Origin of the sequence: Actinacidiphila glaucinigra, from assembly GCF_900188405.1 — a bacterium.
Taxonomy (GTDB): domain Bacteria; phylum Actinomycetota; class Actinomycetes; order Streptomycetales; family Streptomycetaceae; genus Actinacidiphila; species Actinacidiphila glaucinigra.
Genome location: NZ_FZOF01000011.1, coordinates 1 through 57,671 on the forward strand (window position 1 = coordinate 1; position 57,671 = coordinate 57,671).

Here is a 57,671-nt window from a genome sequence, read left to right on the forward strand (position 1 = left end):
GGTGAAGGCAACCTCGGCAGCCCGGTCAGCGCCGGCGTTGCATGCGTGCAGCGTCGACCGCAACGCGACCGCCTGATCGGCGGTCGGCAGCAGCTTGGCTTGCACGACAATCTTCACGCCCACGACCAGTACCGTATTCGGCCGGACTGACAATCACCGCCGATGACGGCCGACTTGAGGCGCAGCGAGGTCTGGACATTTCACGCCCACGCGTTCAGGACCCGATTCCTCCCGGGGCTGAAACCCCAAGCTTCCTCGGCAGAACACGGTGAAGTTCATTGAGGCTCGGTTGGATGAGGAGGCCGAGTTGGCGCGGCGGTGCGGCGGTGACGGCTGTGGGGTGTGGTCTGCTCAGGGGCACACGGTCGACTTCTGTCAGGTTGACATCTCCGGGTTCCACCCCGCGATTGCTCTGCATGTGGCTCTGCACGACCCGGCCCGCGTCCTGCGCGAAGTCAAGGCCAAGCGGCGCATCCTGGCCCGTCATGCCCGCGACCCCTGGCCGTGCCACGACCTGCGCGACCTTGCTTCGCCCTACACCGACCATCCCGACTTCCCCGCCCGGACCTGACGCAGCGCAGAAGCACGTCCGAGCGCCCGACGATGCTGGGAGCCCTATTCGGGCCTCCCCCAGATCATTTACGGGCTCCGAGGCCGCATACGCGGTCTGACAGTCAAAAAGAGTCGGCCGAGGTTCCCCGACGGGGAGACCCCGTTGCAGGTGAAAGGCCGCTCTCTCCGCCGCGCGTTTGCGACCGCACCCCGCGGGGGCTCACACCGTACGCCGCCTTGAACACCCGGCTGAAGTGGGGTGCGCTGGCGAACCCCCACCGGTGGGCAATCGCCTCGATCGTCATCAACTGATACGCCGACGACGCCAGTTCCCTCTTGCACTCCTCGAGGCGCTGCGTCCTGATCCAGTCGCCGAGGGTGATGCCCGCTCGGGAAAGGGTCAGGTAGAGCTGGCGTACGGAGATCTGATGCTCGGCGGCGATACGTGCCGCGGTCAGGTCGGGTTCTGCCAAGTGGAGGCGCACGTATTCCTGAACACGTTGCAGAAGTGTGTTGTTCAGAGGTGCTCTGGCCAGGTCGTCACGGCCCAGGGTCATGCTGACCACTGCCCTGATCAGGTCGACACAGGGCTGCGCGAACAAGGCGGTCTCAGCCTCGTCGAAAGCGGCCTGGTCACGGGCCAGCCGGGCGAAAAGCGCTGCTGCGGCACCCACGACCGGGCGTTCCGAACCGATGCGTACAGCTGTGACCTGGTCGAGCAGCGACGGCCGCAGCCCCAGGACGCGCGTGGGAACGCGCACGAGGACCGAATGCATCGTGCCGTGAAAAGCGGCCTCATAGGGCTTCGCGTTCTCGATTACCGCGAGATCTCCCGCCCGTGTGACACTCTGCCTACCCCCCTGCTGGAACCGGGAGACGCCCGCTTCCTGGAGATGGACGAGAACCTGCGGCGTCATGTCCTCGTCCACCGGGGCGGCAGCCGCACGGCGGAGGCGGGCCACGTTCCAGCCTATTTCCGAGACTTTCACCGACCCCACCGCGCGGGTGGTCGCATGAGCCTTCAGGCGATTCGGGTCCGGGGGAAGGTCCACTTCTATGCGGCCGTTGATGGACCACGAGAATGCACGGATCGCGTCCGCACGATCGCCGGGAGCCAGCGACGCCACGTCGAGTCGATCTGTCATGCGGGCTCCCTCCAGAACTGCTTGCGGGGCTGCACGCCGGGACAGATCTCCACGGTACTGCGGCCGGCGGGTCGCTTTGCCGCTTTTACTGTATCTTGCACCTTTATTTTTCACGTAACCCCTCGGTAGGTCGACGGACCGTAGGTCCTGTCTCGTGCGGCGCTGCCGCGCCCATTCCGTGGAAGTCGGACCGCCGGTGGCGATGCCGCGCGCCGACGTGCTTCCTCGTCCGCGCGCGCCCGCGGACCCCCGTCGTCGGCCACCCGGGAGGGCGTGCCACAGCATGGCCGGCCCCCGGCGGTCAGGGTCGCGGAAAACTCCTTGCTCCCCGATCGGCCCGCTTGGTGGGATGCAGGGGCTTCGACGACGGGAGGGGACAGCTTGGCGGTGTTCGGCTGTGCGGGCTGCGGGGCGGTCCTGACTGCGGCGGTGTCGGAGGTGGCGTTGCCGATCCACCTCGCCGGCACCCACTGGGAGACGCTGCACCCGCCGCTGCTGGAGGCCGGAACCTACACCGTCGACCCTGAGCCGTACGGGCCGCCGTGGCGGGACGAGGTCGGCACACGCGAGGCGGCGGAGCGGGGGCTCTTCGCACCGTCCGGCGCGCTGTCCGACGGGTCGCCGGACACCGTCCTCCTCGCGCCCGGTGACATACGCGGCACCAGGCTGATCCTTGAGCGGGCCGGGGGGTACTGCATGGGGATCGACGGGAGCGACGGGCCGAACCTTGCCTGCCTGGGGTGCGATCTGCCGGTCGGAACGCGGATGGACGACTGCGGGTGCTGGCAGGTCGTCCGGCTCGTCCCGCAGGCAGTGGTGCGGCTGCCCAGCCCACCGGAGCGGCCGGTCATGGACTGGGCGGAGCTGCTGGCCACCGGCGCACTGTGGCACCGGCTGCGGGCGTACTGGGACATCCCGGCGGGCGTGGCTCTCGCCCAGGTGGTGGTGGCCGCCGGGGGCGCGCCGGTCGAGGTGGCGCCGGGGCCGGTCTCCGGACTCCTCGGCCGGGCACTCGGCGCGCTGCTGCCCGTGGGGGAAGGTGCGAAGCGGCTGGACCTGGCGGGACCGGGGTATGGCGAGCCCGCTGCCGACCTGGTGCTCGTGCCGGTCCATCCGCAGACCCGAGAGGTGTGGCGGCCGCGTGCCGGGGCGGTGCCGGTACCGATGGATGCCGCGCTCTGGGCCGAACTCGCCTTTCCGCCGCACCGGACCCGGCTGCCGGTGGTCGGCGGGCTGCCGCCCGGCGTGGAGCGGGACGATCCGCTGCCACCGCACCCGCTCTACCCTCTCCAGCCGTCCAGCGAAGCGTTCCGGTACACGCTGGCGCGGATGCCCGCCGTCAGGGAACCGTGGCTGCGGGCGATCTACGACCGAGTTTGACGTCCTGTCAGCGCCGGCTGCCCAACCACCGGCAACTGCTTGACGTGGCAAGCAAATACCAACATGCTTGTCGCGACAAGCATGTTGCCGCCGGTTCGCAGGACGTCGTCCCGTGTCCGGCCGGCCAGATCGGCCGAAGTCCGCGGACCACGGCCCTTGGGAGGACCCCCACATGGCACTTGCCGACAAGATCGCCCTGGTGACCGGCTCGACCGGCGGTATCGGCCGCGAGACGGCCCTGCTGCTGGCCGGCGCCGGCGCCGAGGTCGTCGTCACCGGTCGCCGCGCCGATCAGGGGGCCGAGACGGTACGCACGATCACCGAGGCCGGCGGCCGGGCCCGTTTCGTCGCGGCCGACCTCGAGGACCTGGACTCGCTGCGCGCGCTCGCGGAGGAGGCGGGAGAGGTCGACATCCTGGTCAACAACGCCGCGGTCTTCCCGATGCTGCCGACCGTCGAGCAGGACGCGGACTCCTTCAACCAGGCGGTCGCCACCAACATCCGGGCCCCGTACTTCCTGACGGCGGCCCTGGCTCCCGGGATGGTGGCCAGGGGTTCCGGGGCCATCGTGAACGTCAGCACCATGGGCGCCCGCGTCGGCCTGCCCGGCATGTCCGTCTACACCGCCACCAAGGCCGCGCTGGAGTCGCTGACCCGTACCTGGGCGGCCGAGTTCAGCCCGGCCGGCGTCCGCGTCAACGCCGTCGCTCCCGGACCGGCCGGCACCCAGTCGGTGATCGACCTGTGGGGCCAGGAGGCCGCGGAAGGGTTCGGCAAGATCACCCTGCTCGGCCGGATCGCCCAGCCCCGGGAGATCGCCGAGGTCGTCTTCTTCCTCGCCGACGGATCCCGTTCCGCCTACCTCACCGGCGCCACTGTCGCCGCCGACGCCGGCGCCACCGCGATCTGACTGCCACCCACGGCGGGGAGATACGCGGCCCGCGTGATCTCGCGGAGGCGCGGCCGGCGGTTCTTACCGGCCCCAGATGATGACGCAGGCGTCAGATCACCCGCGTTCTCGGCTCGTTGTCACACATCGACCGGCTGTCCGGTCTCAGTAGGCGCAGGCTGCATGACAGGGCAGTCTGCCGGCACGGACTGATCACCCGTGCCGAGCGGTGGCCATCGGCCCGGTGCGACACGGGCCCGGCTCGCCCGGAGCGCCCGCCTCCCGACAGTGGAGGCGGGCGCTCTGCGTCGCCCGGTCAGCCGTCCTTCGGGGCGCCCGCACGGACGCGGACGATCCCAACAGCGGTACGAGTACCGATGACGACACCGACAACGGTCAGCCCATGGATCTCCCGGTTGTCGCGGGCCATGGGTGACTCCGGGGCGAGTGAGGCAGCAAACACACCGAATGTTGTGACGACGAAGCACCGAGAATCCACGGTGTCTTGATCAATGACTCGCGTCCCGGCGGCGGTCACCGCACTGCTGTCACCACTTCGAGGCCGGCATGGACGGTGGGTTGGTCGAGAACCAGGCAACAAACACATCACATGGTGTGACTACGATGCACTGGACATCCTACGGCGACTCGATCAAGGACTCGTGTGAGACCTCATACTCCGGCCCGGCAGGGCCTGCCCATCCTGGCAGCGGTCACCGCGCTGCTGACGGTGATTCCCCCGGCCACAGCCGCCGACCACGCCCCCGCCGCGGTCAAGGGCGTCCCCATAGCCGACGGCGGTTCACTCGGCTCCACTCCGCGGACCGTCACCCTCATCACCGGGGACCGCGTCACCGTCACCCCCGGCAGCGACGGCCCCGCGACCGTCACCGTTGCCGCGCCGAACGGAGACCGGGCGAACGTACGCGTCAGCAGCAAGGACGGGGACGTCTACGTCGTACCCGCCGCTGCCGAGCGGCACTTGGCCGCCGGTCTCCTCGATGAGGCCCTGTTCAACGTCACCCGGCTCGTGGCCGACGGGTACGACGACTCACGCTCCCGTGGGCTGCCCCTCATCCTGGGCTATTCCTCGGACTCGCTGCGCAAGAACGACCTGGCGTCCCTGCCGGAGGGCGCCACCGGCGCGCGGACGTTGACCAGTATCGACAGCACCGCTGTCACCCAGAGCCACCGCCGGGCGGCGGACTTCTGGGCCGAGCTCACCCAGGCGACGTCCGCGGCTCGCGGCACCGCCGCGGGCGAGCCGTCGCTGAGCGGCGGCGTCCGCAAGGTGTGGCTGGACGGCAAGGTCAAGGCGACGCTCGAGTCGAGCGTCGCGCAGATCGGCGCACCGGACGCCTGGGCGCGCGGAAACACCGGCAAGGGTGTCGACGTCGCCGTCCTGGACACCGGATACGACAACGAGCACCCGGATCTCGCCGGTGTCGTCGCCTCGTCCCGCAGTTTCATCCCGTACGAGGACGTCGTGGACCGCAACGGTCACGGCACGCACGTCGCCTCCACCATCGCCGGTAGCGGCGCGGCATCCGACGGGAAGGAGAAGGGCGTCGCTCCCGGCGCGGCCCTCCACGTCGGCAAGGTCCTCGACAACTCCGGCTCCGGGTCCGACTCCTGGGTCATCGCCGGCATGGAGTGGGCGGCACGCGAGACCAAGGCGCGCGTCATCAGCATGAGCCTCGGCGGATTCGCCCCCGACGACGGCACGGACCCGCTCAGCCAGGCCGTGAACGCGCTCAGTGCCGAGACGGGCGCCCTGTTCACCATCGCGGCGGGCAACAACGGAGAGAACGGCGCATCCACCGTCGCGAGTCCGGGCTCGGCGGACGCCGCGCTCACCGTCGGCGCCGTCGACTCGACGGACGCCGTGGCCTCGTTCTCCAGCCGCGGCCCCCGGTTCCGCGACGACGCGATCAAGCCCGAGATCACCGCGCCCGGCGTCGGGATCCTCGCGGCACGCTCGCAGTACGCGACGTTCGGCAGCGGCTCCTACGCCTCCCTGAACGGCACCTCCATGGCGACCCCGCACGTCGCCGGGGCCGCTGCCCTCGTCGCGGCCCGCCACCCGCAGTGGTCCGGGGCCCGCATCAAGGACGCCCTCGTCAGCACGGCCGCCGAGACGCCCGCCAACACCGCCGACGACGGTGGCAACGGGCGTGTCGACGCCGCGGCGGCCTCCGCGGCCGACCTCGTGGCCACCGGCACCGCCGACGCGGGCATCCACTCCCTGGGCGGAAAGCCGGGGCAGACCGTGGACCGCCGGATCGAGTGGCTCAACTCCGGCGACAAGGCGGTCACCCTCACGCTGCGGGTCGACGCGCCCGACGCTCCGCAGGGCCTGTTCACCGTGGCGGACCGCCAGGTGACCGTGCCGGCCGGGGGTACCGCCGCGACCACGCTCACCACCGTCCTCGACCGCGCGCCGGCGGGTTCCCGCTTCACCGGACATCTCACAGGGCTGGCGGACGGCAAGCCCACCACGCGCACCCTGCTGGCCGTCAGCACCCGCGAGGAGTACCACCACCTGCGGCTGCACTTCCAGGGCCGCGACGGCGAACCGCTGGCGAACGTGGTGCGGGTCCAGCGCCATGGCGACGGGGCCCGCTTCGAAGGGGTCACCAACACACGCGGCGACATCGACCTCGTCGCGCCGAACGGCGTCTACACGGCGTGGATGTGGGGCGACGTCCGCGGCACCCACGGAGCCTCCTCGCTCGGGCAGGCGCTCCTGGTCAAGACCGGCATCCGGATCCACGACGCCGACACGTCGGTGACCGTCGACGGCAGGGAACTGCGACCGACCGAGGTCGTCACCCCGCAGAAGACCACGGCCGGTGCCGTCCGCGCGGACTTCTTCCGGTCGTTCACGGACGGCTCTCCCGCCATCGGCGAGGCCTCGACCCTCGCTCCCCAGCACGACAGCCTGTGGGCGCTGCCGGCGGGCAGGCCCACCGACGGCGATCTGCTGTACACCGTCCGGGCACGGATGGAGCAGCCTCTGCTCAGCCTCTCCTCGGGCTCCCAGGAGTTCGACGACCTGACGCTGGAGCCCGGTGCGGCCCGGCCGGCCGACCGTACGCACACCCTCCCGGCCGTCTTCGCCGGTGACGGCCGAGAGCAGGACTACGCGGCGGCCGGGGCCCGGGGCAAAGTGGCGGTGGTCCGCTACGTGCCCCTGCCGGACGGAGACGACGACCGCGATTCCCGGGCCGTCGCTCACGACCAGATAGCCGCCGCCGAGAAGGCAGGCGTGGCGGTCCTCGTCATCGTCAACGGCGACAGCGGACGCTACTGGCCGAGCGGCAGCCGTAGCAAGATCGTCGTCGCGGGCGTCTCGCGAACCGAGGGCGAGATCCTGATCGACCGCATCCAGAGCGGTTCCGGCTCGGTGCCCATGCACATCACCGGCCGCTCCACGACCGACTACCTCTACGACCTGGTACGCACCTGGCGCGGCGGCATCCCGAAGGCCCTGCGCTATGCGCCCGGCAAGAAGGAACTCGCCCGGGTCGACGTCGATTTCCGCACGAAGAACAACGTGTACGAGAACCGGTTCGACATCCAGCCGTACCAGCTCTTCCAGCTGGACACGACCCGGCTGTCGACCTCCGGCGCGCGACGCACCGACTGGGTGACCGCCGCCCCCGACGCCGTCTGGAGGGAGGAGGCCCATCAGAGCGGCAGCCAGTACTCGGACCAGTACTCCGGCCGGGTCGCCTACCCGGCGGGGCGTGCCACGAACGTCCAGTGGTTCGGCCCGATCGAACGGCCTCGCATCGTCGAGTACCTGGACACCCCCCGGCGCTCGGGCGACTTCGTCCTCGGACAGATCCCCGGCTTCGGCGACGGCGGCCGCAATCACGCCGGCACCGGTGGCCCCGGCACCACGGCGCAGTCCGTCGAACTCCACCGGAGCGACAAGCTGCTCGGGAGCACCGACGGCCCCTACTTCCAGTTCGCGCTTCCGAGCGCCGCGAGCCGCTACCGGCTGGTGACCACCACGAAGCGCACCGAGGGGTACCCGTACTCCACCTCCACCCGCACCGAGTGGGGCTTCACGTCCGAGAAGCCGCGGAACGGCAATGCGCCGCTGCTCCCCCTTGTGCAGTTGGACTACGCCATCCGCACCTCGACCGACGGAACGGCCCGGCGTGACGCACAGCTTGTGGTGGAGCCGTCGCACATCCCAGGCGCCTCCACGGCCCGGGTCCGCACCGACAAGGTCGAGGTGTCGTACGACGACGGCAGGACCTGGCAGCGCGTCAGGCTGCAGGACCTGCGGGACGGCGCCGCGCGCGTGACGTTGGACGCTCCGCGGAAGGCCGCTTTCCTGTCGCTGCGGGTCCACGCCTCGGACACGCGGGGCAACACCGTGACGCAGACCGTCATCCGGGCCACCGGCCTGAGCTGACCGTTCGTCACCGGCGGACCTCCCGATCCGTCGGCGACCGGGCCGAGTGGGTACCACTCGGCCCGGTCGACCTCGAAGAGCACTGACACGTCATGGCGAGGGCCGTTGCCGTACTCAGTCGGCCCTCTCCCGCCGGGCCCGCACCGGCCGGGCTCAGACCACGATCTTGCGCGGGTTGAAGTTGCCACCCGGGTCCGCGGCCTCGAAGAGGCCCGACATGACCGCGACGCCCTGCGCCGAGATGTCCTCCTCCAGCCACGGCGCGTGCTCCAGGCCCACGCCGTGGTGGTGCGAGATCGTGCCGCCCGCGTCGACGAACGCCTGCTGAATCGCGCGCTTGACCGTGTCGTACTCGCCGAGCGGGTCGTCACCGAACACGAAGGCGAAGGTGAAGTACAGGCAGGCGCCGGAGTGGTACGAGTGCGACATGTGGCACATCGTCCAGCCCTTGCGGCCGATCTCTTCGTAGGCGCTGTCGGCCGCGTCGTAGACCGCCGCATGGATGCCGCGGAGTTTCGACCACGGACCGGCTGTCTCGCTCACATCGCCGGCGGCGCCGTGGTCGAGCAGGAAGTCGCGGATGTACGGCGTGTCGAACTTCTTCTGGTCGTAGAGCGCACCAGGTCCCTTGCCGACGCCGATGCCGTGGTGCTTGCGCACGATCCGGTCGACGACCGACTTCTGGCGCTTCGCGTGCGCCGTGTCCCCTTCGAAGCCGATGAAGGAAAGGCAGATTTCGTCCAGGTTCCAGCCACGCCGCTTGAGGTACGCCATGAGGCCGGCCTGCGCCTTCTTGGCGATTCCCTTCGACGCTTTGCTCGTCGCCAGCGAGAAGCCGGTCTCGTGCGCGTCCGAGATGCGCGTGACGGAGGGCGAGACGTCGCTCGCGGCGATCTCCTGCATGGCGGCGAGGCCGTGGTCGAAGTCCTTGAAGAAGTAGGCGTAGATGCCACGGCTCTCGGGGAGCCGGTGCACCTGCACCGTGGCCTCGGTGATGACGCCGAGCCGCCCCTCCGAGCCCACCACCATCTCCCGCACGCTCGGCCCGGTCGACGCGCTCGGGACGGCGCGGATCACGAGGACCCCGCCGGCCCGCACGACACGCAGTCCCTTGACGATGTCCGCGATGTCGCCGTACTTGTCCGACTGCATGCCGGACGAGCGGGTGGCGACCCACCCGCCGAGCGAGGAGTGGGTGAACGAGTCGGGAAAGTGCCCCATCGTCCAGCCGCGGTTGTTGAGTTGGGCCTCGAGGTCAGGGCCGAGCGCCCCGGCCTGGATGCGCGCCAGACCGGAGTCGGTGTCGATCTCCAGTACCCGGCTCAGGCGGCCGAGGTCGAGCGCGACGACCACCCGCGACTCGTCCGGGTGCGGCTCGAGGCTGCCCGCGATGTTGCTGCCGCCGCCGAAGGGGATGATCACGGCGTCGGCCTCGACGGCCGCGTCGACGACGCTCTGGACCTGCGCCTCGTCCGCCGGGTAGACGACCACGTCGGGAGTGCGCGCGATCTCGCCGGCTCGGAGGCGGACCAGGTCACGCAGGCTCTTGCCGTACGTGTGGACGACTCGGGACAGGTCGTCGACGACGGCGTTGCCTGGCCCGACGATGCCGATCAGGACGCTGAGGAACTCTTCCGGCGCCCTCGAGGCCGGTACCTTCAGCTGTGAGAAGTCGGGCCGTCCGGTGCGCTCGCCCGCCCAGAGATCGAGACCGACGGCCCTGTGCACGAACGGTGCGAATCCGGGCTTGTCCTCGTGGTGGAAGCCGACGCCTTCCACGCCCCAGCCCCACCACTTCATGTGTTTCACATCACCGGTGCGCATGGCGTCGGTGCGGGAAGCGGGTTCGGTCACGGACGGTCTCCTTCAGCTGTCACGGCGTGAGGTGGCATGGGTGCCGAGGATCCGGTCGGAGTTCTCCTCGGCCAGGCTGACGATCGTCGAGCGGATGCGTTGGCTGAACTCGTCAACGGACTCTCCGGGCAGGGCGGTGAGCGGTTCGCCGAAGACCACCCCGACGGGCAGGCGGCCCGGCTTCGGCCAGCTCGATCCGCGCGGATGCGCCGCGTACGCCCCGATGACCGCGACGGGGAGTACGGGCACCTCGGCGGACGAGGCGAGCGCCGCTGCCCCGGGCTTGAACGCCCCGAGGGATCCGTCGCGCGAGCGAGTGCCCTCGGGAAAGATCAGGAGCGGCACGCCCCGGTTCAGCAAGGCTTTGGCGCTCACTCTGCGGGCGCTCGTTCCGGTGCGGTCGACCGGGAAGGCGTTGAAGAAGAGGGCCGTGAGGCCGCGCCGCCGCCACACGTCGAAGAAGTAGTCGGCGGCGGCTCCCACCGCGAGGTAACGCGCCAGTCGGCGGGGCAGCGCGCCCATGATGAGTGGCGTGTCGAGGTGAGAAGTGTGGTTGGCGACGACCACATACGCGTCCTCGACTTTTTGCAGGCATTCGCGCCCGAGTACCGTGACGCTGGTCATACGCCACACGACGGGCTTAAGCAGCCCCCGCTGCGCGACGAAGCGCGCTGCGGCGTGAAAGCGTGAGGTGAAACGGTCGCGCGTCGTCGCGGGCATCCGCTTCCTTCCCGTGCGGGCTCGCCCGCACCAATTTTTCAGTGCGTGCGGCTGTCGTTGCGGCTGGAGGAGATCCGCCGCGAGATCCACCGCACGGTGTGGCGTGGGAGATGGCGTGTGAACCAGATGAGCAGCCGGTACCGGAAGCTCGGCATGGAGATGACCCGTCCGCGCCGCACGTCGCGCAGACTGCTCTCCACGAGTCGATCGGCGTCGAGCCAGAGGAAGTCCGGAACGCTCGACGACCGGATTCCGGCGCGGGCGTGGAACTCCGTGCGGACCCAGCCCGGGCAGAGCGCCGTCACGGTGACGCCCGTTCCGTGCAGCTCGTTCGCCAGACCTTCGGTGAGTGAGATCACGAAGGCCTTGACGGCCGAATAGCTCCCCATCGTGACGAATCCGGCCGTGCTGGACACGTTGACGATCGCTCCGTGTCCGCGTTCGCGCATGGCCCGCCCGGCAGCGCCGGCGAGGACCAGCACCGCGCGGCCCATGACCTCGATCGCCCGGTCGTGCGGGGCGGTGTCGGCCGAGGTTATCGATGCGTGCACGCCAAAACCGGCGTTGTTCACGAGCATCTCCACCGGACGGGCGGGGTCCTCCACCCGGGCGGCGACACGCTCGACGTCGGCGCGGTCGGACAGGTCGGCGGGCAGCACCTCGACGGCGCGGCCCCGGGCTTCGAGCTCGACCGCCATCCGGCCGAGACGCTCCCTGTCGCGCGCCACCAGGACCAGGTCCCATCCGCGGTCTGCCAGAGCGCGCGCGAACGCCGCTCCGATACCGGACGTCGCACCGGTGACAAGTGCGACTCCCGTACGGCTCAGCATAGTTTCATATGCCATCTTCTTGGCATCCGAGCTCCCCGCTCGTAGCTTTCACATGGGTGGCGAGCGGGTCCACGCCGTCGAGCCGGCAGCAGCCGATGGCTGACTGCCCGCGCCTGACACATCCTTCGTTTCCCGGCTCAGACCGTTTGACCACGCACGCATCAACCGTGTGACACGAGCTTCCGCAGACGCTCGTGCGGACTCGGGATCCGCCCTGCATTCCACCCGCCACGATCCGCCTGTTTGCCCCGAATCATCCCCTCACCCGCACCATCCGCCCCCCGAGCGGAACCAGGCCACGTGTCACACATGCGCAGGCCTCCTGGTCACACGCCATAGCCCCTGAGGTCTTTCGCACGTTCCGGGGCCGTCACCAAGTCGCCCCCACTCCGGCCCCCAGAAAGCCCGCGCATGAACTCAAACGACGAGGCGCCGACCACGCCGCCCGGGACAGCGGGCTTCAACGTGCGTGAGTTCGCCCGCACGGCACACGGCAGCCACCGCGGAAGGCTCGACCTCGCGTCGCTCGCCGAAGAGCCGCTCGACACCGATTCCCTCCGGCTCGTTCGCGCGCTGCGCGACATGGAACGCACCACACTCCACCGCGTGCGCGACCTCCTGGTGACGGCGACGCACAAGGACGCCCGGGTCACCGCGTTCCTCACCACGTGGATGTTCGAGAGGTACTGGATCGCCGACGCCCTCGACGCCGTCCTGGACGCCTCACCCGCCGCCCACGGCCTCCCTTCGAGCGCCGGCCCGGCACGGCGGGTACTGGCGGAGCGCCGCGAGCGCCGTGGACCGATCCGTCGTTCCCTCATCGCCAACATCACCGGTACGCAGATCGTCGCCGAACACGTGACGACGAGTCTCGTGGACGAATGGATCACACAGGCGGCCTACCGGCGTCTGCCCGGAGTGTCCCCCGCCATGGCGTCGATCATCGGACCCGTGGTGGAGATCAAACAGCGCCACATCCACTTCCTCGCGGAGGAGGCGGAACTGCGGCTCGGGCGCTCGGCCCGCGCCCGGCGCATCACCCGTCGCGCCCTGCGGCGCTCCGCCTGGCCACTCGGCTCGGTCGACCGCTCCCGGCACGAGCGCACCTTCTTCGAACGCCAAGTCTTCGGCGACCAGAGCGGAAGGGCCGAGGCGGCCCGGATCCGCGCCATGGTCGCCGCACTCCCCGGCATCGGTCCCGGTGTCGCGTCCACCGTGGAATCGAGGCTCCTTCCGTGATGCCGCACACCGCCGAGACCGAACTCGGCACCGCGCACGTCCTGCTCACCGGCGCCACCGGCTTCGTCGGGCAAGCCGTGCTCGAGCGGCTCCTCACCGATCACCCCGCCACCCGCATCTCGCTCCTCGTACGCGGGAAGGGCGGACAGACCGGGCAGGACCGGCTCCGGCGGCTCCTGCGCAAACCCGTGTTCGGGCCCTGGCGAGAGGCTGTGGGAGCCGAGGAGGCCGAGCGTGTCGTCGGCGAGCGGATCACCGTGCTCGACGGCAGCATGACCAGCGTTCCCGAGCTGCCCTCCGACCTCGACGTCGTGATCCACTCGGCGTCGACCGTCTCCTTCGACCCTCCCATCCACGAGGCCTTCGACACGAACGTCAACGGTGCCGTCAGCCTCTACCAGGCCCTGCTCGCCTCCGGTTCGGACCCGCACGTCGTCCACGTGTCGACCTGCTATGTCGGGGGACTCCGCCGCGGTGTGGTGGCCGAGGGCAAGCTCGAGCACGACGCCGACTGGCGCACCGAGTGGCGCTCCGCGACACAGGCCCACGAGCGCACCGAGCTGACATCTCGGGAACCGGCGCGGCTCGAGCGGTTCATGTCCCGCGCCCGCCGCGACCACGGCAAGGAGGGCCCGATCGCGGCGGCCCGCGCGAGCGAGGACGCCCGGCGCGAGTGGGTACGCTCCCACCTCGTCGACGCCGGCCGGCGGCGCGCCCAGAGCCTGGGGTGGACCGACGTCTACACACTGACGAAGGCACTCGCAGAACGCGCCGCGGAAGACCTCTGGGGCGAGGCCGGACACCGGCTCTCGGTGGTCCGGCCCGCGATCATCGAGAGCGCACTCCGGCATCCGTTCCCCGGCTGGATCGACGGCTTCAAGGTCGCCGACCCTCTGATCTTCGCCTACGGCCGCGGCCAGTTGCCGGACTTCCCGGGGCTGCCCGACTCGATCCTCGACGTCATCCCCGTCGACTTCGTCGTCAACGCCATCCTCGCCGCGGCGGCCAACCCGGCCCCTGCCGACGAGCCGGCGTACTTCCACATCGCCTCGGGCGCGTCGAATCCGCTGCCGTTCCACCGCATGTACGAGAACGTCCGCGACTACTACGTGCAGCACCCGCTGCCCAAGGACGACGGTTTCGTCGAGGTACCGACCTGGAAGTTCGCGGGCGAACGCAAGTTCAACCGACGTCTTCTGCTGGCGAAGAAGAAGGCCGACCTGTGGGACGCCGGCCTGCGGCTGCTGCCGAACGACGAGCGAAAGCGCGCTCTCGCAGCCCAGAACGCCAAACTGCGCGCCGGCATCGCCACCCTCGGCAACTTCACCGACCTCTACCGCGCGTATGTGCAGACCGAGATCATCTTCGACGACCGCAACGCCCGCGCGCTGAACGACGCCCTTCCGGCCGAGGTACGCGAGGACCGCGGCTTCGATGTCGAGCGGATCGACTGGGAGGAGTACCTGCAGAAGGTGCACCTCCCCTCCCTGAGCAAGCTGACAGCGGCCCACCGCCGCCGGAAGGCCGCGGCCGCCAAGCCCGCAAGCGCCTGCCCGAAACCGGAGCTGCCACGGCGTACCGACGTGCTCGCCGTCTTCGACCTCGAACGGACCGTCCTCGACTCCAACATCGTCGAGCAGTACCTCTGGGTGCGTACCTCGGGCTTCCGCAAGGCGGCCTGGCCGAAGGAGGCCGCGGACCTGCTCGTGGCGCTGCCCGGCTACCTCCGCGCCGAGAAACGCGACCGCGGCGAGTTCATCCGCGCGTTCCTGCGCCGCTACCGCGGCATGCCCGTCGCCCGTCTCGAGCAGGTCGTAGGACGCGGCTACGCCGACACGATGCTGCGGCACACGTGCGCGGACGCCCTGACGCGCATCCGCGAGCACCGTGCGGCGGGCCACCGCACCGTCCTGGTCACCGGCTCCATCGGCCTGCTCGCCGCTCCGCTCGCCGGCCTGTTCGACGAGGTCGTCGGGAGCTCCATGCACGTGAGGGACGGTGTGCTCACCGGCTACCTCACGAAGCCGCCGCTCGTCGACGAGGCGAGGGCCGCATGGCTTCGGCGGTACGCCGAGGAAGGCGGCTACGACCTCGCGGCCTCCTACGGCTACGGCGACAGCCACTCCGACCTGGCGTGGCTGTCGCTGCTGGGCAAGCCCTCGGCGATCAACCCCGACGCCGAACTGGCGCGCGCGTCACACAAGAGGAACTGGGACATCCACCGCTGGAAGAGGGGCGGTTCGGGTGTACGCAGCGAGGTCGTCGCCGCACGGGTGACGATGCCGCCGCGCACCGAAGAGGAGAGTGACTGATGGCTTTCGACATCGACAAGTACGCGAAGAACTCCACCGCGGTGCAGTGGGCCGACCTCGACTTCGACGAGTTCGAGCGCGACCCGCTGTCCGAGGGGACACTGCGCACGCTGCGGTACATGTGCGACATCGAGTACCACACGGTGTGCTACATGCGCGATCTGCTGACGACTCCGTCCCACAACGAGCCCGCGGTGGGCACCTTCATGACGATGTGGAACCGCGAGGAGTTCTGGCACGGCGAAGCGCTCGCGGCCGTGCTCAAACGCCACGGCGTCCGAATCGACTTCGACGAGCTCAAGGCGACCCGTCTCAAGCTCGGCTGGCAGGACCGCTTGGGGACGGTGAAGCAGACGGCGATGAGCCGCCTCGTCGGACATGACTTCGTCGCGGTGCACATGGCGTGGGGCGCGGCGAACGAGTGGTCGGCCACCGCGGCGTACCAGCGGCTCGCCGCGTTGGAGAGCCACCCGGTGCTGGTGCCGCTGCTGAAGCGGATCGCACAGCAGGAGACGAAGCACGTCGCGTTCTACGCGTCGCAGGCGCGTGACCGTCTCGCGGCGAGCAAGAAGGCCCGCAAGGTGGCCCGGTTCGCACTCGAGAAGGCCTGGGGCCCGGTCGGCTCGGGCGTGATGTCTGAGAGCGAGGTCACGCACGTCATGACCCACCTCTTCGCGGGCCCCGAGGGCCGCAAGCTCATCCGCGACATCGATGCACACATCGCGAAGCTGCCGGGGATGGACGGGCTGCGCATTGTGGAGGATTCCATGGACAAGCGCGGGATCGCGGCCTGAGTCCCTCGCACACACGCGGTCGTCCCACTCGTCACCGTGGATGGGGCCGATGGTGCGCGGGGACCACGGCACGAGGCCCGGTCGCCGTCTGCGGCACCCGCAGGACGGCGATGCCGAGGTGCGTGACCGCCGGCGAGCGCCCGGTCCGGTCGGGCATAACCGTTCCCGCAGGTCACGCCACGCAGATCAGGGCAGGTGGTGGAGGTGAGCGCGAGTGGTGGGCGTCATACCGTCCGGGCTTGACCTTCACACTAATGTCAATCTTTAGCTTCGGTTCAGTAGCTGAAAGCCAGCTGAACGGCGCAAGGAGACATTGCCATGTCCAAGACTCTGACAGGACGGACTGCGCTCGTGACCGGAGGGTCGCGGGGCATCGGTGCGGGGATCGCCCGTGAACTGGCGCGCGAGGGTGCAAACGTTGCCATCACCTACCGAAAGTCACGCGAGCAGGCGGAGGAGGTTGTCGCCGACCTGGTCGCTCTCGGGGTGAAGGCGCTCGCCGTACAGGCGGATCAGTCCGTTCCCCACGAGGCGTCGACCGCCGTCGAACAGGCTGCCGAGTTCCTGGGCGGCCAGATCGATGTGCTGGTGAACTCGGCCGGGGTCGCCGTCATGGGCACCGTCGACCAGTTGGACCTGGAGCTTCTCGAAGGGGTCCAGCAGATGATGGCCACCAATGTGATGGGGACCGTCGTCACCACGCATGCCGCGTCGCGCTTTCTGTCCGACGGCGGGCGTGTCGTCCTGATCGGAAGCATCGTCGCCCATCGCGTTCCCGTACCTGGCGTCGCCGAATACGCGGCGAGCAAGGCGGCGATCGACCAGCTCGGGCGCGGGTGGGCGCGCGACTTCGGCCCGCGCGGCATCACCGTCAATGTCATTCAGCCCGGAGCGACGGACACGGACATGAACCCCGCGGACGGGCCGAACGCCGCCCCGCAGGTGGCCATGACACCCCTGGGACGCATGGGCACCACCGAGGACATCGCCAAGGCGGTCGTCTTCCTCGCCGGTGAGAACGCTTCCTACATCACGGGTGCACGGTTGACCGTCGATGGCGGATTGAGCATCTGATTCGGACGCAGTACCCATGTCACGCGGGGCTCCGATGCCGGAAAGCGACGGGACCGGAGCCCCGCCACTGGGGAATCCGTCCGTTGCGGCATTCTCCGGCCCACCTTCGCCTCATCGGCGGCGTCAGCCTCGCACTCCCCCATGGCGCCTCGCGGCAGGTGGACGCTCGACCGCGCAAGCCTCGCTGTCACTCCCCGACCAGGACCATGACTCCATCCGCGGTCGTGGGTACGGGGGCCTCGGCGTCCTCCTGGAAGCGCAGGTACGCCTCGATCGCGCGCTGATTGCGTTGCAGCACGTCGATGCGCCGCTTGATACTGGTGAGTTGACGCCGCAGGCCCTCCAGGTCCTTGGCGTCCGGGCACTCCCGCGCGTGTGCTTCGCCCTCGGCGGACTCCAGACAGGGCAGGACCTCGCGGATCATCTCCGTCGTCAAACCGACTTCGAGAAGTTCGCGGATCTGGTGTACCCGGTCGATGGCCGGCTCGCCGTACGTGCGGTATCCGTTGGGACTCCGGAACGGCGTCAGGATGCCGACCTCTTCGTAGTAACGAAGCAACCGCGGCGCGACACCGGTCTTCGCGGCCAGCTCGCCGATCTTCACATTGCCCTCCCTTAGCCAGGCATTCGCGCCGACGGCAGGCTTCGTCGTCGCACAGGTAGGCGGTCTCACCTTCGGCCGCAAGACCTTCACATTACTGTAAAGGTTTGGATTCTTCCACGGCCCCGAAGGTGAGGTCCAACCACCCCCACCCCGGTCCCATCAATGTGGCACAAACCGCAATAAAAGTACCAATCCGCACTCCGCTTTCCACGGCCGGCCGACCGACGCCGGCCCGGGGATCCGGCCGCCGTCCGGGCCGATGCGCGACCCGGACAGCGGGATGGGATCAGAGCAGCTTTCCGCGGGCCTTCGCCGTCCGGACTTCGGCACAGGCGCTCTCGGCATCGGCCGGGCCCACCACGTCCTTGGCCGCGGCAGGGTCGGGACCGGTCCTGGTGGTGCGCCTCGCCGGCGGCGTGCTCACACCCACGCGGGACCGAGGACGTCCTGCAGACCGGCGGCGGCGAACAACCGTCGACGGGACTCCTCCAGCCGCTCCTGCGCCTGGGCGGCCTGCCCGGTCAGCTTGCCGTGGCGCTTGAGGATCCGGCCGTCCACGAGGACCGTGTCCACGTCCGCCGGGCCGGCGTTCAGTACCACGGTGGTCACGGCGTCGTTGAGCGGGCTCAGGTGAGGGCGGCGGGCGTCGACGAGGATGACGTCGGCGCGCTTGCCCGGGGTGAGGGAGCCGATGCGGTCGCTCATGCCCCAGGCCGCGGCGCCGGCGGTGGTGGCGAACCCGAGGACGTCGTGGTGGTCGAGCTCCACCTCCATCGGCGGTTCGTCGCGGGCCAGCGCCGCGGCGTTGGCACGAGCCCGCTCGGCGGCGAGGGTCAGGCGCATCTCGCTGAAGAGGTCGGTTCCGGCGCCGGCGATGGTGTCGGCGCCGAGGGCGGGCTGGATGCCGTGGGCCAGGGCTCGGCCGGTGATGGGGAAGGTGCCCATGGCCATCTGCATGTCGACGGTCGGGCAGGGTGTGATGTGGCCCCCGGTGGCCGCGATCCGCTTCAGATCCTCGTCGCTGAACGCCGCCCCGTGGGCGTGGTGCACGTCAGGGCCCAGCAGGCCCAGTTCCTCCAGTGTGCCGATGGTTCGGTACTTCGACAGATAGCCGGGGATGCCGGAGTGCATGCTCAAGGGGACGGCCAGTTCGCGGGCAAGGCGTACGTCGTCGGCGGTGGTCTGCGCGGTGGAGAACTCCGGTCCGCGCAGCGCCAGGCCCATGGTGACGCGGGCGTCGTCGTCGGACAGCACCTCGGCGCGCATGCGCCGGGCGTCGGCGGGGTGTCGCTCGGAGCTCTCCACGAACCACTTCATCACGCCCTCGCCCACGGGCGGACCGTAGAGGAACACCGCGCGGATGCCCGAGTCGCGCAGGGCGCGGACGTTCTCGTCCGCGTGCTCGGGCGTGGTGACGATGTGGGACCAGTCGGCGACGGTCGTGACTCCGGCGTTGACGGCCTGCAGAGCGCCCCACAGCACGCCGGCGTAGACGTCGCGCGGCTCGTACTTGTCGAGCAGCCCGGCCAGCACCACCTGGAAGTAGCCGCCGAGGGATACCTTGCCCCCGGCGCCGCCGATGGCCCCCTGCCACACGTGGCGGTGCGAGTCGACCAGGCCCGGCATGACCACATGGCCTGACGCGTCGATCACTTCGGCACCCTCGGCCTGGAGCCCGTGGCCCACGGCGGCGATGGTGTCACCACTCACCAGCACGTCGGCGCCCGGCAATTCGCCGAGGCGCGGGTCACCTGTGACGACGTGGCCGCCTCTGATGAGGATGGGGTTGTTTGTCATTCTTTGCCCTTTCTGGTCATGCATGAGCTCCAGTGTCCGGTCAGGCACTTACACTTGTCCAACATTAAACTTTGATGGATTGAGCAATGTCCCTGCTGAACTGCCCGAGAAGTGAGGTGCCATGGAATTCCGCAGGCTGCAGGCATTCATCGCGGTCGCGGAGGAGCGGAGCTTCACCCGGGCCGCCGAGCGCCTGAACCTGGTGCAGTCCGGAGTCTCGGCGTCGATCCGCGCCTTGGAGAAGGACCTGGGTACGCCGCTCTTCGCGCGCACCACTCAGCGCGTGGAACTGACCGCGGCAGGAGCGGCGTTGGTGCCTCAGGCACGCCGCGTACTCGGTGCGCTGCGCACGGCCCGGCAGGCGGTCGACGAAGCTCGCGCCGGCCTGAGCGGAACACTGGAACTCGGGATCCTGTACGGGCTCACTCCCGGAGACATTCTTCGCACCCTCGCAACGTTCCGCCGAGCGCATCCGGGAGTCGAACTGCGTCTGCGCGGCCCTGGCAGCCGCGGTTCCAGTTCCCACGTCGAGGATCTGCGCAAGGGCGATCTCGATCTGGCTGTCCTCATGACCGCCGGCCGGCCCCTGGATGGGCTCCGCCTGCACTCGCTCGTCACCGAGTCCGTCGTGCTCGCCTGTGCATCAGACCATCCGCTGGCCGACCGGTCCAGTGTGGAGCTCGCCGACGTCATGGGATACGACGTGATCGACTTTCCTGTCGGGTGGGGAATGCGATCCGCTGTGGACTGTGCCTTCAGCCGTGCCGGACTGCCGCCGCGCAAGGCGATGTTCGAGATCGACGACATTCCCACGGCGCTCGACCTCGTCCGGCACGGGCTGGGCCTCGCCTTCGTACCGGAGCGTATTGCCTCAGACGTCGCCGACATGCGCTTCCTCACCGTAGGGCAGTACCGCCCCACGTACGACGTGTGCCTTGCCGAGCCGGAAGATCGCCCGCTGAACCCGACGGCCCGGGCGTTCCTGGCCGAGGCACTGGGCGCCGCACGGCGCGGTGAGAGCACGTCAGCCACACTCGAGGCCGCTTCTGCCGGGCAGGCCAGGGGGGCGGCGTAGCATCTGGTCGAACTCCGGGGCGGCTTCACGCGCGCAACTGCTGCACACGATCGCGGCCGTCGGTGGTGATGGATGCGGCCGCTGCGCTGCGCCAGGGCGGTTCGCGGAGGTGTCCGATGAGAATACTCATCGGACACCTCCTCATGCGGAGCGACGCTTCATCAGGCCCGGCGGCTGCCGACCCTGGCACTGCCCGACTCTTCCGGCACCTGACGCCGTGGGTCCCTGATCCGGGCGGCATGCCAGACGAATGAGTAGATGACCAGCCCCAGTGCGATGCCGAAGCCGGCGCCGATGACGATGCGCCGCAGGGCGACCTCGATCGACGCAAAGGAATTCACGTCAAGGACGCGCTGCGCGACACCGAGGCCGCACGCCGCGACGAGCGCGAAGATCACGGCGTTCCGCGCCCGGTTGCCGAGGACCAGGCTGGTGGCGGGCGGCACGGAGACCGCACCGCTCCACTTGCGGCGAAGCCAGAATCCGATGGCCATGAGGCCGGCGACGCTGCTCACGTACTGCGTGAACCGGAGCACGTCGAGCCCACCGATGACAGGGGTCCGCATGAAGGAGACGTGCTCGTCGACGAACATGTCGTAGTGGGTGAAGGAATCCCAGACGAGGTGGGTGACGATGCCGATCAAGGCAGAAAGCAGAGTCCAGAGCGTACGCCGGGCCGCGCCCGCCGCTCCCCCTCCGTAGCCGGGGGCTTCACGGACTCGTGCGGCAAGCTTCGGCACCATCGCGAGCACGGGCCGCTTCACCAGCATGTAGAGGGGCACCAGGGCGAGCGCATACACCAGATCGATCCCGATACCCGTGAAGGAATGCGTACGGGCGAGGCTCAGGTACGGCTCCCACCACACCGGATGATCGGCCTGGATCCCGATGAATTCGGGCACGTCGGGCGCAACGCAGCCGGTGACCAGCGCGGGCATCACAAAGGGGTGTCTGGCCACCATGAGGACAGCGGCTGGATGGGACAGGGTAAAGGGCATGACGACGCAGGCTCTCTTCAGACCGACGGGGCCCGTCACGGGCATGGTTACGAGGGCCGGGAAACCCGGAACTGACACGGAGGGCGGGGTCTTCTCACCGCGGGCTCCAGGCCGGTCCCCCGGTTCTCTCATCGAAGCGGGTTCCAGGAGCCCTCAGGGCCAAGGCCCTTTCTCGTCCTGGGCACGGATTTCAGGCGCGTGCTGCGCGGCGACGTTCACGTCCGCCCCGTACCGCGTGCGTGAAGCCGCGAACGGGCCGAGAACACCCGCGCAATAGGGGTGTCAGCAGCCGCGGCGCCCACGACCAGGGCCTCCGGAACGAACGGGCGGCGAACAGCGGCGGGGGGAATGGCACTGGTATCCCGCTTCTTCTGGGGCGGAACCGGTGTCACCAAGAGCGCCCGTCACCAATACAACGCTCAAGAGATTACTCATCTCAACGGACTATCGCAAGACGCGCACGCCCCTGCCCGGGCGAGAGGCCTCGTCCGGGTCCGAAGCGGGGTTCAGCGCGGGCGGCGCACCGTTCGAAAGGCAGCCGGCACAGCGCCTGTGAGCGCCAGTGCGAGAAGCCCGCCCAGCATGGGCCGCGCGTCACCCCACGCCGTGCAGGCATAGGTGATCATCGGCGGGGAGGCAAGCGCCACCGCGCCGGCCTCACGCAGGCCGCGCGAGCCCTCGCGCAGTGCGAGCACCACTCCGGAGGCCGAGAGAACGAGGAGCGGCCAGGCCCCGTACTCCGTGCTGACGCCGAAGGCGCGCGTATTCACAGCGACGACGGGCAGCCACGCGCACCCGGCCATGATCCCTGCCGTCGTCTGCAGGCGCCTGTCGGCCCGGCGATCCGGAGGGCAGGCGAGCACCACGGCAACCGTCGTCAGGGCCACCGCGGGAGCGACCACGAGCTCGCCGAAAACGCACGCTGCCAGCGCGGCCGACCCGAGCAACCCCGACACCGCCACGACCACGCCGGGCACCCACCGGCCGCACAGGGCCATGATCGCGCCGCCGCACACCAGGAGAGAGAAGAGCAAGGCCAGCCCGTAGTCGAGCGGCAACGTGGCAAGCTGCAGTCCCACCGGGGCCGGCGAGGTCACCATTCCCGCATACCAGGAGGTCAGCCGCAGGCCGTGCACCACCGCGCCGGCTCCGAGAGCGAACGGGGCCGCGGCTGCGACGAGCCGGCCCGCGGGCGCGGTCGAATGCAGGCCAAGCCGAATCCGCACGGCATGTGCGGCCAGATCCGCATCCGCGCGCAGTCGCGCCGGTCGCGACATCCCCGCCGTCATCTCCTCGTGGATGTCCGCGATCTCTCCACCGTAGGCGGCGCGGTAATCGGCCGGATAGAGCCGCAGCACGCGACGGATCACGCCGGTGCCGCCGTACCGGCGATCCCCAGCCGCCTTCGGGCCTCCCGTGCGGTGGCAGCCAATCGCTCGGCCTCCACTGCCAGCCGCTCACGGCCTGCTGTCGACAGCGCGAAAATACGTCGCGCCCGGCTGTCCACGACCTCTTCCCGCTCCACCTCGATCAGCCCCTCCGCCAGCAACCGGTCCAGCGCCCCGTACAGTGCCCCGGTGCGCGGTACCACCCGGCCGTCGGTGATCGCCTTGACCTCCTGCGCGATGGCGTACCCGTGACGCGGCGCGTTCGCCAACGCCGTCAACACCAGCACTCCCAGCTCCTGCATCGCACGCTCACTCATACCAACAGAATATTCCGCCTGGCAGACTGCCGGGCGGCCTCATGTGCATCGCAGCACTCGGCTCGCGTCAACGAGTGGTTCCGAGGGGTCATTCATCCATCCAGGCGTGAAGGCCGTGACTCAGCGACGGTCATGCGACGGGCGCCGGGTTGTGAACCCCGGTAGCGCCTCGGGTGAGTGCTTGCTCTGCCTGTGCGAGCCCACGGATCGCCAGGGTCAGCCGGCTCGAAGGGAGCGCGTACGGCAGGCGGATGTTGCGTTCGAACGCGCCTCCGATGCCGAATCGCGGTCCGGCCGCGATGGTCACTCCGTAGTCGGGCGCGATTGCGGCCAGCCGTGAGCTGATGGGCTGCGGGAATGTCGCCCACAGCGTCAAGCCACCGGCCGGCTGCGGGGCATGGATGCCGGGCAGATGCTCGGCGAGCGCCCGGCTCAGTGCGTCGCGTTGCGACCTCAGTTGCTGAAGCGTGCCGGGCCGCCGGGTCCGGCCATCGTTCAGGAGGACGGCTGTGGCGAGCTGCTCCACGAGGGGGGTGCCGAGATCCGTGGCGTGACGGGTCTGCTGGACGCGTTCCAGGACAGAGGGCGCTGCGCGGATCCAGCCGATGCGCAGGCCGCCCCAGATGCTTTTGGAAACCGAGCCGATGCTGATGGCGGTCGGCATGTGGAGCGCGAAGGGCTCCGGGCTCTCGCCGTCCAGGGCCAGGTCGGTCATGGTCTCGTCGATGACCGTGGGGCAGGCCAGCCGGAGGCTCTGGCGGACGCTCGCGGGCATGCACAGCCCCGTCGGATTGTGGAAGTCGGGGATCAGGTAGGCAAGACGCGCGATGCGGCCGGCCGCCTGGAGTTGCACGGTGTCCCAGCCGGAAGACGACACGGCGACGGGGAGCGGACGAGCCCGTACCTCGGTGAACGTGGCTATCGCGTGCGGGTAGGTCGGATGGTCGATCAGGACCTGGTCGCGTGGCGACAGCAGTGTCCGTGCCAGAAGGGCGAGCGCGTGCTGCGCGCCGTTGGTGATCAGGATGTGATCGGGAGCTGTGGGCAGCCCGCGCCGTTCGTACCAGTGGGCCACCGCTTCGCGCAGCTCCGAGGTGCCGTTCCGGTCATAGCCGTGCCGCTCGAAGTGCCGTGGCAGCTGTTCGAGAGCGGCCGCGAAAGCGGCGTGGAGGATTTCGACGGGCGCGGGCGGCGCGGCGAAGGACAGGTCGATTGTCCCCGGGCTCGCGCCGGGCCGGGGCCCGGGGGACGTGTCGTCGGGGAGCCGCACGGTCGCCCTGGCCCGCGCCCGTGTGGCGAGGTACCCCTGCTCGACCAGAGTGCGGTACGCGGCACCGACGGTGGTTCTGCTGGTGGACAGGGCGACGGCCAGGTCACGCTCGCTCGGCAGGGTCGAGCCGAGGGAGAGACGGCCGTCCAGAACCAGCAGCCGCAACCTGTCGGACAGGCGCTGATGCGCCGACCCGGGCCCTTCCTGCCAGGCCCCGAGCATGCGTGCCACCACGTGCGAAGAAACTTTCACCGAGCCAGCCTAACCAATCTGGCTATGGAATCCAGGTCCAGATGCCCCACAGGCTTGCCCCATGGCACCTCCCGCTTCCCCTGCGCACACCTCCGTCCCAGATGATCACGACCAGCATCTTCTGACCAACATGAATGCATTCGCCCAACTTCGGGCGGGCCGAAAGGCGCGTCGCATCCCCCAGCTTCTGGCCGGCTTGGTGGGGTACGGAGTCGCCGTGATGACGCTCGTCGAGTCCGGTCTGGGGGCGGCCAGCTGGAACGTGCTCACGGACGGCGTCTCCAGGACGCTCGGCCTCTCCTTCGGATGGACGACCAACCTGATCTCGCTGCTTGTGCTCCTCGCATGGATCCCCCTGCGGGAACTGCCCGGCCTCGGCACCCTCCTCAACGTCGCCATCGTGGGCCTCGCCGCCGATGCCACCGCCACCGTGCTTCCCCACCCCCACGGGACCCCTGCCGCGATCGGATACCTCGTACTCGGCCTCGTGGCACTGGCCTTCTTCGACGCGCTCTACCTCGGAGCACAGTTCGGATCGGGCCCTCGCGACGGCATCATGACCGGACTCGTCCGGCTCACCGGCCTGCCCATCGCGGCGGTACGCACCGGCATCGAGATCACCGTCGCCACCGCCGGCTGGCTCCTGGGCGGAACCTTCGGGGTCGGAACCGTACTCGTCGCGCTGTGCATGGGGCCCCTCGTCGGCTACTTCCTGCCACGCATGGCCGTTCGCCTCCCCACCGTCGCCGCGGACGCACGGCACAACCCATGAACACGAGTCCACGGCCTGTCCGGACCGCCCCGCCCCGGCTCCGGCGTGGCCACAGGGGCCGGACCGGCAGCCCCCTCCACGGCGTATGCACCGGCACCCCAGCACGCCGGCCGACGTCGCGGGCCACATCATCGGCCGGGCACCCGAACCGTGTGCTCCGACAGGAACTGCACACCGGCCGCCGTCCGGCTTCCTGCTCAAGCCCCTGTCGCCGGGGGGCGCCGTTGAAGGACGGCCAGGGCGTCCTCGACGCGGCCGAGGTCGATGAGGTAGCCGGCCAGGTCATGGCTGTTCTCGTGGGCGTGCTGTTCGAGAACGGCGACAGCCTCCTCAGTGCGTCCCGCGCCGGCCAGCAGCTCAGCGATGTGCGGCGCCGCGTACGAGGTGGCGCCCTCGGGGTGGGAGCGGGCCTGTGCGATCGCTTCGTCCACGCCGTCACGGGCGGCGATCAGTGGCAGCCGTATCCAGTACAGGTCCCACTCCACCTCGCCCCCGCAAGCAGCGGCAAGCGCTTCGAGATGCGCCAGGCCGTCCTCGGGGCGACCCTGCTCCAGGCACAGCTCGGACAGAACATGGACGACCCAGTCGTCCCCGTTCCGGCCGTCGGCCTGGACACGCATCACGTCGATGGCTTCCTTTCCCCGACCGTTCCGGGCCAGGAGCCGGGCAAGCTCGAAAGCCGAGTTGGCGCCATGCGCCGCGGTTCCATCGGCCTGCCGGTATGCCGTGATCGCCCCCTCCACATCGCCGCGCTCCTCGAGCAACCACGCGAGCTGCTGTACGGCGTGCCCGGATTCATCGTCCTCCGCAGCCGCCCGCAGCTCGCCGAGCCGGCCCTCCCGCGCAAGCAGCGCCGCCAGCTGCTCACGGTGGCTGCGAGGCGTGGTGCCACCGGTGCACAGCAAGGCGATCGCTTCGTCGGTGCGGCCCTGACGCTCGCGGATCGTGGCGATCAGCCTGATCGCCATGTCGCGATCGAGCCCTCCGCAGCACCACGGAAAGCCGGAACACCGGTGCTCGGTCCGCGGCACGAGCAGCGCGACGGCTTCCTCCTCACGGCCGGCCGCGGCAGCGACATCGACCAGAGCGACGGTGAGGGAGCACTCACCAACGTACGGACGCAGCAGGGTGAACGCTTCCTCGGCGCGACCGTGCCGGGCGAGCAGCCGGGTGTAGAACTCCAGCGCCATCGGATGCCCGGCCTTCATACGGACCCGGGTGATCTCGATCGCCTCCTCGACGCGGCCCCAGCCCTCCAGCAACTCGGCCACGGCCACGACGGCCGTCCACCAGCCGGTTGCCCGGTACGGGGCGAGCGCCTCCAGCGCCTCGGCCTGCCGGCCCCGCTCCCCCAGCAACCGCGCCCATGCCAGGGCGCAGAACCACTCGCCGCGTCCAGCCTGTTGCTCCACCACGGTGGCGTGGCCGCGTTCGAGCAGCCGCGAGACGAGCTCCGGCGGGATGCAGCCGGACCGCGTCCGGGCCTGGTACTCAAGATCAGCAGCGTCCACGGCCACGCACCATAACGCCCGCCACGGACACCATGCCGAGTGACGCTCCCCGCCAGTCGGTGCCTCACCATCGACCACGGCGCAGCGACAGACACGCGCCGGCAACTGGGACAGGCCGCAGGAGTGATGGCGGCAACCGTGCGCTGCCAGCCGATCCACCTCGGGCAGTACGGTCGTAGGCTGTCCGAGTGACCCGCAAAGGGATTTACTCTGCGTCCGTAGCCGCCCGGATCAGCGGAACCAGGCGGCATTCAACTCGCCTCGTGCTAGCCCTACCTGGGGCACACCCTCATCCGTTCGAGACCGGCCTCATCGCTGACATCGCCCGCAGAGTGGCCACGCTGGGCGACTTCCTGACTCCAGGGGCGGGTGTCGATGCCTGGATGTACACGTCACATACTCACCGTCTCCCCGAACTCCGCTTGTCCCAAGTCGCGGAGTGGATCGCGGACTGGGCGGTCCTCCCCCATGAGCCTCTGCTCTCTCAAGACGCTGCCCTACGGGGCAACCTGCTCACCCAGCACACGGCCCGCTACGAACTCTTCGGCCCCGAGGACGCAGCTGAGGCGATCAGGGGGATCGTGCAAAGCCTCCACGCGGACGAGGGACCGACCCTCGTGTTGTTCTTCATATGGGGATTTCATTCGCCGGGTCCCTACTTGGCCGATGAACTCGATCGGGCGTCCGGCGAGAACGTCTTCTGGCAGTTCGTCGGCGACCCGGGTGCAGGGTCTTCCGTTCTCGATCACCTGGACAGGCTGCAGGCCGAAGCGCCACACATCTCCAACGTGAGCCTTTACCAAGGATGGGACTCGATTGAAGATACGCCCGACTACCTCTTCTTCCGTGGCGTACTCAAACCTTTCGTCCGCTGGCGGAAGGCGCTTCCTCAGATGCAGAACTAGAACCCGCCCAGCCGGCGGTCGTACTTCATGTCCGAGACAGTGCGGCGTGTATGGGGGGTGACCTGCGCGGGAGCGGCTACGGCTGCACCTGCTGCCCACCGCCGGCGTCCGACAGGACGTTGCTTGAGACCCGAGGCAGGAAGTCCAGGAGCCCCCACACCATGACTGCCCAGCGTGGGCATTTCGATGGACCCGAGGGAGAAAGCCCCAGGTCCCTCCGATGCCCGAGCAAACCCCGCAAGCCCGGCACCTGGCCATTCATGAACACGCCCCGCGCATCCTGCCGGACTTCGAGGCCCACTGGCGCCGAGCGATCGGGGACGCATTCAACCCCACCCCCATACCCGCGTTCATGCGTTCATGCGCCTGTGGTGGACCGAGTACGCCATCGCCGGCGACCCTGGCCCTACAGCACACCTACACCGCCTCGTAGCCCGCGCCGCGAAATCCGAAGACCCCGAGGAGTCGGCCGGCCTCCTGTCCGAGTACAGCCGCCTGCGGCGTGAAGCAGCCACGGTAAAGCCGGGCCGGTGACGGACGGCCTCCCGCACCCACCCTGGCAGATGGACTGGACGGCAGAGACGCGTCGCGTGCGTCCACGACGCGTCTCGTCCTGCCTGGAAAAACCCTGTACAACGTGGACAGTTACGTCGACCACATCGTGCCCTGGCTCGAGCACAACAACCATGGAGAAACGACCTGGACGAGCCACGCGGGCTGACAGTGGTCACGGCCGGCGCGGCGCGCCTGCGGCACGGTGCCAGTCAGCGTCCTCGGCCCTGGGGGAACTGCCCGAGGTGAACCGCACGGTGGACGACCGCCGCCAGGTCCCCGATGTCCTCAGTGAAGGTGTCGACGCGGATCCGGCGTCCGTTGTGCAGCCGGATCTCGCAGGTGGAGCCCATACCCCGGGCATCAGCGAGCGGCCGACTGTCACCGCCGGACATGATCACCTGCGCGACTTCCTCCCAGGGGATCACGGTGGCGGTGCCCGCGACCCGGTGGGTCAATCCCCGCTCATGGATGTCAATGCACTGCTCCCGGGTGCGAAACGCCTGCACCAGGCGCCAGATCCCCAGGCCCCAGCCCACCAGGCCGACCCCAAGGAGTAACCCCGCCAATCCAGGGGCCCCTTCGGTGGTGCCCACCGATGCGATGGCCACCGGAAGCCCGATGGCCGTGCCCACCGCACCGACCGCGATCCAGATGCCCGCCTGCCGCAGGCGCCGTGCACCATCGGTACGGTGCTCGCGCACAAACCGCCCCAATTGTTTGGCCGCTTCCGTACGCCTCATCGGTTCCTCCCGGGTCGTGGACACTTCAAACTATGCCCCCGGCATCAAGCGATCCACCCCGCTGCCGAGCGGATTGGGGACGTCCCCGCCTGCGGCCCCTGGATGCCAGACGGGCCTGGGTCAGTCAGCCGGGCGGGCTACCGCGATCTGCTCCGCTTCGCCCGGCGGTGACTCACGGCGGCGTTTCAGACTGCACCCATCGACTGGACGCCACGAGTCGTGCGAGAAAGGGCCGGGCCCTGCCGCCCGAGAGGCAGACGAGGCCCGGCCTCATAGGCGATCGGCCGGCAGGCGGTCAGTAGGACAGCACGACGGCGGTCTCCTTCTTCGCAATGCCGTGCCCTGCGGGAAGGCCGTCGAGCGCGGCGCCGGCCGGGACGACGGTCATGGTCGGCACGGCGTCTCGGTCGGTACCCCAGGCGTCGATATGTTCCACCAGCCTGCAAGCGAGGTCTGGAGCGTCCGGACCGTATCCCGCGGCTCCCAGCCGATACGGCCGCTCCGGGTCGGAGTCCTCGCACCGGAGGATCAGGTACGCCAGCGACTCGCCGACCACGAGGGCGGGGCTGCGGACCGGGATCGCCGGCCGTCGGACGCCGGTGTCGAGGGCCTCCTCGGTGACCTCCAGCCGGCACACCGTGTCGTCGAATACGGTGGCGCGCAGCCAGATCCCGTCGAACGGCTCCTGCCCGCCGACGCGGGCCTCCGCCCACACCTCCGCCGGCGGCCCGGAGAACACACCGCTGAGCAGGTCGCGGTCGACGCCCTGGTCCCGGTCGTAGTGGACGCGGATGGTGCCGTCGGCGAGTTCGGCGCAACGCTCGCCGTCCTGACCGATGATGGGGACGAAGCCGCACAACTCCATCCCGTCCGAGACCAGGCGGTCGCCGTCGCGGACGAGCGAGACGGACCGGGTCTGGCCCCGCCACCGGAACGGCAGCACCAGCCGGCCGCCGTCCCGGAGCTGTGCCCACCAGGCACGGGGGATGTCCCAGATCCCGACAGTGGCGATCATCCGGTCATACGGAGCGTGCTCGGGGGCGCCCTCCAGGCCGTCGCGCTCGATCACCTCGACTTGCGTGTAGCCGGTCTTGTCCAGAGCGGTCCGGGCGTGCAGGGCCACGTCCGGCTCGATGTCCACCGTGACGACCTGGCCGTCCGGGCCGACGATCTCGGCCAGGAGCGCGGCGTTGTATCCGGTGCCCGCGCCGACCTCCAGAACGGAGTCACCGTGTCGGGGGTCGAGTTGGTCGAGCATCATCGCGACGATGGACGGCACGGACGCGAGGGAGAGCGGCAGCGGCCCGGCGGGGTTGTCCTTGATGCTCACGGCCTCGTCGGCATAGGCCCTCGACGGGTCCAGGCCCGGGAGGTGCTGATCACGAGCGACGGTGCGCATGGCCCGCTCGACAGCCGCCGGGACGGGGCGGCGGGCCACGATCTGGTCGATGAGTGCGTTGCGCCGCTCTCGCCTGGTGTCACCATCCCCAGCGACGGTCAGCAACTGCATCTCGATCGCGAGGGCGCCGAGCGCCTCCTTTTCCTCCGGGTAGATGCTGCGGATGTTGACCAGTTGCTCCTCGCGCGTAGCCGTCGGGTCGACGTTCGCCGGGCCCTCGCCATCGAGCAGGGCTTCGAAGTCGCCGTAGGCGGTGACCCGCTCCACGGACACGTCGCACGTCTCGTCGGTGCCCTTGATGCGGAACCGGATCACGTCCCCGGCGGCCAGGTCGGCGAGACGCGGGTGGCGCACGCGTACCTCGATCGACTTGCGGCCGGCGGCGACCAGCTCGAAATAGCGGCGGTACAGGTGGAGTTCCCGGACGGGGGCGGCGGTGCTCATGGGGCGGACTCACTCCTGGTGGCTGGTGCGGTCGTCATGCGGCCGGGCTCGCCGACCCAGTCCGCCCGGAAGAAGTGCCGGCGGTCGGCGAGCAGCGCGTCGGCAAGGCCGGGCAGACGGTCGACGTACTCGGTCAACGAGCCGGGGCCTCCCACGTATCGAGCATCCAGGTGGCGGCCCCGTCGGGCAACGGAGCGCGCCTCTCACGGGTGGGCTCTTGAACAGCTTGGCACCCGTGGCGGTGACGGCCTACGGGCATCGGACGCCGAGATGCCGTCCTACCGGTAGGGCTGCGAGCCGAGGGCGACGCTGCGCCGGGTCTCCGCGAGGTGGGCGTCGATGTACCGGACGAGGGTCAGCGCGTCCTGGGGGTCGTCGGCCCGGAAGGCGATGCGACGCAGCAAGCCGACACCGTTCAAGGCGACACCCTCGCGGGCGAGTACGAAGACGAGGGCGAGGAACGCGCATCGGGCATTGCCATCGTCGAAGGGATGGAAGAAGCAGACGTCGAGATAGGCACGGGCTGCTCGGGCGGTCAGGGACAGGGGCTGCTCGCCGCCGACCGCGCTCTCGGTCAAGCACGCGTCGAGGCGCGCGGGTGTCTGCCGGAACCGGGCGAAGATTCGCTGTCCGGCCCAGCGCGTCGTGCCGAGATGAGAGGTCCGACGGCGAAGGGCGAAGGGCCTGCCCGCGACCTCTCGGTCACGGGCAGGCCCTTCGTTGTAGCGGGGCGCGCCTACTTCTTGAACGCGTAGTTCATCATCTTCGTCGCGTCCGTCGCACGGCTGGTGGCCGAGGAGGAGGCGAGAACGGTCCCGATGACCGTCTTGCCGTTCCGGGTCGCGGCGAAGACCAGGCAGTACTTGGCAACCGAGCCGGAACCGGTCTTGACTCCGATGGTTCCGGAGTAGCTCTTCAGCAGCGTGTTGGTGTTGGTCCACGACATGGTGCGGGAGCCACCGCTCTTCGTGGTCACCTTCTGCTTGGTCGCCGTCGTCTTCACGACGGCGCGGAAGGTGGGGTACTTCATGGCGCTGCTGGCGAGCTTGGTCAGGTCGCGGGGCGTCGAGTAGTTCGCCCCGTTCCCGATGCCGTCGAACGAGTCGAAGTGGGTGTTCTTCAGACCCAGGCTCTTGGCCGTCGAGTTCATCTTGCCGATGAACGACTTGACCCGTGCGGCCCGCGTGGAGCCGGTGCCGAACTTGTCGGCGAGGGCGTAGGCCGCGTCGCAGCCGGACGGGAGCATCAACCCGTACAGCAGCTGACGGACAGTCACCTTGTCGCCGACGATCAGGCGCGCCGAGGAGGCGCCCTTGGAGACGATGTAGTCGCTGTAGGCCTTCTGGATCGTCACCTTGGCGTCAAGGTTCAGATTCGACTGGGAGAGCACGACCCGAGCGGTCATGATCTTGGTGGTGGAGCCGGTGGAACGACGGGTGTCGGCAGCCTTCGAGAAGAGGGTCTTGCCGGTCCCGTTGTTCATCACGAACCCGCCCTTGGCGGTGATCGTGGGCACCGCCAGCGTGGCCGCCTGGACCGGAGCGGTGAGCGCTCCAGCAGACAGCACCGCTCCCGCGGTGATGGTCACCGTGGCCAAGCGAGATGTAATTTTTATGCCGTTTTTCAAAGCTTATACCCCAAATGCTCCTACGGGTTGACGGCATAACGAGGCCGTCAGCGCATACGACTCCCGAGAGGATCAAATGGATGTACGACCAGCGCGAGCAAAATTGCTCCACCGCTCAGGACAGGAAGGCCGGGTGGCCTGGCGCGGATTGGCCCCGCACCTCACTGCCGAGCGCCCTCCGGGCGGCCGTGCGTTGAGGACTGCGTGAGAAACTCGCCGTAGGTCTCGCCCGGGTCGGCGCTGAGCGCCGCCTTCGCCGAGCGGGTGTCCTCGTCGGCGAGGATCTCCAGCGCGCCGGCTTCGAGTCCGTCCAGGGCTTGGCGCACGACATCCGCGGGGTCGTTCTTCGGGATGTCCCACCCGCTCATCATGTCCGTGTCGGTCGAGCTCATCAGCAGGCCGGCGACGTGGGTGCCCTGCCCCGCCAGCTCCAGGCGGACGCCGTTGGTCAGGCTCCAGGCCGCCGCCTTGGCGACCGCGTAGGAGTTGGCCCCCGGATAGGAGAGCCACGACAGACGCGAGAGCACGTTCAGGATCGCGCCTCCGCCGTTCGCGGCGAGCACCGGGGCGAAGGCACGCACGACCGAGAGGGTGCCGTAGAAGGACGTGTCCACCTCGCGACGGATCTTGTCCAAGTCACCGGTGACAAGGTCCTGGTAAAGGCTGACGGCCGCGTTGTTGATCAGCAGGTCGACGTCCGGTGCCGCTGCGGCCGCAGCGGTGACGGAGGCGGGGTCGAGGAGGTCGAGGTACAGAGGCTCGGCGCCCGCGATGTCCACGCGCTCGAGGTCGCGCGCGGTCGCGTAGACCTTGGCACCACGCGCGAGGAGCTGCTCGGCGAAATGACGTCCGAGCCCACGAGAGGCCCCTGTGATCAGTGCAGTGCTTCCCGAAATCTTCATGCGCTCACCGTATGACGCAGCTACTGAGCAGAACGATGGCTCATCACCGCAGATTCATATCTGCTTGACTCATCACAGACCTTCACTGAGGTAGTCTGCATCCATGGATCTGCTCGCCGAAGTACTGGCCCTCTCCGATGTCCGAGGTGCGGTCGGTGCACGGATCGAGGCCGGCGAGGACTGGGGCTGGTGGTGGAGCTCCGCGACGCCGCGCGCGTCGCTTCACGCCGTCACCGCGGGAACGATCTGGGTGGGCCTGCCCGACGGCCCACCCCTCCAACTGCTGCCGGGCGACGTCGTCCTCCTGCCCGGCGGAGCCGCGCACGCACTCGGCAGCGACCCGGCAGCCGTGGCCCGCACGGGGCCCCGCACATTCGACGACTGGCACCTCACCGGCTCCAAAACCGTGTCGATCGGCACCGGACCGGTACGCGCCCGCATCCTCTGCGCCGAATACGACCACGATCGGACCGTCTCGACGCAGGTGCTCGCCCTGCTCCCCGAAGTAGTCCACCTGCGCGCCGGCGACGACCCGGACGGACTGGCCCACGACACCGTACGACTGCTCGGCCGTGAACTCGCCGCACCGCGCGCTGCCACCGGCCTGGTCCTCGACCGGCTGGTGGACGTACTCCTCGTCCACGTACTGCGCGCCTGGCTCGCCTCCGGTGGAACGCCCGCACCCTCCTGGCTCGGAGCTCTGGGCGACCCGGTGGTGGCAGCCGCCGTCACCAGGCTCCATGAAGAGCCCGCCAAGCCATGGACCACCGCCACCCTCGCACGGGAAGCCGGAGTCTCTCGCGCCACTCTCGACCGCCGCTTCACCGCTGCGACCGGCGAGTCACCAGGCGCCTATCTCACCCGCTGGCGTATGGACCTCGCCGCCCGCCGCCTACGTGACACCCACGACAGCCTCGACACGATCGCCGCTGCGATCGGCTACTCCTCCGGCTACGCCTTCAGCCGGGCCTTCCGCCGCGCACGCGCGCAGCCGCCCGGCCAGTTCAGGGCAACCGCTCAAGCCGAAGGGAACCCGACCCCGGCCGACACCGCCGCTGCCCCCGTCTGATCACCGCGCCCAAGCGCGCACCGTCCCCAGCCGCGAACAGCGGGGCGATCCCGCAGGAGCTGGACCCGGGGTTCCACAGGGCGCCAGCGGTAGGTGGTGCCCGTGCCCGACGACCCCGCTACCGCGACCGAGAGTTGAGGTCAGTTACCGCCCTGAACCGCCTTGGCCCCGGGCGGCAAGCGACTCCGGGCCGCATGAAATGCGGGCAGCCTCTCGGGCGACGGCCAGGTGGGCTTGCCCGCCGGAATCGATCGGCGTGCCGCACTCAAGGATGCCCGCACCCTCCATCGTCCAGCTCTTCGCATGCCCGATGGTCACCGCCGGGGAGCGTGGGCACGTGTACTGGAAGTCCGCCTCTACGATGTGAGCCTCGTCGTACATCACATAGCGCCCGGCCCCGGCCGTCGAGACCGCCCGGCTCTGATTGGGGTCGTCCGGTTCCCTGCCGACATCGGTGAAGGCCATGTCAGCGCCGGTGTCGCTTTCCTGGGCCTCTCCTACCAATTTGGCCAGGGAGAACAGCACGTCCCGCCGCGGCACCGCCGGGCCGTGCGCCGATACGGCCGTCTCAGGCCACGACACCCGGTGCTTGGGTGCCTTCGTAAACTTGCCGCCGCCCTTGCCGAGGGTCTGCACCTCGGAGAGAGCGGAGAGCCGGATCGGCCGCTCGACGTTGAACCACTGGTACGTACCGTTCCGGCAAGCCCTCGGACCCATAGCGTGAGCAGGCGCCGACGTTGCCGCCTTCCCTTCGGTGTGCGCAGCGCTTTCGGTACACGCGCCAGCGCTCGCGACCGCCAGAACGGCGACACAGGCAGTGATCCAACGCCTCATGGCGATCCCCCACATGCTCATGGCTGACAGCCGGGTCCTCACCGCGAAGAGAACGGCCGTTGGTGATCGCATATTAGGCGCACACCACTGCCCATCGCTTCACGGGCAGCCACGGCGAAAGCCTCCTCCGCGCCAGTCGGCACGCCCCCTGGTTGCCGGCATGGCCGTACGCCCACGGCCCTATCGGCGTTCTGCCACTTCCCAGGCCAGATCGCCAGCGTCGTCCACGACGGCGACGCACGGCTGTGCTGCGCCGCCGAGGGAAGCGTGCCGGAGGAGGGCCGGCGTCCCTGACCGGACGGCGGCTTCGACGTCTTGGAGCATGGCCGTGACCGAGCCCCACAGTTCCACTCCGAGGACCCAGGTCTCATGGTCCCACAAGAAGACTGCGCCGTACGAATCACCGGGGCGCAGGTCGACGATGAGACCGTCACCGCCAGGGTCCATCGCGATCGGCAGGAACGAGGGCAGAAAACGTGGTTCTGGTTCGCCGTTCTCGTCCACCGAACTCCCTTCCTGTTCCGCAACGAGCAACCAGATCTCTCTCGTCTCCAGAGCTTTTTCCAGGTCCACCGGAGCAAACGACTGCGGGATCCAGTAGTCGGCACTGACCCGGTGCAGCGTCCACCACGCGACCAGGTCGGCGGGAAAGCTCACCCCTATGGCTGCCTCGGCCGCGCGGAGCCGGTTCTCGTCTGCGGCCGCTCTCACGGGGGCCGTCCGGAGACGACCCTCGAACCAGGTAGCGATACGGCCCCAAGCCTGGTGCACATCGTGGTCAATCGTGGTCATGGCCAGGAGTCTTTCAAGGTGCCGGCAACCAACGAAGCCCGGGCTCGCGGCCCGGGGGGCGGCGCGGCAGGCCGAGTACCTGGGCGCATCCTCAGGGCACAGGGCCCGGCGCGCCGGGTCCCGTGCGCCGGGTCGCTCATGTCCGCGCGTCGCGCGCCGTGTTGATTGCCGCTCGGAGCCGGAGCCAGGAGGGCTCTTCCGCCGTTGCGGAGTACACCGTTGCCAGATCGCCCGAGTTCCAGGTGCGCTCTCCGTCCGTGAGGACGAGGTGCTCTCCCAGGTCACCGTCGTCGGGAACCTCCGACGTGGTGTCGAGGAACTCCGAGACCGCTGACGCGGCGGCCATGGACGCGTCGCTGTCGCCGATGGAGTGGGTCTCCCCAGGGTCGGACCGCACTGCCACGAGTACGAGTTCGCCGCCGCTCGCGAGGACGAGTTCACCTGTCGACGTGGCGGCCAGCGCGGACACGGGAGATCCGGCCAGTACGTCGTGCTCGACCGCGTCCTGGGCTTCGATGTCGACCTCGACCAGAACTCCCGTGGGCGTTCCGACCCAGAGCACGCCGGGCCGGGCTGCGAACGCGAGGTTGTGCCGCGACCATGCGCGCATCTGGTCGAGCCACTCCTGCGGATAGGGGTAACCGGGGTTGGGCTCACCAAGGGTTGTCGCGAGGACCTGGCGAAGCGACGGGAACTCGAACACCTCGAGCGTGTTCTCGTAGGCATTGCCTCTGATCGCGAAGTGACGTCCGTCGGCGCTGAACAGGGGTGTCCCGTAACCATCGACGTCCAAGACCAGGGCCCGGCGGAGCAGCCGCATCGCACCACCGCTCGCGGCCCCGGGATCGACTCGCGCGAACAGGCCGTGTGTCGCGCCCTGATCGCTGTTCAGCGTGACAACCAGTCCGCCGCCGGGGTGCTGGGCCACGCCGGTGTCCCATCGCGGGCCCGAACTGACGGTCCCCGTAGCCAGGTCGATGACGTCCGAGCTATCCCACGCGTCGTCTTCGCCGCCTGACGACGGCGAGGCCCACAGCGTCAGACCGTCCGGGCTGAATGCCACACTGCGGTAGGCGGCGGCAGGGGGAACACCGTCGACCGCGGAAACACCGGCGGGACTCCATTGCACCACGCCGCGGTCGCCGCCTGACACCACCAGTCGCGGCTCGTCGGGATGCCAGGCGAAGGCATCGTCATAGGCATCCGATCCTGCGCCGACAGATGCCAGTTCGCGCAATCGACCGGCCTCGCGGCTCCACACGTGAACCGCAGGACGCCCCCGGTCCAGGCCGGCAACCAGGGGAAGGCGCGGGTGGCACACCAAACGCTCGACAGGACGTCCGCTGCTGACGCGCACACGCGCCACGGCCTCAAGATAAGTCACGTCGAGACCGTAGTCGTGGGCACTGACACATCACTCGACGAGCAGTTCCGCGGGGAAGTCATGCACCGCCCCGAGCAGGTGTGACCCGAAGATCCCCGCCAGTCGCCACATCCGTTTGACCACTGCGCAGCGTAAGCGGCACTGGCCGTTGCACGGCGGCCGGACCGTCGCAGGTCTCAGTCGGTGACGGCCGCCTGTCGCGGGCTCTACGTACGGCACCACGCGCCGCCGGCACACGACGCCGACTGCCGGGTCCGCCCACCATTCCCTCCCCGCACGACCCACGTCGTGATAATGTGCTTGCGCAAGCACGTTTAACGCGACGATCACGACCTCGCAGCCAGACTCGCCCCAGGGACGAACCAGGTCCGGAATCACCGCAGAGCAGTTCGCCCGCCCACGCAATTGAGCATCGACGACAAGAAGACTCCATTGGAGGAAGCACCATGACGCGGGCCACCACGACGGGAAGATACGCGGAAGGCGACGACGACACGACGGCGAACGCCAACGCGGAGTTCGGTCGGCGACGCTTCAAGCGCTCCCCCAGGCACTTCGATGACCGTGTCACGGCGGACGGCAGGAACGGCTGGCCCGTCGAGGCGGGTCGCTACCGCCTCGTCGTGAGCCGCGCCTGCCCCTGGGCAAGCCGCGCCCTGATCTCTCGGCGGCTGCTCGGGCTGGAGGGCGCGATCTCCGTCGGCATCACCGACCCGATCCAGGACGACCGCAGCTGGCGCTTCACCCTCGACGAGTCGGGACGCGACCCGGTGCTCGGCATCCGCTATCTCTCTGAGGCGTACGACGCGCGCGAAACGGGCTACCCGGGCGGCGTGAGCGTGCCCGCGATCGTCGACGTTCCCACGGGGAAGCTGGTGACCAACGATTTCCATCACCTGACCCTGGACCTCGCCACCGAATGGGGTGCCCTGCATCGGGAAGGCGCCCCCGACCTCTACCCGGAGGCGCTGCGGGACGAGATGGACGAAGTGATGGATGACATCTATCAGGACGTCAACAACGGGGTCTACCGGGCCGGGTTCGCCACCACGCAGCACGAGTACGAAGAGGCCTGCGGAGCCGTCTTCGGCCGACTGGCCGTCATCACCGAGAGGCTGACCGACCGCCGGTACCTGATGGGTGACACCATCACCGAGGCCGACATCCGGCTGTTCACCACCTTGGTCCGGTTCGACGCCGTCTACCACGGTCATTTCAAGTGCAACCTGTACAAGCTCGTCGAGAACCCGGTGCTCTGGGGCTATGCGCGCGACCTGTACCAGACACCGGGTTTCGGCGACACCGTCGACTTCGACCACATCAAACGGCACTACCACCAGGTGCTCACGGGGGTGAACCCGAACGGGATAACCCCGCTCGGACCCGACCTCGCGGCCTGGCTGACACCACACCACAGGGAGGAACTGGGCGGCCGCCCCTTCGGCGACGGTACGCCTCCCGGACCCGTGCCCGCGGCCGAGGAAGTGCCGGCGGAGGGCCGCCCCTGAGTAACGCGAGGCCGGCCTCGGGGCGTGTATCGAAAGTATTTTCAGGGCGATCGTCAGGCTGCCCCGCTACGGTGCGGGCATGGTGAATTTCGTGCTGGTTGCGGGTGCGCGGCTCGGGGCGTGGGCGTGGGACGAGGTGGTGCCGTATCTGCGTGCGGCCGGCCACGGCGTTTACCCGTTGACGCTGTCCGGTCTTGCTGAAAAGCAGGCTGTGCCGGCAGGGCAGCAGACCCACGTCCAGGACATTGTTGCCGAGGTCGAACGCCAGGGTCTGCGTGACGTCGTCCTCGTCGGTCACAGCTACTCGGGCATCCCGGTCGGTCAGGCCGCAGAGCGGATCGGCGACCGGCTGGCCCGCGTCGTATTCGTCGACTCCAGTGTTCCAACTGATGGCGAGTCGTTTGCCTCCGTCTGGCCGGACGGCGGGGCGGGGGTGAAGGCATCGATCGCCGAAAATGGAGGGTTTTGGCCGCTCGTGCCCGCAGCTCACTACGACGGCGAGGGTCTCACCGATGAGCAGATCGCACGCCTCGTACGTGGCTCGACGCCGCACCCGGGCGCCACGCTGACCGAGCCCGCCCTGCTCGCAGGGGTGCTCGGTGAACTCCCGGCGACGTACATCCAGTGTCTGCTCGCCGGGGCCGAGCTCGACGACGACGTGGCCGAACTGCTGAACAGCAAGTACTGACAGCTGGTCACGATGGACACCGGCCACTGGCCGATGTTCTCCCAGCCGCGCGAACTGGCACAGATCTTGCTTGACGCAGCCGGGGAGTAACTGCAGGTCCGTGCTTGCGCGCTCCGTTTGAGCGCTCCCCGCGCCACGAACCACAATCATCCAACGCTCAAGATCCGCTTTCGATACACGCCGTAATCGGCCGGCAGCATCGCCAGAGTGGCTTTCGCGTTGTGGCGCCCCGCACGGACGACGACGGGTGCACCCGGTACGGGCGGCAACACGACCCCCGGACCGGTGTCCCACATGAACCCTCCGCCGCATCCGGGAGCGAGCGCACTCGCGACGCCCGCCCCCGGAGCGGTGTGTCAACTCACCATCACTGCACGTGTGAGGCGCAGAGAAGCGTGGCGCGAGAGGACGACTTTATCTCGTAAGGGATTTGATCAGATCACAAGATGGTCACTAAGGTCATGCTTCGAACCTCTGTCCATCGATCACCCAATCGGGGTGGCGGCGGAGGTCCCGCCGATCCGATGCGGCGTGCGTGCAACGGGGGACGCCGACGCTCGGGGCCGGGGAACCGTGGTTCCCGATGCATGCGGCAGGCGGCTGGAGCAAGAAGGAGCTCGCCTGAGTGGCGTCCCACCGTCGTCCCAAGCAGACCAGTCGAGCACGCATCACCGTGCTTACCGCAACCGCCGCCGCAGCCGTGGCAATCTCCGCCCAGGCCGCTCAGGCCGCTCCCGCCAAGCAGTCCGTCAAGAACGTCAAGGCCAAGGTCGACGCTCTCTACCAGCAGACCGAACAGGCTACCGAGAAGCTCAACGGCGCCGAGGAGAAGCAGAAGCAGTTGCAGAAGCAGGTCGACGACCTGCAGGACGAGGTCGCCCGCCAGCAGGACGAACTCAACGACCTTCAGGACGGCCTCGGCACCCTCGCCAGCGCCCAGTACCGCAGCGGCGGCATCGACCCCTCGCTCCAGCTCTTCCTCTCCTCAGACCCGGACAGCTACCTCGACAAGGCGTCCACGCTCCAGGCGCTGAGCACCAAACAGGCCGAGGCGCTGCGGCAGATCGCGCAGAAGAAGCGCACGCTCGACCAGCAGAAGGCGGAGGCGGCGAGCAAGCTCTCCGAGCTCGGCCGGACCCGCACCGAACTGGGCAGGAAGAAGAGGGAAGTCCAGGGCAAGCTGGCGCAGACGCAGCGGCTGCTCAACTCGCTGACCGCCGCTCAGCGCGCCGCCGTCGCCGCGGACGACGCCCGCGCCGCCCGCAGCAACGAGCGCGTCGACCTGGGCAACGACACCCCGGCCTCCGGCCGCGCCGCCGCCGCCCTCGCGGCCGCCCAGACCAGGCTCGGCATGCCGTACGTCTACACGCACACGGGTCCGACCTCCTTCGACTGCTCGGGCCTCACCATGTGGGCGTACGCCCAGGCCGATGTCTCGCTGCCGCGGACCTCGCAGGCCCAGGCCAATGCGGGCACCCGCCTGTCGATGAGCCAGCTGATGCCCGGCGACCTGGTGATCTTCTACGGCGACCAGCACCACGTGGGGCTCTACGCCGGCAACGGCATGGTCCTGCACGCGCCGCGCACCGGCACCGTCGTGCGCTACGAGTCCATCAACAACATGCCGTTCCAGTTCGGCGTCCGCATCTGACGCAGGCCGCCGGGACGGGCCTCGAGTGCAGCGGGCGCCTCTCCCCCGGTGCTGTCACCGAACACCGCGCGGACCAGCGTTCTGGGTCCAGACGCCGATGACAGACCACAGCCCCTTCGAGGAGTTTCTCCTCGAAGGGGCTGTGGTCCGTATCCGCCATGGGGACGTCCCCACGACCGGATCCCGAAGCAGGCGAGCCTCGCTCCGGGCCGGCAAGCACGACCGGCTGTTCGCCGGGTCCGCGTGGGCGGCGATTTCGGCTACGGTCGCGAGTCCGTCGTCACCCACCCGGCATCGCCACTCGCCGCGCCGGTCAGGATCGCGCTTGCGACAACGTCGAAAAGGTGTCCGGCGCGCGGCGCGAGTGCCGGTTGATCGCCGAGCCAAGCGAGCGCCGCCACCAGCGCGAACACGTCGGCGCCGTCGATGTCGCTCCGCGCCAGGCCCGCGGCCTGGGCGCGCGTGAGAAGCCGTGCACCGGCCGCGCGCAGGGTGACGCACGATGCGTGGAGTGCGGATTCCGGGTCCTCGATGGCGGCCGCCATCAGCACGGTCACACCCCGGTACTCGGTCGTCCACGCGACGCAGTCGCGTAGCCAGGAAACGAGAGCTTCGTCGGGCGAGTCGGACGTTTCAAGGGCGCCTGCCTTGGCCGTCAGTGCCTCGAAGCTCGTGTGGAGCAGGGCGTCGAGCAGTGCCTCGCGTGTCGGGAAGTGGCGCAGTAGCGTCGCCAGGCCGACGTCGGCCCGGCGTGCGATGTCGCGCAGTGACACCTCGACGCCTTGCTCGGCGATGGCGGTGCCCGCGACTGCGAGCAGGTGGTCGCGGTTCTTCTTGGCGTCGGCCCGCATCTGCCCCCCCTTGACTATCCGGATCAGTGGTCCATATATTCGGATCAGTGGTCCACCTATGTGGATCGCTGATCCGAATAATCGTATCCCGCATCACGGGCAGGAGAAAACGATGCCGAAACACACGATGAGGGCGGTCCGGCTCCACGAGCACGGCGGCCCTGAGGTTCTGCGCTACGACGAGGTGCCGATCCCCCAGCCGGGACCGGGCGAGGTGCTCGTTCGCGTACATGCGGCAGGCATCAACCCTCCGGACTGGTACCTGCGCGACGGGATGTCCAACCTGCCTCCGGATGTGAGGCCGAAGTTCAGCTTGCCCGTGATTCCGGGGACGGACCTGTCGGGCGTCGTGGAGGCCGTCGCCGCAGACGTGGAGGGTTTCTCGATCGGTAATGAAGTCTTCGGGCTTCTCCGCTTCCCCAGCTTCGACGGCAGCACCTACGCCGAGTACGTGGCCGCGCCGGCGTCGGACCTCGCCCTCAAGCCGGCCGGCCTCGATCACGTGCACGCCGCCGGGGCACCCATGGCCGGGCTCACCGCGTGGCAGTTCCTGATCGAACTCGGACACGACCACCCGTCGCCCTTCCAGGCCGCGCAGCATCGTCCGGTGCCACTCGACGCCAACACGACGGTACTCATCAACGGCGCCGCAGGCGGCGTGGGGCACTTCGCGCTGCAGCTGGCGAAATGGAAGGGCGCACGAGTCATCGCGGTGGCCTCGGGCGCACATGAATGGTTCCTGCGCGACCTCGGCGCGGACGAATTCATCGACTACACCAAGAGCCGTCCTGAGGACGTCGTGCACGACATCGACCTCGTTCTCGACGCCGTGGGTGGCCCCGACAGCAAGCGCCTCCTGCGCACACTCAAGCGAGGCGGCTCGCAGTTCCCCGTATTCTTCGGCGAATTCGACGAGGAAGAGACCCTGAGGCTGGGCGTCACCGTCACAGGCACGCAGGTCCGCTCGAACGGCGCACAGCTTGCCGATCTGGGACGCCTGCTCGACGCGGGCACAGTCCGCGTCGCGATCGACAGCACGTTCGCGCTCGCGGATGCCCGCGCCGCGCACGAACGCGCCGCACGGGGACACATCCAGGGCAAGATCGTGCTCACGGTCGCTTAGCGAGCCGCTCCCCCGGACGCGTCCGACATCGGTCCGCGGGACACCGCCGCGGAGAGCTTGGAACGCATGTGGTGACTGGATGATCGATTCCGGTTGCAGCAGTTCATGGCGCCCTAGACCTGGCCGATGGAGACGGTGCGGGCAGGGCAGGCCCGCCGGGCGGTGGCGGCCTGGGGAGCCGCCGGTCCATGCTCGCGAGCTGGTCCTCGATGTCGGCGTGTTCGCTGTTGAGGGCGAGGGCGAAGATGACAGAGCCGGTCATGGCACGGCGACCGACCGATGGAGAAGGGCAGCGGCTGTGGCAGACAGTCCGGCGGGCCGCCCCGGACCCAAGGGGCCGGGCCCATGGACCGGGGGGATCTCTCTGCTGTGGCACACAGTGAGCAGGGGTGGAGGACCGTACGTTTCGCGCGGCAGGCGAGGTCAGCCGCTCGCCCCCCACGGGACAACGCCAACGGTTCCGCTGAGTGTTCGCTGCACTGAGGTCCACACCCCGCCCGGCGGCGCCACCGCCCGCCAATCGTTCCCGCGCCACTTGAGCGTGACCACCGTCACCATCAGGCGGGCGGTGGGTGTCCTCAATACCAGCCCGATCACCGCGGTGTCCGGTGTGTACGACTGGTAGATATAGCCGCTGATCTGTGCCAGCGTTCCCTGTTGCACCGGTTGGGGCAGGGTGGCCTCCCCTCGCAGATACGCGAGAAGCCGGTCGCGGTCTGGGGACGGCACGAATTGACGTGTGATCGTCGGCTCCCACGACGATCGCCCGAAGCTGTACCCACTCCTGACGCCAATCTGCGCACCGGCGATGAGCGCGCCGGTGGGCGTGTGAGCGTACCCCGCGGCAATGCCGCCGCTCACCCGGCGGGGCCCGGCTGAGGCGGAGAACGGAATTGCTATCCCGTAGTAGTCCGCTTCGTCCCCCTCAGCCGTCGCCAAGAGCCTCCAGGTCACATCCGTCGGTGCCGTGGTCAAGGCATCCGCCGACGATGCGGCGGATATGTCGGCTGACGGCATGGTGGGTGCGACCGAAGGTACGACCGAGGCGTTGGGACCCTGCTCCGGGCCGGTGTCGAGCAGCAGGACGGTTCCCAGGCCACCAGCGAGAACGACAGCCAGCAACCCGCCGCCGACGACAATGATTCTGCGCCTGCGGGATTGATCGACGTCACCGGCGGCGATGATGCCCCGGCGATTGTCCACGCGCCCGTCGAGATGAACCTGGTGATGGGCGCTGCCACCGGTATGCGCCTGCCCCCGCGAATTTGCCGCTGATTCGACAGCGTTCCGCAGCGCCAGGGCGAACTCCGGATCCTGCTCGATCGCCTCCGCAAGTACGGAGGTGGCGGTTCTTTGCCAATCGGTGTCGTCGGGGCGTTCCTCAAGCCCTCCTAGCGCGGCACTTCCCAAACGCGTGGCGCGCAGTCGCTCGCCGATCATCTCGTAGAGTTGATCGGCGGCTTCAGCGCCCATGCGCGACACAGCACCGGCCGCCACGTCGGACAGGTGTGACGAGATCAGGCTGATCCCCTGTCCGGCAAGACCGAGCACATCCATCGCCGAATCCCCCCTGATGCTGGTCAGGATGTGTGTGTCACCACGACGCACGCTTCCGGGCCACTCCACGTCCTTGATGCCCGCCCTCTCCCGAAACGATACGCCCGCGACGCGGGTGGAGAGGCGGCCGTCATTCGACTACGGCGCGGTACTGCGCACCTGGCACACGACCCATCCGACCGGGGCCAGTCGCCTTGCGTCTCAGGGCGACAGTGCACCTTGCGCCCTCGCCGCCGGATCTCACTCAACGGCAAGCGCGAGTGCCTGCTTCAGGGGTGCGTGACGTGCCCCGGTGGACGGCTGAAGCCCGCCACTCCCGCCGGAGTAGGGAGTACACCAGGTCGTCGCGCCATGCCCCCTTGAAGAACTCCGTTCCGATGAAATGGGCCTCCCGGCGCATGCCCAGCCGTTCGAGGAGCCCGGCCGACGCGGCATTGTCCGCGTGGCAGCGGCCGATCACCCGGTGCAGCCCCAATGCGTCGAATCCCAGGTGCAGGACGGCGAAGGCGGCCTCCGTGGCGAAGCCCTTGCCCTGATGGGCGGGGTGGAAGACATAGCCGAGCTCACCCTGGCGGTGTTCCGCGCTGATCAGGACCAGTTCGACCTGCCCGACGACCGTCCCCGTGCCCGGCTCGACGACAGCCAGGCTGAGACAGTCCCCGTCCGAGTCCAGTTTGGTCTCCCGGGTCATCTGCTCCACCGCCACCCGGACGTCCTCCGGCCCGCGCGGCTCCCATCGCATGAAGCGGGCGACGTCGGGCCGGCGTTGGTACTCGCAGACGTCCTCCGCGTCCTCGGGCCGGAACGGGCGGAGTATCAGCCGGGCGGTGGCGATAGGAGAGTCGATACACAGCATCGGGCGACTGTACTCAGGCCACTTCGCCGACCGGCCGCTGGCTCACGGGATCGGTGGTGTTCCGACGCGTTCGGGACGTGGGCGCCCTTGGCGCTGTGACCGCATGGGTCGGCTCGCCACTGACCACCAACCCGCCGAACCTGTGCGGTCACCGCACTAGGTGTCCGGGTTGTCGATCTGGTTGGCCAGGGCGCGCAAGGCTTCGGAAGCCGGTGAGCCGGGTTCAGCTGTGCTCACGAACAGCCACTGGTCCGGGTCACCCGGAAATATGAGGGTCTCATAGTTCAGGGTGAATTCGCCTACTACGGGGTGCCGGTAGTGCCTCGTGCCGTGGGAGAACGCCTCCACATCGTGCGCGGCCCACCATCGACGAAAGTCCGCGTCCGCCTCCGAGAGTCGATCGATCAGCTCGGTCAGCTGCGGATCGTCCGGTCGCCGACCCGCATACAGGTGCAAACCGGTGACAACCATGCGGGCGGCCATGTCCCACTCGACGAACAGTTCACGCGCCACCGGGTCGAGAAACATGAATCGCGCCAAATTGCGCTCGCAGATCGGCATGGTCTCGAAATCGGCGAATATCGCGCGTGCCAGCGCATTCAGGGCGAGGACGTCCATGCGGCCGTCCAGGATCATCGCGGGAGTGTCCCGAAGTACCTCGAGCAGTGCGTACGCGCCCGGACGCACCCGACGTGGAAGTGCGGACCGGCTCACTGTGACCACGGACTGCGGCCTGGCCAGGGCGAACAGATGCGCACGCTCGACGTCATCCAGCAGCAGAGCGCGTGCGACGGCCTCCAGCACCGCTTCGGAGGCATTGCCCACCCGTCCGCGTTCCAGACGGATGTAGTAGTCCGCGCTCAATCCGGCCGAGAGGGCAACCTCCTCACGGCGCAGTCCCGGAACACGGCGACTCGGTCCCGGTGTGACCCCGGCCTGCTCGGGAGTCACCCGGGCGCGCCGCGACCGCAGAAAGTCGCTCAGCTCCTTGTTGTCACCCGAAGCGGACGACGCCTTGCCCATATGTCGAGGCTAGCCCTCGGTGCGCCATTCCAGCAAGACGACCACTGGAAAGGGCCACGTCCGGAAACAACAAAACGGAGCCGTACCATTTCCTGCCGGACAGACGACTGACCTCGATGGGCGGAGGCTTTTTCGGTAATCGCGGTGCATTGAATCTCCCGCCACGTCCGTCGGGCGGAGACGACGTACCGCGAGCGCGGCCTGCCGCTGGTGGTCGCACACTCCGCCGTCGTCCAGGCACCGCCTCGAGGCCCGCGCCGGTGAGGCCGCCTGCGTTCCCGCGAAGCCCCCGCCACCCATTACTCGGCCGTGGGGCTGGGGGGACCTGCCAGTACCTGGACCAGTGGGCCACGGCCGAAGCAGGCCTGCTGCACCACTCCCAAACGCCCTCCCGGCTGGTTCTCTGGAATTGCACGCCGACATCGTCAAGGAACAAGGAAAGTCCCCATGAATCTGAAGCTCGAAATGATCGTGCTGCCCGTTTCCGACACCGACCGGGCCAAGGCATTTTATGAGAAGGCCGGATTCCGCCTGGACGTCGACTACACGGCCAACGAGGAATTCCGGGTCGTGCACCTCACGCCGCCCGGCTCCGAATGCTCGATCATCTTCGGCGAGGGAATGACGCCCATCGCACCCGGCTCGTTCCAGGGCCTGTATCTCATCGTCTCCGACATCGAGGAGGCCCATGCGGACCTCGCCGGACGCGGCATCGAGGTCAGCGAGATCTTCCACGACGCCGGCGGCCTGCTCTACCACGGCCACGAGGACGGGGACGTCACCCACCGCGAGCCCGGCCAGGAGCGGCTGCCCGGCATCCACCCCGAGCGCGCCTCCTACGGCTCCTTCCTCACCTTCAGCGACCCCGACGGCAACGGCTGGGTGCTCCAGGAGGTCTCGCAGCGCCTCCCCGGCCGCTGACAACCCCACCAGCCACCGTCCCAGGGCCGCGACGGGCCGTCGCCCGCCGCCCGGCACGGCGGCGGGCGGCGGCAAACGCGGCAGGAAACGAGCCGAACCAGTTCACGGAAGCAATGACCAACGCGACAGTGAGGAACACAGCAGTGATGAACGAGACCACCCGCACCTACGACGTGATCGTCATCGGCGGGGGGCCGGTCGGCGAGAACGTGGCCGAACGCGCCCGCGCCGCAGGGCTCACCACCGTGATCGTGGAGCGCGAACTCCTCGGCGGCGAGTGCTCGTTCTGGGCCTGCGACCCCAGCAAGGCTCTGCTGCGGCCGGTGGTGGCACGTGCCGACGCGAGCCGCATTCCCGGACTCGACCCGGCGGTGGCCGGCCCGCTGGACGTCGAGGCGGTCCTCGCACACCGCGACAAGATGTCCTCGTACTGGAAGGACGAGGACCAGGTCGACTGGCTGAACTCGGTCTCCGTCGATCTCATACGGGGTCACGGCCGCCTCACCGGCCCCAAGCGGGTGGCCGTGCAGACCCCGGACGGCGACACCATCGCCCTGACGGCCCGGCACGCCGTCGCCGTCTCCACCGGCACCCGCGCCGCCCTGCCCCCCATCCCCGGACTCGACACCGTCCGCCCCTGGACCAGCCGCGAGGCCACCAGCGCCGACAAGGTGCCCGGCCGCCTCGCCGTCGTCGGAGGCGGTGTGGTCGCCGTCGAGATGGCCACCGTCTGGCAGGCCCTCGGCTCCCAGGTCACCATGCTCGTCCTCGACAACGGACTCCTCGAGCGGATGGAACCGTTCGCCGGCGAACTGGTCACCGAAGGACTGCGCGAAGCAGGCGTCGACATCCGCTTCAACACCACCGTCACCTCCCTGACCCGCGACGGCGGCGAAGACGGCGAGGTACGGATGACGCTCTCCGACGGAGGGCAGCTGGTCGCGGACGAGATCCTGCTGGCGACCGGCCGCGCCCCGCAGACCCGCGACGTCGGCCTGGAGACCGTCGGTCTCACCCCCGGCGACTGGCTGACCGTCGATGACACCTTCCGCGTCACCGACGTCGACGGGGGCTGGCTCTATGCCGTCGGCGACGTCAACCGCCGTGCCCTGATGACGCATCAGGGCAAGTACCAGGCCCGCATCGCCGGCGCCGTCATCGGCGCCCGCGCCAACCAGGAGCCCGTCGACGACGCTCCCTGGGGCGCGCATGTCGCCACCGCCGACCACGCGGCCGTCCCCCAGGTGGTCTTCACCACTCCCGAGGTCGCCTCCGTCGGCCTGACCAGCCGCGAGGCCGAGCGGAGCGGGCGCCGTATCAAGGTCGTCGACTACGACCTCGCCCACGTCGCAGGCGCCCACCAGTACGGCGAGGACTACCGCGGCAGGGCCCGCATGCTCGTCGACACCGACCGCAACACCGTGGTGGGCGTCACCTTCGCCGGCCCTGGCGTCGGGGAACTGGTGCACTCGGCCACCATCGCGGTCACCGGCGAGGTGCCCCTCGACCGGCTCTGGCACGCGGTCCCTGCTTTCCCCACCCTCGGCGAAGTCTGGCTGCGGCTGCTGGAGACCTACCGCGGCTGAGCTCGCCCCGGCCGGCATGCGGGCCGTCCTGGCCCGCTCTTTGCCGGGTGACCGGGTCGTCTGCAGGTGAGGTGGGAAGCGCTCCCCTGTCCCCGTGGCCGGTACCGGCACGCCTCCGCGATAAATCCCTGCACGGTCGGCCCGAGGAGCGTAAGCTGACTGCACCGACGCGGGGTGGAGCAGCTCGGTAGCTCGCTGGGCTCATAACCCAGAGGTCGCGTGGTTCAAATCCCGCCCCCGCTACGAACATCCGGCCCCTGCCCGACTTCCGTCGGGCAGGGGCCGGAGTCGTGTGTGGCCGCTTGGAGCGGCCGAGGCTCCGGGAGCGGGGTTCTTCGTCCCGTGAGCCCCAGGGCACACGGAGCCCGCCAGGGCGACGTCTGGTTCGTTCATGAAGCCCGGCGTGTCGGGGGCCACGCCGGGCCGCTGTCGACTATCGAACAGCCGCCCCGGGTCTCGCGCAGTTCCAGGACCTCCATACGGGTCACGTAGGGATCCTGAACCGCACACGCGGCCTGACCACCACCCAGACGTTCGTCGTAACGGCAGGCTCAGATGTCCAGTGGAGTGCTCTGATTGTTCTCCCACGCTCGCCACAGCGCCGCATACCGGCCCTGACGATCAAGGAGCTCCTGGTGGTCCCCGGTCTCGATGACACGGCCTTCATCCAGCATGACGACACGGTCGGCGGTGCGCGCGCTGTCCAGTCGGTGCGCGATCGAGATGACTGTGCGTCCGGCCAGGAGGCCGGCGAGGCCGGAGTCGGCCTCGCGTCGCTGGGATCCGTCGAACATCGAAGTGGCCTCGTCGAGGACGATCACCTTCGGGTCCTTCAGGATCAGGCGTGCGAGGGCGAGTTGCTGTGCCTGCGCGGGGGCCAGCTCGTGCCCGCCGTCTCCGACCACTGTGTCCAGGCCGTCGGGCAGCTCGGCCGACCATCCCTGGGCGCCGACCGAGGACAGGGCATCGGTGACCTGCTGCCTGCTCGCTTCCTCGCGCCCCAGCAGCATGTTCTCGTAGACGGTGCCGGCGAACACGTGGTCCTCCTGGGTGACCATCACGACCTGGTCGCGCAGCGCGTGGGACGTGAGCTCATGCGGAGCGTGTCCGTCCAGGGTGACCGTGCCCACCGAGGGCGCGTAGACCCCGGCGACGAGCAGCGCGAGCGTGGACTTCCCCGCACCTGAGGCGCCGACCACGCAGATCCGCTCCCCCGCGGCGATGTCGAGGTTCACTCCGCTCAGCACATCGATGCCGCGGTCGTAGGCGAAGGACACTTCACGGAGCACCACGCGTCCGTCGCCGAGTTCCACGTCCTTGTCACCGCGGTCCGACGGGATGAGGCCCACCCCGGCGATGCGGGCGAACGCGGCACGGGACATCTGCAGGTCGCCCCACCAATAGACGAGGTCGTCGAGCGGGTCGACGAGGAGGGTGAGGAACATCGACACGGATGCGACCTGGCCGACGCTGGCCCCTCCTCGGGCGGCCAGCAATCCGCCGACCAGCACCACGCACAGCACCGGCAGTTGGTAGCCGAGCTGAACGAGGGGAAACCAACGGGTCCGCAGCCGCAGGGGCACGAGTTGCGCGTCGCGCGCCTCGCGGGCGCTGAGTGCCATCTTCTCGCGGCGTGGGGCGCGGATCCCGAGTCCCTCGACGACACTGGCGCCCTGCACGGTCTCGATGACCGACGCGTTGACGGTGCTGTAGGTCGCCAGCTCGGTCGCGAAGGCGGGGCGTGCCCGCCTGGTGAACCAGCGGGTCGCGGTGACGATCACCGGGAGGCCGAGCAGGCAGCAGAGGGCGAGCTTCCAGTCGACGACGAACGCGGCGGTCAGGGAGAGCAGCACGCTCAGGGTGCCGGTCATCACTTCGGGGATGCCGATGCGGACGAAGTCGGCGACGGTCTCGATGTCGTGGGTGGTCCGTGAGGCGATGTCACCGGTGCTGGTCCGCTCCACGGCGGACAGCGGCAGCCCGAGCACACGGTCGGTGAATGTCGAGCGCAGCTCGTGGAACACGTCCTCGCCGAGGACGAACGCCATGCGGCTGGCGATCCACCGGGTCACGGCCTGGGCCAGCACGCTGGCGGCGATCCCGAGGGCGAGCCGGTCCACCTGCGCGGCCTGGCGCCCCCCGGCGACCCGGTCGACGAGGACGCCGAGCAGCCAGGGGGCGACGAGCCCGGCGGCGACGGCGGCGGTGTGCGCCAGGGTCAGGAGGACGATCGGCCGCCGGTGGGCGGTCAGCAGGTGCCGGACTTCACGCCGGACGGTCGGGTCGTCGGCGATGGGCAGAGTCACCGGCATCAGGCACTCACCCGCCGGTCCGCGACCTGGGCCAACGCCGCGCTGCCGCTGATCACGACGGTTGTCAGGCCACGACGCTCGGCATAAAGGCGCTCCGCGACACTCGCCTCGGTGACGGCGTCGACCGCCGTGACCGGATCCACCAGGATCAGCAGTTCGGGCTTGGGCAGCAGGGCGCGGGCCAGTGCGATGCGCTGACGCTGACCGCCGGAGAGGTTGCTGCCCGCTTCCTCGACCTCGGTGTCGAGGCCCGAGGCAAGGCCTTTGACCACGTCGTCGGCCGCTGCCGCGTGGAGGGCTCGCCCGATGGCGGCGTCGCCGTGCCGTGTCGCGGGGTCGACGACCTCCCGCAGGGGGCCGGCGAAGAGGTAGGGCACGGCGTCGGCGAGCACGGCGCCTGTTTGTGCCTTGGCCAGCCGACGGGCGAGTTCGGAGCCGTGGCGGCCCATGGTGTCGACCACGGTGAAGTCGCCCCGCTGGATCCAGACGCCGCTGGCGTGGTCGGTGATGCGGTCCCCGGCGGCCTCCGCCGCGGCGAGCGGCTCCTGGGTGCCGCCGACCGCGAGGATGCTTCCGATGCGCGTTGCTGCGGTCCTGGCCGCCGCGAGGGCGCTGATGGCGCCGGCCATCGCTCCGATGGGCTGGACCAGGAAGGCGGCGCAGCCGTAGAGCGCGACCAGGTCGCCCACGGCGAGCGTACCGGCCAGTGCGAGGCGCGCGCCGAACCAGAGCACGGTCACCAGGAACAGGCCGGGGAACAGCACTTGGGCGGCGTCGAGGAGCGCGTGGGTGCCGGCCACCGCGATCCCGGCCTTCCGTACCTGCTGGGACCTGGCCGCGTAGCGCCGTCCGGCGATGCGCTCGCCGCCGATGCCCCGGAGCACCCGCAGCCCCCGGGCGATGTCGCTACCGGCCACGGTGAGCGCGCCGAGCAGTTCACGGTGAGCGGTCTGCCGCTCCTCGAGTGGGCGCAGTGCCCGCCCCAGGCAGAACACCAGCGCGGGGACTCCGAAGAGCACCAGGCAGCCGAGCAGCACGGAGCGCCCCAGCAGGTACACGGCGATCACGGTGTAGGCGCCGCACGCGCCGAGGAGAGAGGCCAGGGCCATCGGCAGCGCCGCGATCGCCGGGGCGTCCACGGACAGTGCGGTGGCGACCTCGCCGGGGGCGAAGGTCCGGGACACCGGCACGGCGGCGTCCGCGACGTGCCTCGAGATCCGGTCGACCAGGCGGAAGTTGACGGATATCTGCACGCCGCCCAGGATCCTGAACCGGCTGACGCTGCCGCCGATCCGTACGGCGAGCAGGAGGGCGAGCACACCGCAGCTGCCGAGGACGGCCTGGGACGAGTGCGTCAGCGCGGCGTCGAGGGCGCCGCCGACGGTGATCGGCACCAGGCTCTCGGCGGTGCCGGCCAGCACACCCAGCAAGATGGCGAGCGCCATCCCTCGGCGATGGCCGGCCAGAGCCCAGCCGATGAACCGAAGGGTGCCTGTCATCGCATGGCCTTTCCGGTACCGCGCGGGCTGTCATGCCGGCCCAGTTCAGATATGATCATCAAATGGACTTTTCTTGGCGGCCGTTGAGCACGGAGGACGTGCTGCCCTGGGCGGATCTCCTGAACCGCGCCGAGCGTGCCGACCGGGTCGGTGAGCACTACGACCTCGAGGACATCGCCGGCCAGCTGACCGAGCCCGGCCTCGACCTCGGCCTCGGCACCTTCTCGGCCTGGGACGGCGAGCGGATGGTGGGGTACGCCCTGGTACGTCCGCGCTCCTACGGCCAGGGCCGCCCCGCCCTCGCCTACGAGGGCGTCGTCGACCCGGAGTTCCGCGGCCGCGGCATCGGCGGCGCGTTGCTCGGCTGGGCAACGACACGCAGCGCCGGACTCCCGGAACCGGCCGGGCTTCGCGTTCAGGCGAGCGATCGGGTGCCGGGATACCGCGCCCTGCTCGAACGGCACGGTTTCGAGCCCAGCTCCTGGCTCGTCGACCTCGAGCGTCCGCTCGACGCCGAGCCGCAGACGGTGGCGGTACCCGACCCGGCGGTCGTCCTGGCAGGCATCGACTCGCTGCCCGAGGATCCGGTCAAGGCCTGCTATCTCGACGCCTTCGGTGCCTCGGAGCTGGACTGGGCCAGACTGAGGAACACCGCAGCGTATCGGCCGGACCTGTCCTTCGCCGCCGTGGACCAGGCGCGGGGGGAGGTCGAGGCGCTCCTGCTCGCCTGCTACTTCACGGCCGACGCCACAGCACGCGGCGTGCGCGAGGTCTACATCCAGAGTCTGGCGGCGCGGCGACGGGCGCGGGGACGCGGTCTGTCCGAGACGCTCCTCGCCCATGCCTCGGCGCAGTACAAGCGTGCCGGCTACCAGCGCATCGCCGTCGGGCTCGCGGTGGACGGTCCCGACGCGGACCTCACCGGGTACCGGCAGGCGGGCTTCATCCCCGTACAGCACTGGACCGTCTACTCCTGCCCCTGACCGGCCATGCGCATCAGGTCCACCGGGCGCACATCCGGGTAGTCGCGTCGCAGCGCCGCGAAGTCCGGATAGGCGGCGAGTCGGCACATCGTCTCCAGTGTCGCTCGCAGGGACGGCCCGCCCCGCGATCCCATGGCGACCTTGAACAGGCCGCGTCGTTCGCTCACGCGCGGGAGGATCGTCTCGTACCGGTGCCCCCGGAAGCCGAAACTCGATCCCCAGGTGAGGAGAAGCCGCTGCCGCCGGACCTCCTCGTTGATGACCGCGAGCAGCAGTCCGTGGTTCTCGATGGTGTCGTCCGCGAGCCGGCACACCACGAACGGCCCGTGCCGCAGCGGCGCACTGCCGTGCAGAGACGGGTGGGCGATGCGGGAGAACAGGCCGTCCTGCCCGCTCACCGCCTCGGCGAGCGCCTGGTTGTGCAGAAAGACCTGCCCGGCATGCCGCGCCGTCCAGCCCCGGTCGAACACGAATGCCGTGTCCATGGCCGCCAGGCCGTCCATCGAGGGCGCCGTACCGCCCAGCGCCCGGGCCGTCCGCAGGTAGTCCGCGAACTGCCCGGCGCTGGGTGTCCCGGCGTTCTCATGACAGGAGTACACCGAGACCACGCCCGCATTGGCCAGTTCGAGGCCCTGCTGGTCCAGCTTGAGCCCGGAACGGACCTCGACGACCAGGTGGGGCAGTCCGTCCGGCAGGGCGGAAAGGAAACGTTCGGTCGGCCAGGTGAACGAGGCCAGGGTGTTGTCCAGGATCAGCGTTCGGGGGCGGGGCGCGGCCGAGCGCCAGGCGTGGACGAACGCGGCGATGTCCATGACGGAAGCGTCCCAGTCGTAGCGGACCGGTTCCACCAGCAGAGCCTGGTAGCGGCCGGAGGCGGTCGCGCCGTAGAGGTCGCCGAGGCTCTCCCAGCCCGTCGTCTCGCCGCGGCACAGTTCGAGCAGCATGTCGGTCTCGAAGTAGCTGCTCCACGCGCCGAGCCGCAGCGGCGCGTCGTGGGTCGGCTGGGTCATCGCCCGGTGGCACTGGAGCACCGCCGACATGGCACCCATCGCGCTGGAGAACACCACGTGCTCACTCGACCAGCCGGCCGCGGTGCCCGCGTTGCGCGCGATCCGCTCCTCCAGGTGTTCCGCGGTCGCGCCACGTTCGTAGCTGTGGTGCAGCAGGGCACCGGAGGGCAGCACCTTGGGCACTCCGTGTTCAGGCGAGCGGAAGTGCTCGTCGGCACACTCGTGTGCCCGCCGCAGGATGGCTCGGCGCAGAGCGACGGCGATCCGGTCGAGTTCCCGCTCCGTGACGTCGGGTGGCTGGTGGAGCGCGTCGGCGGCGACGGCTCGCGCGTCGTCGACGACCTTCGTCAGTGGCGGATACTCTTCGGCGCCGGCCGCGATGGCGAGTTCGGCGAGGACCTGGGCCTCCAGACGGCACTCTTCGCTCTCGGTGTTCACCCGCGCCCTGCTGTGGCGGCGTCGATGGTCCGAAGCACGATGTCGGCTGCCACCAGGCCGGACTGGTCGGAGGAGTCGGCGATGAGCTCGACGAGGTCCATGCCGACCACGCGCCGCGCGGCGCACAGACCCTCCAGCAGCGTGACGGCCTCGGTGTGGGTGAATCCGCCGGGCAGCGGTGTGCCGGTGGCCGGGATGAACGCGGGGTCCACGCCGTCCACGTCCACGGTCACGTAGTACGGGAGGTCCTCGGGCAGGTCGGCGAGCACCTCGTCGATCGGTACCCGGGCGGCACTGCGGCCGCTCCACCGGGTCACCTTGGGGCTGGGCTCGGTGTCCGTTGCGGTGAGCTGGCGAATGCCGAACTGGACCACCCGCTCGACCCGCTCGTCACCGACCACCCAGCCCATGAAGTTCCCGTGGTGGCAGTCCTGCCGCCAGTCGTCCTGGCGAGGACCCGCGTAGTCCGCGTGTGCGTCGATGTGGATCACGCCCAGGCGCGGATGCGTCCGCAGCACGCCGCGGATGGCGGCCAGAGCCAGGGAGTGGTCGCCCCCGAGCATGACGGGGAAACGACCGGCGCCGGTGATCCTCGACGTCAGTTGTTCGGTGACGTCGAAGGCCTCGGCATTGCGGGTGAGCACCGAGCCGACGTCGATGTCACCGAGATCGGCCAGCCGTACGCCGCTGAGGACCCGCCGTCCCCGGGCGGGATCCCACATACCGGTCGGGGATCCGGCCTCGGGCCGGTACTGGAAGAGTGAGCCGCTCACCCTGCGGAGGTAGTCGGGACCGAAGCGGGATCCGGGTCGGTGCGATGCGCCGACATCGTAGGGAACACCGAAGACGACCACGTCGCTGGTGCCTCCCGCGAGAGCCTCGGCCACCGAGAGCAGCGGGCTCTGGAACAGGCCGCCGGTGCCGGTCACCGCACGGCCCGCGGGGTTGTGGGCCACCAGGACGCCGAGGTCCTCCAGGCGGGTGACCGCCTCGGTGAGCACACTGCCGTCCATGCCCGTGCCATCGGCGACGGCCGCGACCGTGGTGGGTACCGCGAACTGGTAACCGAGGGTCGCCATGGAGGGGCCGAGGGAGATCTCACGTCCCTCCGCGGTGAGCCAGAAGGTACCGGCGCCCGTGCGGACCAGGTCACGGTTGAGCACGAGCATCCTGGCGTCGGCCGTCAGACGGTCGCCCATCAGAACGCGGCCGTGGTGAGGCGCGACAGGCGCCGGCCGTCGAAGGAGTACTCGGTCGGCGGCGGGAGCCGGTTGAAACGCCGCGAGTTCGTCATCGTGTACGCGCCCGACGCAGTCATCACCAGTCGGTCGCCCGGTGCGACGCGGGGAAAGTCGAAGCGTTCGGTCCGGCCGAATACGTCGGTGCCGAAGAAGTCGTTCTCGTACAGGGTGTTCCCGGCGATCAGGCCGGGCTCGGTCGGCGCCACGTCGCCGTCCGGATCCGCGGACAGCACGGTCGGCTTGTGCCAGGGTGCGAGGTTCCAGGCGGAGGTGTCCACGGTCACCACTCGCGTTCCGTAGTAGTCGTGGTGGTCCTCCACCGAGCGGACCGTGGTGAACAGGTAGCCGTACGCCGCGAGTACCGCTCCGCCCGGTTCGCAGCGGAAGCTGATGCGACGTCCGGTACGGCCTTGCCAGGCGGCGACCATCTCGGCCATCCGCCGGAAGGCCGCGATCGACCGGCCGCGGTCCGCGTACAGGTGGAAGAAGCCGCCTCCGAGGTCGATGACCTCGAGATCGGGCAACGCCTCGGCCATCGTCAGCGTGTAGTTCACCTTGTAGAGCAGGGACT

The 57,671-nt window shown here is 69.4% G+C and carries 47 protein-coding genes, 1 tRNA gene and 2 pseudogenes (1 of these 50 running past the window's edge); 20 read left to right on the plus strand and 30 right to left on the minus strand.

Going from position 1 to position 57,671, the window contains the following annotated elements; translation table 11 throughout:
- The first annotated feature begins 268 nt into the window (after positions 1-268).
- A complete protein-coding gene (locus tag CHF15_RS22335; RefSeq protein ID WP_089225635.1) occupies positions 269-571 on the plus strand; it encodes a DUF6221 family protein in 303 nt (100 codons plus the stop codon).
- Between the two features lie 103 nt (positions 572-674).
- Here CHF15_RS22335 and CHF15_RS22340 read toward each other — a convergent pair whose 3' ends face one another.
- Positions 675-1,697, minus strand: a complete 1,023-nt coding sequence (locus tag CHF15_RS22340) for an AraC-like ligand-binding domain-containing protein (protein WP_089225636.1) — start codon at positions 1,695-1,697, stop codon at positions 675-677.
- 438 nt (positions 1,698-2,135) lie between these two features.
- Between CHF15_RS22340 and CHF15_RS22345 the strand changes: the two genes are divergently transcribed.
- The 3 genes from CHF15_RS22345 to CHF15_RS22355 all read left to right on the plus strand — a co-directional run bounded on the left by CHF15_RS22345 (position 2,136) and on the right by CHF15_RS22355 (position 8,395).
- On the plus strand, positions 2,136-3,077 hold the full coding sequence (locus tag CHF15_RS22345) for a hypothetical protein (protein WP_322975694.1): 942 nt from the start codon (positions 2,136-2,138) through the stop codon (positions 3,075-3,077).
- Positions 3,078-3,249: 172 nt separating this feature from the next.
- Positions 3,250-3,987 carry an SDR family NAD(P)-dependent oxidoreductase gene (locus tag CHF15_RS22350; protein WP_089225638.1) on the plus strand — a complete coding sequence of 246 codons (738 nt, stop codon included), beginning with the start codon at positions 3,250-3,252 and terminating at the stop codon, positions 3,985-3,987.
- Positions 3,988-4,630: 643 nt separating this feature from the next.
- Positions 4,631-8,395 (plus strand): S8 family serine peptidase, encoded by a 3,765-nt coding sequence (locus CHF15_RS22355; protein WP_089225639.1) that lies wholly within the window; start codon positions 4,631-4,633, stop codon positions 8,393-8,395.
- Positions 8,396-8,548: 153 nt separating this feature from the next.
- Here the strand turns inward: CHF15_RS22355 and CHF15_RS22360 are convergent, their stop codons facing one another.
- The 3 genes from CHF15_RS22360 to CHF15_RS22370 are packed head-to-tail and all read right to left on the minus strand — an operon-like array spanning position 8,549 to position 11,814.
- On the minus strand, positions 8,549-10,249 hold the full coding sequence (locus CHF15_RS22360) for an FAD-binding oxidoreductase (RefSeq protein WP_089225640.1): 1,701 nt from the start codon (positions 10,247-10,249) through the stop codon (positions 8,549-8,551).
- Positions 10,250-10,261: 12 nt separating this feature from the next.
- Complete coding sequence (locus CHF15_RS22365; protein WP_089225641.1) at positions 10,262-10,969, minus strand: lysophospholipid acyltransferase family protein; 708 nt, start codon at positions 10,967-10,969, stop codon at positions 10,262-10,264.
- A 38-nt stretch (positions 10,970-11,007) separates the two neighbouring features.
- Positions 11,008-11,814, minus strand: coding sequence for an SDR family NAD(P)-dependent oxidoreductase (locus CHF15_RS22370; protein WP_245938970.1), 807 nt, complete (start codon positions 11,812-11,814; stop codon positions 11,008-11,010).
- Between the two features lie 396 nt (positions 11,815-12,210).
- Between CHF15_RS22370 and CHF15_RS22375 the strand changes: the two genes are divergently transcribed.
- The 4 genes from CHF15_RS22375 to CHF15_RS22390 all read left to right on the plus strand — a co-directional run bounded on the left by CHF15_RS22375 (position 12,211) and on the right by CHF15_RS22390 (position 17,218).
- Complete coding sequence (locus tag CHF15_RS22375; protein ID WP_089225643.1) at positions 12,211-13,038, plus strand: hypothetical protein; 828 nt, start codon at positions 12,211-12,213, stop codon at positions 13,036-13,038.
- Positions 13,038-15,350, plus strand: a complete 2,313-nt coding sequence (locus CHF15_RS22380; protein WP_245938988.1) for an SDR family oxidoreductase — start codon at positions 13,038-13,040, stop codon at positions 15,348-15,350. The genes CHF15_RS22375 and CHF15_RS22380 overlap by 1 nt, the downstream gene beginning before the upstream one ends.
- Positions 15,350-16,144 carry a hypothetical protein gene (locus CHF15_RS22385; RefSeq protein ID WP_089225645.1) on the plus strand — a complete coding sequence of 265 codons (795 nt, stop codon included), beginning with the start codon at positions 15,350-15,352 and terminating at the stop codon, positions 16,142-16,144. The genes CHF15_RS22380 and CHF15_RS22385 overlap by 1 nt, the downstream gene beginning before the upstream one ends.
- A 318-nt stretch (positions 16,145-16,462) precedes the next feature.
- Positions 16,463-17,218, plus strand: coding sequence for an SDR family NAD(P)-dependent oxidoreductase (locus tag CHF15_RS22390; RefSeq protein WP_089225646.1), 756 nt, complete (start codon positions 16,463-16,465; stop codon positions 17,216-17,218).
- A gap of 187 nt (positions 17,219-17,405) precedes the next feature.
- Here CHF15_RS22390 and CHF15_RS22395 read toward each other — a convergent pair whose 3' ends face one another.
- Together CHF15_RS22395 and CHF15_RS22400 are read right to left on the minus strand one after the other, a co-directional pair.
- A complete protein-coding gene (locus CHF15_RS22395; protein WP_089225647.1) occupies positions 17,406-17,822 on the minus strand; it encodes a MerR family transcriptional regulator in 417 nt (138 codons plus the stop codon).
- A 420-nt stretch (positions 17,823-18,242) separates the two neighbouring features.
- Positions 18,243-19,619: an amidohydrolase family protein gene (locus CHF15_RS22400; protein ID WP_179279908.1), complete on the minus strand. Its 1,377-nt coding sequence runs from the start codon at positions 19,617-19,619 to the stop codon at positions 18,243-18,245.
- A gap of 121 nt (positions 19,620-19,740) precedes the next feature.
- Between CHF15_RS22400 and CHF15_RS22405 the strand changes: the two genes are divergently transcribed.
- Positions 19,741-20,694, plus strand: a complete 954-nt coding sequence (locus CHF15_RS22405) for a LysR family transcriptional regulator (RefSeq protein ID WP_220093313.1) — start codon at positions 19,741-19,743, stop codon at positions 20,692-20,694.
- Between the two features lie 161 nt (positions 20,695-20,855).
- Here the strand turns inward: CHF15_RS22405 and CHF15_RS22410 are convergent, their stop codons facing one another.
- The 4 genes from CHF15_RS22410 to yczR form a co-directional block, all read right to left on the minus strand.
- Positions 20,856-21,824, minus strand: a complete 969-nt coding sequence (locus CHF15_RS22410; RefSeq protein ID WP_089225649.1) for a DUF4184 family protein — start codon at positions 21,822-21,824, stop codon at positions 20,856-20,858.
- Between the two features lie 374 nt (positions 21,825-22,198).
- Complete coding sequence (locus CHF15_RS22415) at positions 22,199-23,050, minus strand: hypothetical protein (RefSeq protein ID WP_089225650.1); 852 nt, start codon at positions 23,048-23,050, stop codon at positions 22,199-22,201.
- A gap of 8 nt (positions 23,051-23,058) precedes the next feature.
- On the minus strand, positions 23,059-23,397 hold the full coding sequence (locus CHF15_RS22420; RefSeq protein ID WP_089225651.1) for a PadR family transcriptional regulator: 339 nt from the start codon (positions 23,395-23,397) through the stop codon (positions 23,059-23,061).
- A gap of 130 nt (positions 23,398-23,527) precedes the next feature.
- Positions 23,528-24,898 (minus strand): MocR-like transcription factor YczR, encoded by a 1,371-nt coding sequence (yczR, locus tag CHF15_RS22425; protein WP_458363510.1) that lies wholly within the window; start codon positions 24,896-24,898, stop codon positions 23,528-23,530.
- 151 nt (positions 24,899-25,049) lie between these two features.
- On the opposite strand from yczR, the gene yczE reads away from it, so the two are divergent.
- On the plus strand, positions 25,050-25,691 hold the full coding sequence (gene yczE / locus CHF15_RS22430) for a membrane protein YczE (RefSeq protein ID WP_089225653.1): 642 nt from the start codon (positions 25,050-25,052) through the stop codon (positions 25,689-25,691).
- 197 nt (positions 25,692-25,888) lie between these two features.
- Here yczE and CHF15_RS22435 read toward each other — a convergent pair whose 3' ends face one another.
- Positions 25,889-27,202, minus strand: a complete 1,314-nt coding sequence (locus CHF15_RS22435; RefSeq protein WP_089225654.1) for a tetratricopeptide repeat protein — start codon at positions 27,200-27,202, stop codon at positions 25,889-25,891.
- 263 nt (positions 27,203-27,465) lie between these two features.
- On the opposite strand from CHF15_RS22435, the gene CHF15_RS22440 reads away from it, so the two are divergent.
- Complete coding sequence (locus tag CHF15_RS22440) at positions 27,466-28,107, plus strand: VWA domain-containing protein (RefSeq protein WP_245938990.1); 642 nt, start codon at positions 27,466-27,468, stop codon at positions 28,105-28,107.
- A gap of 764 nt (positions 28,108-28,871) precedes the next feature.
- Here the strand turns inward: CHF15_RS22440 and CHF15_RS22450 are convergent.
- The 7 genes and pseudogenes from CHF15_RS22450 to CHF15_RS22470 form a co-directional block, all read right to left on the minus strand.
- Complete coding sequence (locus CHF15_RS22450; protein ID WP_089225656.1) at positions 28,872-29,402, minus strand: hypothetical protein; 531 nt, start codon at positions 29,400-29,402, stop codon at positions 28,872-28,874.
- A 295-nt stretch (positions 29,403-29,697) separates the two neighbouring features.
- Positions 29,698-30,912 (minus strand): methyltransferase, FxLD system, encoded by a 1,215-nt coding sequence (gene fxlM, locus CHF15_RS22455; protein WP_245938991.1) that lies wholly within the window; start codon positions 30,910-30,912, stop codon positions 29,698-29,700.
- A pseudogene (locus CHF15_RS45800) lies at positions 30,907-31,245 on the minus strand (ASCH domain-containing protein); the annotation flags it as partial. The gene fxlM and the pseudogene CHF15_RS45800, both read right to left, overlap by 6 nt.
- Entirely contained in the window at positions 31,242-31,382 is a 141-nt protein-coding gene (locus CHF15_RS44995; RefSeq protein ID WP_179279910.1) for a hypothetical protein, read from the minus strand. The pseudogene CHF15_RS45800 and the gene CHF15_RS44995, both read right to left, overlap by 4 nt.
- 141 nt (positions 31,383-31,523) lie before the next feature.
- Entirely contained in the window at positions 31,524-31,868 is a 345-nt protein-coding gene (locus CHF15_RS45000) for a Fic family protein (RefSeq protein WP_322975700.1), read from the minus strand.
- Positions 31,869-31,981: 113 nt separating this feature from the next.
- Positions 31,982-32,833 (minus strand): D-alanyl-D-alanine carboxypeptidase family protein, encoded by an 852-nt coding sequence (locus CHF15_RS22465; protein WP_089225775.1) that lies wholly within the window; start codon positions 32,831-32,833, stop codon positions 31,982-31,984.
- A gap of 200 nt (positions 32,834-33,033) precedes the next feature.
- Positions 33,034-33,774 carry an SDR family oxidoreductase gene (locus tag CHF15_RS22470; RefSeq protein ID WP_089225658.1) on the minus strand — a complete coding sequence of 247 codons (741 nt, stop codon included), beginning with the start codon at positions 33,772-33,774 and terminating at the stop codon, positions 33,034-33,036.
- 103 nt (positions 33,775-33,877) lie between these two features.
- Between CHF15_RS22470 and CHF15_RS22475 the strand changes: the two genes are divergently transcribed.
- A complete protein-coding gene (locus tag CHF15_RS22475; RefSeq protein ID WP_089225659.1) occupies positions 33,878-34,843 on the plus strand; it encodes an AraC family transcriptional regulator in 966 nt (321 codons plus the stop codon).
- 144 nt (positions 34,844-34,987) lie between these two features.
- Here CHF15_RS22475 and CHF15_RS22480 read toward each other — a convergent pair whose 3' ends face one another.
- From CHF15_RS22480 to CHF15_RS22490, 3 genes are all read right to left on the minus strand, one after another.
- Complete coding sequence (locus CHF15_RS22480) at positions 34,988-35,479, minus strand: hypothetical protein (protein WP_143681613.1); 492 nt, start codon at positions 35,477-35,479, stop codon at positions 34,988-34,990.
- Positions 35,480-35,857: 378 nt separating this feature from the next.
- Positions 35,858-36,469: an SMI1/KNR4 family protein gene (locus CHF15_RS22485; protein ID WP_089225661.1), complete on the minus strand. Its 612-nt coding sequence runs from the start codon at positions 36,467-36,469 to the stop codon at positions 35,858-35,860.
- A gap of 136 nt (positions 36,470-36,605) precedes the next feature.
- A complete protein-coding gene (locus CHF15_RS22490; protein WP_245938973.1) occupies positions 36,606-37,853 on the minus strand; it encodes a WD40 repeat domain-containing protein in 1,248 nt (415 codons plus the stop codon).
- A gap of 446 nt (positions 37,854-38,299) precedes the next feature.
- Between CHF15_RS22490 and CHF15_RS22495 the strand changes: the two genes are divergently transcribed.
- The 3 genes and pseudogenes from CHF15_RS22495 (at position 38,300) to CHF15_RS22505 (ending at position 41,700) form a co-directional block, all read left to right on the plus strand.
- Positions 38,300-39,361, plus strand: a complete 1,062-nt coding sequence (locus CHF15_RS22495) for a glutathione S-transferase family protein (RefSeq protein ID WP_089225663.1) — start codon at positions 38,300-38,302, stop codon at positions 39,359-39,361.
- Between the two features lie 79 nt (positions 39,362-39,440).
- Positions 39,441-40,139: pseudogene (locus CHF15_RS22500) on the plus strand (alpha/beta fold hydrolase).
- A gap of 535 nt (positions 40,140-40,674) precedes the next feature.
- Entirely contained in the window at positions 40,675-41,700 is a 1,026-nt protein-coding gene (locus tag CHF15_RS22505) for an NlpC/P60 family protein (protein WP_089225664.1), read from the plus strand.
- A gap of 260 nt (positions 41,701-41,960) precedes the next feature.
- Here the strand turns inward: CHF15_RS22505 and CHF15_RS22510 are convergent, their stop codons facing one another.
- Positions 41,961-42,551 carry a TetR/AcrR family transcriptional regulator gene (locus CHF15_RS22510; RefSeq protein ID WP_089225665.1) on the minus strand — a complete coding sequence of 197 codons (591 nt, stop codon included), beginning with the start codon at positions 42,549-42,551 and terminating at the stop codon, positions 41,961-41,963.
- Positions 42,552-42,663: 112 nt separating this feature from the next.
- Here CHF15_RS22510 and CHF15_RS22515 point away from each other — a divergent pair, with 112 nt between their 5' ends.
- A complete protein-coding gene (locus tag CHF15_RS22515; protein ID WP_179279912.1) occupies positions 42,664-43,674 on the plus strand; it encodes an NADP-dependent oxidoreductase in 1,011 nt (336 codons plus the stop codon).
- 423 nt (positions 43,675-44,097) lie between these two features.
- Here CHF15_RS22515 and CHF15_RS22520 read toward each other — a convergent pair whose 3' ends face one another.
- From CHF15_RS22520 to CHF15_RS22530, 3 genes are all read right to left on the minus strand, one after another.
- Positions 44,098-45,231: a hypothetical protein gene (locus CHF15_RS22520; protein ID WP_143681614.1), complete on the minus strand. Its 1,134-nt coding sequence runs from the start codon at positions 45,229-45,231 to the stop codon at positions 44,098-44,100.
- A 244-nt stretch (positions 45,232-45,475) separates the two neighbouring features.
- Complete coding sequence (locus CHF15_RS22525) at positions 45,476-46,087, minus strand: GNAT family N-acetyltransferase (RefSeq protein ID WP_089225667.1); 612 nt, start codon at positions 46,085-46,087, stop codon at positions 45,476-45,478.
- A 156-nt stretch (positions 46,088-46,243) separates the two neighbouring features.
- Positions 46,244-47,110, minus strand: a complete 867-nt coding sequence (locus tag CHF15_RS22530) for a helix-turn-helix transcriptional regulator (RefSeq protein WP_089225668.1) — start codon at positions 47,108-47,110, stop codon at positions 46,244-46,246.
- 447 nt (positions 47,111-47,557) lie between these two features.
- Between CHF15_RS22530 and CHF15_RS22535 the strand changes: the two genes are divergently transcribed.
- From CHF15_RS22535 to CHF15_RS22545, 3 genes are all read left to right on the plus strand, one after another.
- On the plus strand, positions 47,558-48,031 hold the full coding sequence (locus CHF15_RS22535) for a VOC family protein (RefSeq protein ID WP_089225669.1): 474 nt from the start codon (positions 47,558-47,560) through the stop codon (positions 48,029-48,031).
- Positions 48,032-48,177: 146 nt separating this feature from the next.
- Complete coding sequence (locus CHF15_RS22540; RefSeq protein ID WP_089225670.1) at positions 48,178-49,617, plus strand: dihydrolipoyl dehydrogenase family protein; 1,440 nt, start codon at positions 48,178-48,180, stop codon at positions 49,615-49,617.
- Between the two features lie 168 nt (positions 49,618-49,785).
- Positions 49,786-49,860, plus strand: a tRNA-Met gene (locus CHF15_RS22545).
- Positions 49,861-50,168: 308 nt separating this feature from the next.
- On the opposite strand, the gene CHF15_RS22550 is transcribed toward CHF15_RS22545, so the two are convergent.
- Complete coding sequence (locus CHF15_RS22550) at positions 50,169-51,929, minus strand: ABC transporter ATP-binding protein (protein ID WP_089225671.1); 1,761 nt, start codon at positions 51,927-51,929, stop codon at positions 50,169-50,171.
- On the minus strand, positions 51,929-53,374 hold the full coding sequence (locus CHF15_RS22555; RefSeq protein WP_179279913.1) for an ABC transporter transmembrane domain-containing protein: 1,446 nt from the start codon (positions 53,372-53,374) through the stop codon (positions 51,929-51,931). Before CHF15_RS22555 ends, CHF15_RS22550 begins: the two co-directional genes overlap by 1 nt.
- Before the next feature lie 116 nt (positions 53,375-53,490).
- Between CHF15_RS22555 and CHF15_RS22560 the strand changes: the two genes are divergently transcribed.
- A complete protein-coding gene (locus tag CHF15_RS22560; RefSeq protein ID WP_179279914.1) occupies positions 53,491-54,411 on the plus strand; it encodes a GNAT family N-acetyltransferase in 921 nt (306 codons plus the stop codon).
- Here the strand turns inward: CHF15_RS22560 and CHF15_RS22565 are convergent.
- The 3 genes in view from CHF15_RS22565 to CHF15_RS22575 are tightly spaced (each overlapping or abutting the next) and all read right to left on the minus strand, a layout consistent with a single transcriptional unit that may run on beyond the window.
- The gene (locus CHF15_RS22565) at positions 54,396-55,859 is read right to left on the minus strand and encodes a hypothetical protein (RefSeq protein WP_089225674.1); all 1,464 of its coding nucleotides are present in this window, start codon (positions 55,857-55,859) and stop codon (positions 54,396-54,398) included. The two genes, CHF15_RS22560 and CHF15_RS22565, sit on opposite strands and share 16 nt — an antisense overlap.
- Complete coding sequence (locus tag CHF15_RS22570) at positions 55,856-57,058, minus strand: arginase family protein (protein WP_089225675.1); 1,203 nt, start codon at positions 57,056-57,058, stop codon at positions 55,856-55,858. Before CHF15_RS22570 ends, CHF15_RS22565 begins: the two co-directional genes overlap by 4 nt.
- Positions 57,058-57,671 carry the 3' portion of a diaminopimelate decarboxylase family protein gene (locus CHF15_RS22575; protein ID WP_089225676.1) on the minus strand. The gene runs 583 nt beyond the window's last position, so only the last 614 of its 1,197 coding nucleotides appear in the window; the start codon falls outside the window, past its right edge; it ends in the stop codon at positions 57,058-57,060. The genes CHF15_RS22570 and CHF15_RS22575 overlap by 1 nt, the downstream gene beginning before the upstream one ends.

Excerpts from the sequence above, each read along its gene's own strand:
- CHF15_RS22570 (WP_089225675.1), bottom strand. The coding sequence starts at position 57,058 with ATGGGCGACCGTCTGACGGCCGACGCCAGGATGCTCGTGCTCAACCGT.
- CHF15_RS22550 (WP_089225671.1), bottom strand. The coding sequence starts at position 51,929 with ATGCCGGTGACTCTGCCCATCGCCGACGACCCGACCGTCCGGCGTGAA.
- CHF15_RS22485 (WP_089225661.1), bottom strand. The coding sequence starts at position 36,469 with ATGACCACGATTGACCACGATGTGCACCAGGCTTGGGGCCGTATCGCT.
- CHF15_RS22495 (WP_089225663.1), top strand. The coding sequence starts at position 38,300 with ATGACGCGGGCCACCACGACGGGAAGATACGCGGAAGGCGACGACGAC.
- CHF15_RS22365 (WP_089225641.1), bottom strand. The coding sequence starts at position 10,969 with ATGCCCGCGACGACGCGCGACCGTTTCACCTCACGCTTTCACGCCGCA.
- CHF15_RS22530 (WP_089225668.1), bottom strand. The coding sequence starts at position 47,110 with ATGGGCAAGGCGTCGTCCGCTTCGGGTGACAACAAGGAGCTGAGCGAC.
- CHF15_RS22350 (WP_089225638.1), top strand. The coding sequence starts at position 3,250 with ATGGCACTTGCCGACAAGATCGCCCTGGTGACCGGCTCGACCGGCGGT.
- CHF15_RS22560 (WP_179279914.1), top strand. The coding sequence starts at position 53,491 with ATGGACTTTTCTTGGCGGCCGTTGAGCACGGAGGACGTGCTGCCCTGG.
- yczE (WP_089225653.1), top strand. The coding sequence starts at position 25,050 with ATGAATGCATTCGCCCAACTTCGGGCGGGCCGAAAGGCGCGTCGCATC.
- CHF15_RS22520 (WP_143681614.1), bottom strand. The coding sequence starts at position 45,231 with ATGGATGTGCTCGGTCTTGCCGGACAGGGGATCAGCCTGATCTCGTCA.
- CHF15_RS22515 (WP_179279912.1), top strand. The coding sequence starts at position 42,664 with ATGCCGAAACACACGATGAGGGCGGTCCGGCTCCACGAGCACGGCGGC.
- CHF15_RS22410 (WP_089225649.1), bottom strand. The coding sequence starts at position 21,824 with ATGAGAGAACCGGGGGACCGGCCTGGAGCCCGCGGTGAGAAGACCCCG.
- CHF15_RS22510 (WP_089225665.1), bottom strand. The coding sequence starts at position 42,551 with ATGCGGGCCGACGCCAAGAAGAACCGCGACCACCTGCTCGCAGTCGCG.
- CHF15_RS22385 (WP_089225645.1), top strand. The coding sequence starts at position 15,350 with ATGGCTTTCGACATCGACAAGTACGCGAAGAACTCCACCGCGGTGCAG.
- CHF15_RS22405 (WP_220093313.1), top strand. The coding sequence starts at position 19,741 with ATGGAATTCCGCAGGCTGCAGGCATTCATCGCGGTCGCGGAGGAGCGG.
- CHF15_RS22340 (WP_089225636.1), bottom strand. The coding sequence starts at position 1,697 with ATGACAGATCGACTCGACGTGGCGTCGCTGGCTCCCGGCGATCGTGCG.
- CHF15_RS22535 (WP_089225669.1), top strand. The coding sequence starts at position 47,558 with ATGAATCTGAAGCTCGAAATGATCGTGCTGCCCGTTTCCGACACCGAC.
- CHF15_RS22380 (WP_245938988.1), top strand. The coding sequence starts at position 13,038 with ATGCCGCACACCGCCGAGACCGAACTCGGCACCGCGCACGTCCTGCTC.
- CHF15_RS22540 (WP_089225670.1), top strand. The coding sequence starts at position 48,178 with ATGAACGAGACCACCCGCACCTACGACGTGATCGTCATCGGCGGGGGG.
- CHF15_RS22420 (WP_089225651.1), bottom strand. The coding sequence starts at position 23,397 with ATGAGTGAGCGTGCGATGCAGGAGCTGGGAGTGCTGGTGTTGACGGCG.
- CHF15_RS22370 (WP_245938970.1), bottom strand. The coding sequence starts at position 11,814 with ATGGCATATGAAACTATGCTGAGCCGTACGGGAGTCGCACTTGTCACC.
- CHF15_RS22390 (WP_089225646.1), top strand. The coding sequence starts at position 16,463 with ATGTCCAAGACTCTGACAGGACGGACTGCGCTCGTGACCGGAGGGTCG.
- CHF15_RS22525 (WP_089225667.1), bottom strand. The coding sequence starts at position 46,087 with ATGCTGTGTATCGACTCTCCTATCGCCACCGCCCGGCTGATACTCCGC.
- CHF15_RS22470 (WP_089225658.1), bottom strand. The coding sequence starts at position 33,774 with ATGAAGATTTCGGGAAGCACTGCACTGATCACAGGGGCCTCTCGTGGG.
- fxlM (WP_245938991.1), bottom strand. The coding sequence starts at position 30,912 with ATGCAGTTGCTGACCGTCGCTGGGGATGGTGACACCAGGCGAGAGCGG.
- CHF15_RS22475 (WP_089225659.1), top strand. The coding sequence starts at position 33,878 with ATGGATCTGCTCGCCGAAGTACTGGCCCTCTCCGATGTCCGAGGTGCG.
- CHF15_RS22375 (WP_089225643.1), top strand. The coding sequence starts at position 12,211 with ATGAACTCAAACGACGAGGCGCCGACCACGCCGCCCGGGACAGCGGGC.
- CHF15_RS22450 (WP_089225656.1), bottom strand. The coding sequence starts at position 29,402 with ATGAGGCGTACGGAAGCGGCCAAACAATTGGGGCGGTTTGTGCGCGAG.
- CHF15_RS22555 (WP_179279913.1), bottom strand. The coding sequence starts at position 53,374 with ATGGCGCTCGCCATCTTGCTGGGTGTGCTGGCCGGCACCGCCGAGAGC.
- CHF15_RS22400 (WP_179279908.1), bottom strand. The coding sequence starts at position 19,619 with ATGACAAACAACCCCATCCTCATCAGAGGCGGCCACGTCGTCACAGGT.